This is a genomic window from Vibrio sp. 10N.222.52.B12 (assembly GCF_002875385.1).
Lineage (GTDB): Bacteria > Pseudomonadota > Gammaproteobacteria > Enterobacterales > Vibrionaceae > Vibrio > Vibrio jasicida.
On the sequence record NZ_MDAW01000149.1, the window covers coordinates 1 to 57,671 of the forward strand.

42 protein-coding genes and 1 pseudogene (1 of these 43 running past the window's edge) are annotated in these 57,671 nt (G+C 45.7%); 30 read left to right on the top strand and 13 right to left on the bottom strand.

Annotated features, from left to right (window positions below; genetic code table 11):
• Positions 1 to 185: 185 nt before the first annotated feature.
• Both BCT11_RS22790 and BCT11_RS22795 read right to left on the bottom strand, forming a co-directional pair.
• The gene (locus BCT11_RS22790; RefSeq protein ID WP_102389348.1) at positions 186 to 470 is read right to left on the bottom strand and encodes a bacteriocin immunity protein; all 285 of its coding nucleotides are present in this window, start codon (positions 468 to 470) and stop codon (positions 186 to 188) included.
• Between the two features lies 1 nt (position 471).
• Entirely contained in the window at positions 472 to 3,078 is a 2,607-nt protein-coding gene (locus BCT11_RS22795; RefSeq protein WP_102389381.1) for an S-type pyocin domain-containing protein, read from the bottom strand.
• A 338-nt stretch (positions 3,079 to 3,416) separates the two neighbouring features.
• Between BCT11_RS22795 and BCT11_RS22800 the strand changes: the two genes are divergently transcribed.
• From BCT11_RS22800 to BCT11_RS22810, 3 genes are all read left to right on the top strand, one after another.
• Entirely contained in the window at positions 3,417 to 5,108 is a 1,692-nt protein-coding gene (locus BCT11_RS22800) for a class I SAM-dependent methyltransferase (RefSeq protein WP_102389349.1), read from the top strand.
• Between the two features lie 96 nt (positions 5,109 to 5,204).
• The gene (locus BCT11_RS22805) at positions 5,205 to 5,615 is read left to right on the top strand and encodes a DUF5991 domain-containing protein (protein ID WP_133152157.1); all 411 of its coding nucleotides are present in this window, start codon (positions 5,205 to 5,207) and stop codon (positions 5,613 to 5,615) included.
• Between the two features lie 130 nt (positions 5,616 to 5,745).
• Positions 5,746 to 6,468 carry a transglycosylase SLT domain-containing protein gene (locus tag BCT11_RS22810; protein ID WP_102389351.1) on the top strand — a complete coding sequence of 241 codons (723 nt, stop codon included), beginning with the start codon at positions 5,746 to 5,748 and terminating at the stop codon, positions 6,466 to 6,468.
• Between the two features lie 24 nt (positions 6,469 to 6,492).
• Here the strand turns inward: BCT11_RS22810 and BCT11_RS22815 are convergent, their stop codons facing one another.
• Positions 6,493 to 7,284: a 2,3-dihydro-2,3-dihydroxybenzoate dehydrogenase gene (locus BCT11_RS22815; RefSeq protein WP_042604619.1), complete on the bottom strand. Its 792-nt coding sequence runs from the start codon at positions 7,282 to 7,284 to the stop codon at positions 6,493 to 6,495.
• Positions 7,285 to 7,386: 102 nt separating this feature from the next.
• On the opposite strand from BCT11_RS22815, the pseudogene BCT11_RS22820 reads away from it, so the two are divergent.
• The 6 genes and pseudogenes from BCT11_RS22820 to BCT11_RS22845 all read left to right on the top strand — a co-directional run bounded on the left by BCT11_RS22820 (position 7,387) and on the right by BCT11_RS22845 (position 17,486).
• Positions 7,387 to 8,483 (top strand): annotated as a pseudogene (locus BCT11_RS22820) (hypothetical protein).
• 289 nt (positions 8,484 to 8,772) lie between these two features.
• A complete protein-coding gene (locus BCT11_RS22825; RefSeq protein WP_050568409.1) occupies positions 8,773 to 9,993 on the top strand; it encodes an isochorismate synthase in 1,221 nt (406 codons plus the stop codon).
• Positions 9,990 to 11,609 carry a (2,3-dihydroxybenzoyl)adenylate synthase gene (locus BCT11_RS22830; RefSeq protein WP_102389352.1) on the top strand — a complete coding sequence of 540 codons (1,620 nt, stop codon included), beginning with the start codon at positions 9,990 to 9,992 and terminating at the stop codon, positions 11,607 to 11,609. Before BCT11_RS22825 ends, BCT11_RS22830 begins: the two co-directional genes overlap by 4 nt.
• Before the next feature lie 65 nt (positions 11,610 to 11,674).
• Positions 11,675 to 12,565 carry an isochorismatase family protein gene (locus BCT11_RS22835; protein WP_038865588.1) on the top strand — a complete coding sequence of 297 codons (891 nt, stop codon included), beginning with the start codon at positions 11,675 to 11,677 and terminating at the stop codon, positions 12,563 to 12,565.
• A 33-nt stretch (positions 12,566 to 12,598) separates the two neighbouring features.
• Positions 12,599 to 16,546, top strand: coding sequence for an enterobactin synthase subunit F (locus BCT11_RS22840; RefSeq protein WP_102389353.1), 3,948 nt, complete (start codon positions 12,599 to 12,601; stop codon positions 16,544 to 16,546).
• Positions 16,539 to 17,486 (top strand): hypothetical protein, encoded by a 948-nt coding sequence (locus BCT11_RS22845; protein ID WP_102389354.1) that lies wholly within the window; start codon positions 16,539 to 16,541, stop codon positions 17,484 to 17,486. Before BCT11_RS22840 ends, BCT11_RS22845 begins: the two co-directional genes overlap by 8 nt.
• 8 nt (positions 17,487 to 17,494) lie before the next feature.
• Here BCT11_RS22845 and BCT11_RS22850 read toward each other — a convergent pair whose 3' ends face one another.
• Positions 17,495 to 18,217: a 4'-phosphopantetheinyl transferase superfamily protein gene (locus BCT11_RS22850; RefSeq protein ID WP_198593988.1), complete on the bottom strand. Its 723-nt coding sequence runs from the start codon at positions 18,215 to 18,217 to the stop codon at positions 17,495 to 17,497.
• Positions 18,218 to 18,357: 140 nt separating this feature from the next.
• Here BCT11_RS22850 and BCT11_RS22855 point away from each other — a divergent pair, with 140 nt between their 5' ends.
• Positions 18,358 to 20,319 carry a TonB-dependent receptor gene (locus BCT11_RS22855; RefSeq protein WP_102389355.1) on the top strand — a complete coding sequence of 654 codons (1,962 nt, stop codon included), beginning with the start codon at positions 18,358 to 18,360 and terminating at the stop codon, positions 20,317 to 20,319.
• A 95-nt stretch (positions 20,320 to 20,414) separates the two neighbouring features.
• Here the strand turns inward: BCT11_RS22855 and BCT11_RS22860 are convergent, their stop codons facing one another.
• Positions 20,415 to 21,740: a hemolysin family protein gene (locus tag BCT11_RS22860; RefSeq protein WP_102389382.1), complete on the bottom strand. Its 1,326-nt coding sequence runs from the start codon at positions 21,738 to 21,740 to the stop codon at positions 20,415 to 20,417.
• Positions 21,741 to 21,922: 182 nt separating this feature from the next.
• Here BCT11_RS22860 and BCT11_RS22865 point away from each other — a divergent pair, with 182 nt between their 5' ends.
• Positions 21,923 to 23,155: a DEAD/DEAH box helicase gene (locus BCT11_RS22865; RefSeq protein WP_038865578.1), complete on the top strand. Its 1,233-nt coding sequence runs from the start codon at positions 21,923 to 21,925 to the stop codon at positions 23,153 to 23,155.
• A 109-nt stretch (positions 23,156 to 23,264) separates the two neighbouring features.
• Here BCT11_RS22865 and BCT11_RS22870 read toward each other — a convergent pair whose 3' ends face one another.
• Positions 23,265 to 24,866, bottom strand: a complete 1,602-nt coding sequence (locus BCT11_RS22870; RefSeq protein ID WP_102389356.1) for a BCCT family transporter — start codon at positions 24,864 to 24,866, stop codon at positions 23,265 to 23,267.
• Positions 24,867 to 25,278: 412 nt separating this feature from the next.
• Between BCT11_RS22870 and BCT11_RS22875 the strand changes: the two genes are divergently transcribed.
• The 8 genes from BCT11_RS22875 (at position 25,279) to BCT11_RS22910 (ending at position 36,488) form a co-directional block, all read left to right on the top strand.
• Complete coding sequence (locus BCT11_RS22875) at positions 25,279 to 25,941, top strand: TrkA family potassium uptake protein (RefSeq protein WP_038865576.1); 663 nt, start codon at positions 25,279 to 25,281, stop codon at positions 25,939 to 25,941.
• On the top strand, positions 25,938 to 27,305 hold the full coding sequence (locus BCT11_RS22880; RefSeq protein ID WP_042602174.1) for a TrkH family potassium uptake protein: 1,368 nt from the start codon (positions 25,938 to 25,940) through the stop codon (positions 27,303 to 27,305). Before BCT11_RS22875 ends, BCT11_RS22880 begins: the two co-directional genes overlap by 4 nt.
• 227 nt (positions 27,306 to 27,532) lie before the next feature.
• Positions 27,533 to 30,514 carry a M6 family metalloprotease domain-containing protein gene (locus BCT11_RS22885; protein WP_102389357.1) on the top strand — a complete coding sequence of 994 codons (2,982 nt, stop codon included), beginning with the start codon at positions 27,533 to 27,535 and terminating at the stop codon, positions 30,512 to 30,514.
• 170 nt (positions 30,515 to 30,684) lie between these two features.
• Complete coding sequence (locus tag BCT11_RS22890) at positions 30,685 to 31,500, top strand: hypothetical protein (RefSeq protein WP_042602172.1); 816 nt, start codon at positions 30,685 to 30,687, stop codon at positions 31,498 to 31,500.
• A 178-nt stretch (positions 31,501 to 31,678) separates the two neighbouring features.
• The gene (locus BCT11_RS22895) at positions 31,679 to 33,148 is read left to right on the top strand and encodes a protein adenylyltransferase SelO (protein WP_102389358.1); all 1,470 of its coding nucleotides are present in this window, start codon (positions 31,679 to 31,681) and stop codon (positions 33,146 to 33,148) included.
• 216 nt (positions 33,149 to 33,364) lie between these two features.
• Positions 33,365 to 34,363, top strand: a complete 999-nt coding sequence (locus BCT11_RS22900) for a TRAP transporter substrate-binding protein (protein ID WP_038865570.1) — start codon at positions 33,365 to 33,367, stop codon at positions 34,361 to 34,363.
• 88 nt (positions 34,364 to 34,451) lie between these two features.
• Positions 34,452 to 35,123, top strand: a complete 672-nt coding sequence (locus tag BCT11_RS22905; protein ID WP_038865567.1) for a TRAP transporter small permease — start codon at positions 34,452 to 34,454, stop codon at positions 35,121 to 35,123.
• A gap of 3 nt (positions 35,124 to 35,126) precedes the next feature.
• Complete coding sequence (locus tag BCT11_RS22910; protein WP_039978295.1) at positions 35,127 to 36,488, top strand: TRAP transporter large permease; 1,362 nt, start codon at positions 35,127 to 35,129, stop codon at positions 36,486 to 36,488.
• A 37-nt stretch (positions 36,489 to 36,525) separates the two neighbouring features.
• Here BCT11_RS22910 and BCT11_RS28470 read toward each other — a convergent pair whose 3' ends face one another.
• The 3 genes from BCT11_RS28470 to BCT11_RS22925 form a co-directional block, all read right to left on the bottom strand.
• Positions 36,526 to 36,708 carry a hypothetical protein gene (locus BCT11_RS28470; RefSeq protein WP_038879460.1) on the bottom strand — a complete coding sequence of 61 codons (183 nt, stop codon included), beginning with the start codon at positions 36,706 to 36,708 and terminating at the stop codon, positions 36,526 to 36,528.
• A gap of 77 nt (positions 36,709 to 36,785) precedes the next feature.
• Positions 36,786 to 38,123, bottom strand: coding sequence for a sigma-54 dependent transcriptional regulator (locus BCT11_RS22920; protein WP_102389359.1), 1,338 nt, complete (start codon positions 38,121 to 38,123; stop codon positions 36,786 to 36,788).
• A gap of 12 nt (positions 38,124 to 38,135) precedes the next feature.
• Entirely contained in the window at positions 38,136 to 39,932 is a 1,797-nt protein-coding gene (locus tag BCT11_RS22925; RefSeq protein WP_102389360.1) for an ATP-binding protein, read from the bottom strand.
• Positions 39,933 to 40,455: 523 nt separating this feature from the next.
• Here BCT11_RS22925 and tig point away from each other — a divergent pair.
• The 7 genes from tig to BCT11_RS22960 all read left to right on the top strand — a co-directional run bounded on the left by tig (position 40,456) and on the right by BCT11_RS22960 (position 49,313).
• Positions 40,456 to 41,763: a trigger factor gene (gene tig / locus BCT11_RS22930; RefSeq protein ID WP_038865559.1), complete on the top strand. Its 1,308-nt coding sequence runs from the start codon at positions 40,456 to 40,458 to the stop codon at positions 41,761 to 41,763.
• Positions 41,764 to 41,868: 105 nt separating this feature from the next.
• Complete coding sequence (clpP, locus tag BCT11_RS22935) at positions 41,869 to 42,495, top strand: ATP-dependent Clp endopeptidase proteolytic subunit ClpP (RefSeq protein WP_005430931.1); 627 nt, start codon at positions 41,869 to 41,871, stop codon at positions 42,493 to 42,495.
• Positions 42,496 to 42,567: 72 nt separating this feature from the next.
• Complete coding sequence (clpX, locus tag BCT11_RS22940) at positions 42,568 to 43,848, top strand: ATP-dependent protease ATP-binding subunit ClpX (RefSeq protein WP_038865557.1); 1,281 nt, start codon at positions 42,568 to 42,570, stop codon at positions 43,846 to 43,848.
• Positions 43,849 to 43,978: 130 nt separating this feature from the next.
• Positions 43,979 to 46,330: an endopeptidase La gene (lon, locus tag BCT11_RS22945; RefSeq protein ID WP_102389361.1), complete on the top strand. Its 2,352-nt coding sequence runs from the start codon at positions 43,979 to 43,981 to the stop codon at positions 46,328 to 46,330.
• Positions 46,331 to 46,521: 191 nt separating this feature from the next.
• The gene (locus BCT11_RS22950) at positions 46,522 to 46,794 is read left to right on the top strand and encodes an HU family DNA-binding protein (protein WP_005430934.1); all 273 of its coding nucleotides are present in this window, start codon (positions 46,522 to 46,524) and stop codon (positions 46,792 to 46,794) included.
• Positions 46,795 to 47,008: 214 nt separating this feature from the next.
• On the top strand, positions 47,009 to 48,868 hold the full coding sequence (gene ppiD, locus BCT11_RS22955) for a peptidylprolyl isomerase (protein WP_038865553.1): 1,860 nt from the start codon (positions 47,009 to 47,011) through the stop codon (positions 48,866 to 48,868).
• A gap of 145 nt (positions 48,869 to 49,013) precedes the next feature.
• Positions 49,014 to 49,313, top strand: a complete 300-nt coding sequence (locus BCT11_RS22960; protein ID WP_038865551.1) for a helix-hairpin-helix domain-containing protein — start codon at positions 49,014 to 49,016, stop codon at positions 49,311 to 49,313.
• A gap of 134 nt (positions 49,314 to 49,447) precedes the next feature.
• Here the strand turns inward: BCT11_RS22960 and rrtA are convergent, their stop codons facing one another.
• Positions 49,448 to 49,999 (bottom strand): rhombosortase, encoded by a 552-nt coding sequence (rrtA, locus tag BCT11_RS22965; RefSeq protein WP_038865549.1) that lies wholly within the window; start codon positions 49,997 to 49,999, stop codon positions 49,448 to 49,450.
• Between the two features lie 3 nt (positions 50,000 to 50,002).
• On the opposite strand from rrtA, the gene BCT11_RS22970 reads away from it, so the two are divergent.
• Positions 50,003 to 50,620, top strand: coding sequence for a DTW domain-containing protein (locus tag BCT11_RS22970; protein ID WP_038865547.1), 618 nt, complete (start codon positions 50,003 to 50,005; stop codon positions 50,618 to 50,620).
• Between the two features lie 19 nt (positions 50,621 to 50,639).
• Here BCT11_RS22970 and BCT11_RS22975 read toward each other — a convergent pair whose 3' ends face one another.
• From BCT11_RS22975 to BCT11_RS22985, 3 genes are all read right to left on the bottom strand, one after another.
• Positions 50,640 to 51,974, bottom strand: a complete 1,335-nt coding sequence (locus BCT11_RS22975) for an anti-phage deoxyguanosine triphosphatase (RefSeq protein ID WP_198593989.1) — start codon at positions 51,972 to 51,974, stop codon at positions 50,640 to 50,642.
• Positions 51,975 to 51,977: 3 nt separating this feature from the next.
• A complete protein-coding gene (gene yfbR, locus BCT11_RS22980; RefSeq protein ID WP_038865545.1) occupies positions 51,978 to 52,562 on the bottom strand; it encodes a 5'-deoxynucleotidase in 585 nt (194 codons plus the stop codon).
• 114 nt (positions 52,563 to 52,676) lie between these two features.
• Complete coding sequence (locus BCT11_RS22985; protein WP_005437583.1) at positions 52,677 to 53,891, bottom strand: pyridoxal phosphate-dependent aminotransferase; 1,215 nt, start codon at positions 53,889 to 53,891, stop codon at positions 52,677 to 52,679.
• 217 nt (positions 53,892 to 54,108) lie between these two features.
• Here BCT11_RS22985 and BCT11_RS22990 point away from each other — a divergent pair, with 217 nt between their 5' ends.
• The 3 genes in view from BCT11_RS22990 to menH are tightly spaced (each overlapping or abutting the next) and all read left to right on the top strand, a layout consistent with a single transcriptional unit that may run on beyond the window.
• Positions 54,109 to 55,416: an isochorismate synthase gene (locus tag BCT11_RS22990; RefSeq protein ID WP_102389364.1), complete on the top strand. Its 1,308-nt coding sequence runs from the start codon at positions 54,109 to 54,111 to the stop codon at positions 55,414 to 55,416.
• Positions 55,413 to 57,131, top strand: a complete 1,719-nt coding sequence (menD, locus tag BCT11_RS22995; RefSeq protein WP_102389365.1) for a 2-succinyl-5-enolpyruvyl-6-hydroxy-3-cyclohexene-1-carboxylic-acid synthase — start codon at positions 55,413 to 55,415, stop codon at positions 57,129 to 57,131. The genes BCT11_RS22990 and menD overlap by 4 nt, the downstream gene beginning before the upstream one ends.
• Positions 57,118 to 57,671 carry the 5' portion of a 2-succinyl-6-hydroxy-2,4-cyclohexadiene-1-carboxylate synthase gene (menH, locus tag BCT11_RS23000; protein WP_102389366.1) on the top strand. The gene runs 241 nt beyond the window's last position, so 554 of the gene's 795 nt are visible here — the first part of the coding sequence; it begins with the start codon at positions 57,118 to 57,120; its stop codon lies beyond the right edge, outside the window. Before menD ends, menH begins: the two co-directional genes overlap by 14 nt.

Genomic DNA, 57,671 nt, shown 5'->3' on the forward strand with positions numbered 1-57,671 from the left:
ATATCAACCTCTAAGCTCTAAGGTTTAAAGTTTCAGATACTTTTTCTAATATCAGTTGAGTGGGTCAGAGCTTTTAGTGTAACGCGTTTTTGTCCATTAAAAATACAGTAGTGAGGTCTGTGCTAAATTTGTAAAAAGTTCAATCGCGATAAGCGAGAAAGGCGTCATTGTGACGCCTTTTCTTTTTACTCTTTGAAGCAAGGAAGTCCTTGCTTAGCGTACCACTCTTTTATTTCTAAAATAACACCGCCAGGAGAGTCCTCTCTACCTGGGGAAGGGTGGAAGATCAAAGCATTACCATCAGGGTGAGATACTAACTCTGAAAAATGGGCGGATAGATTTGATATATGCAAGTCATAAGCTTCATCATCTAAATCGTTAGTGTCGGTGTCTTCGAAAAATTCTTCTAAGAAGCGATAAAATTCCGCCTCGGTGTAGTCTTGTAAGGCATCTTTAATTACAAGCTTCATATTATTGATCCTTATGTATGCTGATATGTCGTTTCGGGGTAAGGACACATAAATTATCTACATGGAATACTTCTCCACCATGCTGTATCTCTTCTTTGTGGTGTAACTCATACCTTTGTCTCCCTCCAACTTGTTCACTTGGTAGCGAAAAAGGAGAGCGGCCTCTCTTGATCAAACGTTGATTCGCACGGCTGAACTGGTTAATCAAAGTTTGGTCTTCACCAACGGCGTACCAAAAGCCTTCTCTAAATGCATCAAAGCTGCTGAACTCTCTTCCTCTCAGTTTATCAGCGATTTGGGAGGGTATTGGAGCACCTAAGTCTTTACCCGCATCAGCTAACCAAATGCCAAAGATATCTTCGCCTTTACCGGTAACGACTCCGGGCTTATCTCTCGGGCTTTCTTTATAAACCACATAAAGCGGTGCAATACCTGAGCTTTCAGGGAACACTAAGATCGCATCACGCCAGTCTTTCTCTTCTGGCGCAGGCGTAACGGTGACGTTCGCATCGCTATCCGAGTGGATTGGCGTGACCAGTATATCGTCTTTTTCAAACCCATCACTATGATCAGGCGTGCTTTGCCAACTTGCTTCACCGTTTTCTTCTGGCGTCCAATAGATGGTTGGTCCGTTCTCTTCAATCGCAACGGACAGCTGGCCATTATTTCCCTGTTTTACGTATTTGATAGGGATGCGGGTATCGTCTATGTGATAGCCCTGCACATGCGGATAAAACTCCCCATCTTTTGGCTCTGTTATGTGGACACGAATTCGGCTTTGCACCGTGGTCACTTGGCGTAAATCTTGGTCAGTGTATTGGGTGTTATCACCAAATAAGCTTTGTTGCATAGCAAATAGAGCGCCAATGCCTTCTACTTGCCAGCGGTAGCCCTCGACGATTTTGTCTTTCAATGTGCCGGCCAGTTTATCTAACTGCATCGCCGCGGTTTGGGTTTGTTGCGTTTGTTCTGGTGAACCGGCGACAGCTGCGGAACTGCCTATGGCCATCTGTGCTTGTGTCGCCTGAATGGCTGGAATTACCGCGGGAACGGCTGCGTTCGCTTGTGAAAAAAACGACCATGAGCCAAAGTTACTGATGGACTCTTGCTGATCGCCAATTTCAATACATCCTTTTGGTCTGGTGCAGGATTTAGCGAACACGAGCGAACTCATGACGTCTTTTAAGTTAAGGATGGCCACATCGCCTTCTACGCAATCGGCAGCGTTGATGGCTCGGTATTTGGTCAACCCAAGCAATGGATCGCTGTGTTGGTAATGACTGTTGCGGATGTTGTTGTAGGTTTGCGGGCGCAATGGCGGAAAGGTGTTCTTTTTGTCTGGTGCTTGTTGTTGCTGTGTCTCAGCAATAACAATTTCATCACCGACCGCGAGTGACAGAGGATCGGACTCAAACACGGGGTTAAGCGAGAGCAAGGCTTTAGCTCCCATACCATACCGTTCAGCTATGCTCTGCCAGGTTTCCCCCGCAACTACGATGTGCGTTGCTGCGGTTTGTTCTGCTTCCGCTTCATCGTTGTTATCTTCTGAGCGTGCTTCTTCCGGCTGTTTAGCCGCATCAAATAGTGCAGGGATATCCAACTTAATCCCGTTTTCACTCAGCCAATCTTCACTGAGATTATCTAGCTCTTCACGCGTGATTTGCCGCTCAAGATAAATGATGTATTGGTCCTCGAGGATTTGGTTTGCCAACTTCCAATACACTAAAATAGCGCTTTGGTCTTTGGTAAAACCGCGCTCGTCATTGAGTGTGTCTTGTGTCGATTGCGTAGCATAAAAGGCCCATTTTTCTTCCCCAAGAATTTTGTATTCTTGGACAAGTTCACCATCATTAAAGTGGTAGTAATAGCCTTCTGTAGGCAATCCTAAGCGTTCACCCAAACGCACGGCAGGGACGACAGGTATGAACCCCTCAACAGCCTTATGACTACCGGCTTTTTGTAAGGTGACTGCTTCCAATGGCGTCAGCCCGAGGTTGTCATCAGCTATATGGATATTTAGACGCTTTGGCTCATCGAATGCACATAACGCCGTGTAGCGTGTACCTTGCTCGGTATTGGCTTGCTCCCACCGCGTTACAGCGTTCTCATTTTCAGTTCTCGCTATAGCAAAGTCACTGTGCACCATTTTACTTACGGTGGTATCTGAGCAGCCAACTTCAAAGCTGTACTCAAATTCCTTGGTGATTTCCTCTTCACTTTCGGCTGCGATTGGCTGCGGCGTATAAACCCGCTCTAGCGCCGAGGTATCCCCAATACAAGAGCTGTACCCTCCCGTTGTTCTGGTGATTTTCGTTTTTGCTAACAAATTATCAGCGGCATCATCAGAGAATGCCGGGATAGCCTCAGAGTTTAGCCGCCAAGTTTTAGGGCCAACTGGGTCGTTGTAGCTAAGTAGAGCGGGAGTTTGAGGCGTATCACTCACGAGTACGAGCTTGCCTTCGTAGAGATGTTGCTTTAGCTGTTCAAAAGTAAGATGAGAAGGGGTGACAGAGGCAACATCAGCTTCCACAAGGTTATGGAGATCGCCCTCTATCAAACCGAATTCATGAGACATCACTTCCGAAAGCGGAAGAATTTTGTATGACACACTGATACCTAAAGTGAAAACCAATCATCACTCTAATCAGCAGAAAGTATGCCATTTTATTTTCAATAAAAATCAATCAATTGGAATGATGGCAAGGACTTGAAAACCAATTTTTTGTTTATCTTGCCAAGAAGTTGGATATAAAACTAAGAAATTGTAGATTCCCAAATAGGTATGATTGCATCGCAAGCAAATCGCTTTACTCTCGGTGCTCGTTTGGTCCACTTTTTAGCGACAGAACTTCTAACGCAACGTTTCCTACAACTTTTGCACTACCTTCTAGTCTTTGCAATCAATAGCACTTACTATGTGTTCAGTTCAATTGCAGCCTTACCTTTATGTCCTCTACCTTCAATTTCTATAACCAAAATGCGAGCTCATTAGCGGAGCAATACAACTCGACGACGTTTGAGAACGTTCATGCGAGCTGGCAGGCTTTTTGGCCTCATGCAGGCGATCGGATCTTGGATGTGGGAGCGGGGTCTGGGCGAGATGCGAAATGGATGTCGGAGCAAGGCTGTGAGGTGATTGCTCTTGAACCAGCGGCATCTCTACTAGAGCTTGGTAAAGTTAAGACGGGTAATTTGGTTACTTGGCTTGATGATGCCTTGCCTGCTCTTGAGAAAACCACCAACTTGGGACTTCGCTTTGATCTGATATTGGTGAGTGCGGTTTGGATGCATCTTGCGACTTCTCATCGTGAGCGTGCTTTTCGTAAACTCTCTAATCTGCTTGCGCCTAATGGCCGCTTGGTCATAAGCCTTCGCCATGGAGAGTTTACTGATGGGCGCAAAGCTTATCCTGTCTCCGTTCAAGAGTTAGAACAACTGGCAAAGAACAGTGCGCTTATGGTTAGGCATGTCTCGGACAGTGACGACCAACTCAAGCGTGATGATGTTCATTGGCAGACGGTTGTCATGTCACTTCCCGATGATGGTTCCGGTGATCTCAACAAGGTTCGTCATATCATCGTGAACGACTCTAAGTCGGCCACTTACAAACTGGCTTTGCTACGAACCTTATTACGAATTGCAGATGCTCATTCCGGAGCCGTTATTGATCGTACTGATGGTAAAGTTGCGATCCCTCTTGGTTTAGTTGGTCTGTATTGGATTCGTCAGTTTAAACGCCTCATTGATAAAGAAAACATCCAGCAGAACTCTAATGCATCAAAAGGACTCGGTTTCATTAAGCCTGATGGTTGGGACAAGCTTTCTCATTTAAGTCCGGATGATTTAGCAATTGGTACCATATTTGTTGGTGACGATGCTGTCGCTTTAGATAAAGCTATCAAAGACAGTTTGAAAACCATTAAAGATGGGCCAGTTACCTATACATACCAAGGTGACAAATCGAATCCATATTTTGAAATGGTACGTTCTTCTAAAAAGCATAAAGGTACTATCGTTGTTGATGGGGAGTTCCTTGAAAGCTATGGCAAATTTATTTTGGATGAGAGCTTGTGGGACTGCTTAAGGCTTTACCATTCATGGATTGAGCCGCTGGTGGTCAATCAGTGGATTCTTGAAATGCAGCGGTTTAGCTCAAACCAAGACCGAGGCATTGCCCTTCAAACCTATCATGATTGTTTGGTTTGGATTGATAAAGACCACGACACTCGCGCAGTACGCAAAAGGGTAGAGCAGTTGCGTTCGAATCAATCTGAGATCATCAGTGTATGGAGTGGGAGTAAGTTGCGTAATGAGTACCATGTTGATCACTGCTTGCCCTTCGCTTATTGGCCGAACAACGATAAATGGAATCTGCTGCCAACATCTAAAACTGAAAACCTCAACAAGCGCGATCGACTGCCCGCGGTGTATCGATTGAATGCGTCTAAACAACGCATCTTGGATTGGTGGGAACTGGCGTGGGGAGAATCAGAAACCCTGAGTCGGTCATTCTTTACAGAAGCGTCGTTGTCTTTACCGAATGTACCTGCTTCCTGCCAAGATTTTGAGCATGTATTTGAGGCGATGGGATTACAGATTCGTGGTGTGAAAAGCCGTCTTTGTATTGCAGAGTGGTAACTGGGTATCACTCGAAGTTTTGTTATTGTTAAGTGCAGCGATAGTTGGGTTGAAATACTCTCTCATTTTTAGCCAGAGAAGTGAGAGAGTATGATAATGAGCACAATCGGATTCGTAGCGACGGTGGCCTTTGTCACTCCTAATTGGAATGGGGTTTTTCATTGTGATATCGATTTGGGGCAAAGTAACGCAGGGCCGTTTGTGTGGATTGAATATAAACTTCAGATACAAGATGAAGAGTGCACGCTTCGTAGTCTAGGCGTTCAAACTGATGAAAGGATAAAGTGTAAATTGAATAGGCGAGGACCCGCATTAGATGTGTTGTTTGAGTCTTATTCAAATGGCAACTTAACTAACATCCATGGTGTTCAAGTTTACGAACGTGATGCAGTATTAGTGCAGCTCCGACAAGATCAAGGTCGTATTGTCACTCAGTGGTTTACCATCCAACCTAGCGAGAATACACCACAAATTTCTCATTGTTTTCAACGTACAGAAAAACGCTGAGTATACTTCTCAAACAGTCTTATTTATAAATTTTCCATTTCTTATAAAGCTCACAGATCTACCTCACATTTTTGTGCTTCATAACTGATACTGATATTAAAAGAGTGAGAAATGGATTACAGTTTGGGACATGTTTTCCAAATGTGGTTGTATCGTGAAAACGGTTTCTAAGCGATTGTATCAGCTATTAAAAATTGAAAAGCTTAAGCACAAAAAAGATAAGGTTTTTTCCTTTCAAAACAGGTTGATAGATAATAATTCGAAAAGCCTGAACATTTTTTCACCTTCATCTTTATTCCTTATAAAAAGTGATGTTTCTTCAGCGTCTTTATCGGTTCCAACTACCGATGCCCTTGCTTGGGGAAATCGCGTCTCGGTAGAGTTCAAAATCAAGGTTAACGACATTTCTAAAGAGCTCAATATCGATCCTAATCATTTGATGGCTTGCATGGCATTTGAAACGGCAGAGACGTTTAGTCCGAGCATCAAAAATGGCTCTGGAAGTGGGGCGACAGGGCTTATTCAGTTTATGCCATCGACGGCAGAGGCGCTGGGAACAAGCACAAAGAAGTTGGGCAAAATGAGTGCTCTGGATCAGCTGGATTATGTCAAAGCGTACTTTATGCCATACCGAAATGACATGGCGTGTCTTGAGGATGTGTATATGGCGATCCTTTATCCTGCTGCAATCGGCCAACCGCCAACACATGTGCTTTTCAAGAAAGGCTCGATCGCTTATCGCCAAAACGCGGGGATTGACCGCAAGAACTCAGGCAAAATCACATTAGCTGATGTGTCCTATAAAGTGAGGCGCAAGTTAGAGAAGGGCATGCACCCCAAATTTTACGGTTAAACTTTCCAATATTTTGGCGGGGGATCAGAAGGTTGCTCCGCCATCCACTCTCAAATCATGCATGGTGATATGGCCAGATTTATCACTGAGCAAAAATTCAATCGCATTGGTGATGTCTTTGGTTTCGGCAATCTTGTTTAACGGAATGCCAATTCGATGCGACGCTAAGTTGCCTTGAACCGTTTCTCGCTCGCCATAAGATTCATTCCACATTTGCTCTTGCATTGGTGTTCTGGTTGAGCCGGGGCTAACAATATTGCAGCGAATGCCATGCTCTGCCAGTTCTAATCCCAAACATTGCATCCACATGTGCAGGCCAGCTTTAGATGTGCAGTAGGCGGACATCTTCACGCGTGGTGTGTCTGCGGCATTTGATCCTACTGCGACAATCGCGCCTTTTCTGCCGTTTTCGACCAACATTTTTGCAAGCTGTTGGGTAAGTAGCATGGTGCCTTTTAAGTTGATATCTAGGGTTTTATTGAGCGCTTCGTACGGCAGTTCGAGAATAGAGGCGAGGTGTAATGTACCAGCACAAGTGATGATGAGCTCAGGGATGAGGTTATCCTGCTGAAGGTTCTGGCAGGCATTGAGGATCGCATGTGGATCGGATAGATCAAACGGAAGTAATGTGGTGCATTGTTGTTGGTTGGTCGACAAGTTTTGTTGTAGTTCATCCAATGTTGCTTGAGTCACATCGCAAGCAATAACATGCGCCCCTTGGTCTAATAAGCTTTTAGTACATGCTAGGCCAATCCCTTGTCCGGCACCAGTGACCAAGCACAGTTTGCCATAGAATTCTGAGCGGTTTTCACGCATCACCTTCTCCCTTTCGCGATACAAATATGAAATCTAAGTTGGATAGATGATAATGATTTTTGTTATCGTTGTCATGATGTTAACAAGGAGGTATAGAATTCAATGAAGACATTAGGCTGGAAAATCAAGCCCTTGGTACTGGTTTTAGGGTTGGTTGGGATCTCAGGGTGTGAGTATTTACCGCACTTTGCAAAGGTCGATTTGCCGGAGCAAAAAATTGAACAAGTGGTTGAGCAAGCTAAGCCCGCTGATGCCGCAATTCTGAAGGCATTCGAGCAACACAGTTTTGTTGGGATTGGCGATTACCATTGGAATGACGCTTTTTTACGATACGCAACGGAACTGGTTTCGACCGATGCTTTCTCTGACCAAGTCACCCATATTGTGGTCGAATTTGGTAATGCGAAATATCAACCTGTATTGGATAAATATCTGGCAGGCGGTGAGGTCAGCGAATCACAGCTGAATGAGGTGCTACGTGGTTCGATTTACTTTATGGCTTGGATGCCAGATGCGTATATCAACTTCTTCAAGGCGATCAGAGCGCGTAATTTGTTGTTACCTGAAGGCAAAAAAATTCAGGTGCATCTCGCGGAAGCGCCCTTTGAATGGGATGGTGTCGCGGATGCAAAAGTTTGGAAACAAGCGGCGCAGAGTAAAACGGATTACTTTTACCAAATTGCTCAAGAGCGAATTGAGCACAATGAAAAAGCACTGTTGATTTTCGGGGCTTTCCATCTGGTGAATGCACCGAAGGACTATGTCGCGAAAACGCAAGCCAGCGCTTGGCCGCTTGCGACTCGATTAGAGCAAGCGTTTCCTGATAGTACGTATTTAATTTGGCCGATGACAGAACCCGAAGTCGTGCAAACCTTCCACAATGTAAAATCACCATCGCTACTCGAAGTGACGAATAGTCCTATTGAGCCACTTCGATTCATCGATTTATTACCTAAAGCGCGCTATAAACTGGCGGCAATGGATAGATGGATGCCCGAGTCGGGGAACTGTTTGATGCGTTTCTGTACCTTGGTGAGAATGCGCGTTCGACCGTATTTCCACGTGAAGTGATGGCAGATCGTGAATGGGTGAATGAGATGCAAAGGCGTGTCGATTTGATCGGAGGCAAGATGCAAGATCGCTTCAACGAGATACGATCGCTGAGTGATGAGAAGTATGGGTTTTCTGATAACGGGTAATATGGCTAATAAGTATTTCTAAGTAAGAACTATCACAACAATCAATGGCTGACAGCATAAGGTGTCAGCCATTTTTTATGCGTCATTTTGAGGCTATTTTACTGATAAGACTAAAGAATTATTTGCGTTTCCCCATATTAATACTATGGGATTAATTTATAAAATTATAAATAATACGAATGATAATTATTATCAAAAGTGTTTGAATAAATGATTTTGTGTGTGTAGTCTCACCTCTTAAATGAGAAGGAATCTCATTTGGAACGCCATGTTTAATACAGTTTGAGAGATGATTATGCTTCGTAACTCAACGGGAAGCAGCACTATGCTCACAGAGTTTCTTAATGCCCATACGGATGATGCTTCGTTCTTCTTTAGCTCTCCGACAGTGACGTTATTGACTCAAGGGATTGCTGCCGAATTTTCCCAACAAGTCAGGTTCTCAGAATTAGATACTCACATCAGCCAATTATTGGATTCGGCGAAGGAAGAGGGCAATGAAAACCCTATCGCTGTAGGTGTGATCCCATTTTCTGAACACAACCCAGTACATTTCATTGTCCCTGAACGTCTGATTACGACATCACCAATCCGACCGGATAAAGTGTCGGATGTGGATGGGTTAACGGATTGTCATCCATCTTCTATTCAACCCATTCCCGATCCTAGTGATTACATGCGTAGCGTTGAACAAGCCGTAAGGAGTTGCTGTCGAGAGGATGTGGAACTCGACAAAGTCGTCTTGTCTCGCACCATGCAAGTCGAGACGGAAGAGGATATTGACCGCGCTCGTTTCCTAAAAACGTTACTCAAACAGAACCCCGGTGGCTACACCTTTTCGACTCGCATTGGAGGAAGCCATTCCGATGCATATTTAATGGGCTCTAGCCCTGAGCTTCTTGTTTCGCGCAAAGGCCCTCATGTTTGCTCCAACCCGCTAGCAGGTTCCCGTCGTCGCAGTGACAACGAATCAATGAACCAACAACAAGGTGAGTTGATGATGGAAAGCAGCAAGGATCTTCACGAGCATGCGGTGGTTGTGGATGCCGTCGAGAAAGCGCTCCAACCTTGGTGCCACAATTTGTATGTGCCGATGGTGCCATCGGTGATTGAAACCAAAGCGATGTTACATCTTTCGACTCGTATCGAGGGCATGGTTTCAGATGCCAATACCAGCGTATTAAAACTCGCGAGTGCATTGCACCCGACACCTGCGGTATGCGGTTACCCTACAGCGCAGGCTTATGATTTTATCAGCAATGTAGAGCCCTTTGACCGTGGTTACTTTACCGGGCTGGTTGGTTGGGTGGATGCCCGCGGCAATGGAGAATGGGTTGTCGTGATCCGTTGTGCTGAGGTCGAGAAAAAACGTCTTCGCGTTTACGCGGGTGCTGGCATTGTTGCTGGCTCAGAGCCACAAAGTGAACTTGAAGAAACCGGCAACAAGATGCGAACCGTGCTTAACGCATTGGGTATTGAAATCCGTGAGAACATGGAGGTGGTTCAATGAACCGCCCGTGCATGAAGGCATCAGGATTTACCCCATGGCCGCAAGAGATGACTCAAAAGTATCGCGATGCAGGGTTTTGGACGCAGCAAACCATCCCAGAGATGCTTGAGGCGAGCGCACAGCGTTATTCAGAATGCGTAGCTTTGGTTGCGGGCGATCAGCAATGGACTTACCAAACGTTAGTCGAACAAGTTGACAAGCTTGCTGCCGGGTTCCAGCACAAGCTCAATCTAAAATCCGGTGATAAAGCGGTTTTGCATTTGCCCAACGTTGGTGAGTTTTATTTGAGTTTCTTTGCCTTGCTTAAAATTGGGGTTCAACCCGTTTTAGCGTTACCTGCGCATCGCTATTCGGAGATTCGATACTTTTGTCATTTTACTGAAGCGAAAGTATTGATTACCGCACCTCAATTGGGCGTCAAAACCGCTGAGATAGCTCAACAAGTGGCCGCAGATTTACCGAGTTTAAAAACGGTAGTGTGGGCTGGTGAAGAGAGCTTAATACCTACCGGTGCTCAAGCGCTAAACACACTGTTTTTGGAAGAGGTTGATGCTCAACCTGATGTCGCCGAAGACTTTGCTTTTTTCCAACTTTCTGGTGGGACAACGGGTACGCCAAAGCTCATCCCAAGAACCCACATTGATTACCTTTATAGCGTTAGTGCGAGCAATGACGTTTGTCAGTTCTCTGCTTGCACTCGTTACTTATGCGTTTTACCTGCTGCGCACAATTTCCCATTAAGTTCGCCTGGCGCGTTGGGCTGCTTTATGGCTGGTGGCATGGTCGTACTAGCGCCAGATGCCAGCCCTCAAACGGCCTTTTCTTTGATTGAAAAACACCAAATCACTGTCGCGGCTTTGGTTCCTCCATTGGCGTTGTTATGGCTAGATGAAGCAGCAAGAACCCAGCAAAACATTACGTCACTTCAGTTACTGCAAGTTGGTGGCGCTCGTTTTAGTGAAGAGGCGGCAAAACGAGTGAAGCCAGAGCTTGGTTGTACTTTGCAACAAGTGTTTGGCATGGCTGAAGGGCTGGTAAATTACACCCGTTTGGATGATCCAGACTCAGAAATTGTCACTACGCAAGGCCGTCCTATGTCACCTGCAGATGAGCTTTTGGTACTAGACGAAGGAGGTAATCCGGTTTCGAAAGGGACTGCGGGGATTTTGTTCGTGCGTGGTCCTTATACCATTCAGGGTTATTACCATGCACCGGAACACAATCAGCGTTCTTTTACCGACCTTGGTTATTACCGCACTGGGGATATTGTCGTTATGACTGAAGCAGGCAATTTGCAAGTTGTGGGGCGGGATAAGGACCAAATCAATCGTGGTGGTGAAAAAATTGCGGCCGAAGAGGTGGAGAATCACCTTCTTGCTCATGACTCCGTTCACGATGCGGCGGTGATTGCGATCCCAGATGAATACCTTGGTGAGCGCAGTTGCGCGGCATTGGTGTGCAGAGCGCAAAATCCCAAGCCTATTGAAATCAAGCGATTCTTACGAGGTCGAGGATTGGCGGATTTCAAAATTCCAGATCGCGTGATCTTTGTTGATGTTCTACCCAAAACGCCAGTAGGAAAGATCAACAAAAACAAACTTCTAGAACTGATTTAATCGAACCACCACACCACGATATCAACGGTGTCGTGTGTATAAATAAAATTTTGGAGATTAGCCCCATGGCCATTCCATCTATCTCTGGTTATTCACTATCTAAGCCGATGCCAGAAAACCGCGTAAATTGGTCTGTAGAGCCAAAGCGCGCTGTGTTATTGATTCACGATATGCAGCAGTATTTTCTCAATTTCTATGATGTCGATAGTGAGATGATCCAAACGCTCACTCATCATATTAAGCAAATTAAACAAGCGTGTATCGATGCGGGTATCCCTGTGGTTTACACCGCTCAACCGGGTGACCAACGCCAAGAAGACCGTGCCTTACTAACGGACTTTTGGGGACCAGGTCTGAAAGCGGATGATGATATTACGCGTATTTTCCCTGCGCTTGCGCCTTCTGAACAAGACATTGTTTACACCAAGTGGCGTTACAGTGCGTTTCAGCGTACTCCGCTTAAATCCATGATGGATGAAACGGGTCGTGACCAGCTGATCATCGTAGGTATTTATGCCCACATTGGTTGTTTACAAACCGCTGCCGAAGCGTTCATGACCGATATTAAAGCTTTTATGGTTTCTGATGCTGTCGCAGATTTCTCAGCGAACGATCATGAAATGGCACTCAATTATGTCGCAGGTCGCTGTGGCTATGTGTTGGATAAGCAGCAATTGCTATCTCAAATCAGCAGTGCAGATGAATTTGTCGGTGATGACTTTTCCATTCCTCAATCTCAGCAACATTTAACTCAGCAGTTAGCGGCATTGCTAGAAGTGCCAGTCGATGAAATGACGCCGGAAGATAGCCTGCTGGATTTCGGTTTAGATTCGGTTCGTATGATGTCACTGGTCGGTGACTGGCAGCAAGCTGGTCTAGATGTGAGTTTTATGGAACTTGCCGCCAAGCCCAGTGTGCAAGATTGGTGGCAACTGATTGAGAAGAAGCTGACTTAACAGCCTACGAGGAAGAGTAACAAAGGAATGGACATGTACGATTTACCTTATACAGCGGAGCAATTGCTGCCGCTTACGGATGCCCAAGCAGGGATTTGGTTTGCTCAGTTGCGCGACCCGGATAATCCAATTTACAAGACTGGCGAATACTTAGTGATTGATGGCAAGGTGGATGAGCCTTGTTTTGTTGAAGCGGTAAAAAACGCCATTGATGAAGTTGACTCGTTACACGCGAAGTTTGTCACTACCACCGAAGGCCCTCGCATGGTGATTGATAGACAAAACTGGCAGGTAGAGCGAATCGACTTCTCGCAACATGATGTGCCACTCGAGTCTGCAGTCGATTGGATGAAGAAAGAGTTGAAGCAGCCCGTCGATTTGGAGCAAGGCCCTTTGTTTATTATGGCGCTGCTTAAGCTTGCAGAAGATAAGTTTGTTTGGTTCCTGTCACTTCACCACATTGCTATTGACGGCTACAGCATGTCGTTGATCGCTTCGCGTATTGCTCATATCTATGGCCAACTTACGAAGGGAGAGCAGTTTGACGAGATCCAATTGGTGGATCAACACGCGTTGCTTAAAGAAGACAACGACTATAAAGCGTCGGAAAAATACCAAAAAGACCGTACCTTCTACTTACAACGTTATGCCGACCACTCTGATACGGTTAACTTAGCGGGTAAACCGACAGTGACATCTGATCACTTCTTACGCTTGAAAGGCGCGATGCCAGTAGAAGATTTCCAGCATATGGAATTGTTGGCGAAGCAATGCCGAACGCACTGGTACAGTGTGCTGATCGCTTCCATTGCTGCGTATGTTCATCGTATGACGCGTTCCAACGAAGTGGTGCTTGGTGTGCCGTTGATGGGTCGCTTAGGTTCAGTGGCAATTCAAACGCCAGCGATGCGAGTGAATATCTTGCCAGTGCGAGTGAGTTTTACTCAAGGTACGGACATCAAAACGCTAGTTAAACAGGTAAACCAAGAGTTCTCATCTGTTCGTCGTCACCAAGGGTACCGCTATGAAGAACTGCACCGCGAATTGAATCTAGTAAAAGACAACCGCAATCTATTTGGCCCTTTGGTCAATATCATGCCGTTTGAGTATGAACATAAATTTGGCGAGTTGGCTTCGAAAGCGCATAACCTGTCAGCGGGGCCCGTGGATGATATTTCCTTCTATTGTTATGAGCTTGACGGTCAACTTCACATAGATATGGATGCCAATCCAGAGCTGTATTCTGACCAAGACATTAAAGAGCACCAGCAGCGCTTGTTCCACTTTATGAGCGACTTTTTTGCAAGCGCGCAAGCTCAAGACCCATCGTTATGCCAAATCAGTGACGTGAATATTCTTCTCTCTGGGGAGAAAGAAAAGGTCATCGAAACTTGGAATGATACCGACCACGAGGTGCCAGAAACGACCCTAGCTGCCTTGTTGGCAAGGCAACGTATTCTGACGCCTCATGCTCCCGCCCTCATTTTTGAAGGACAAAAGCTCAGCTATGAGCAGTTAGCGAAAAAAGTGTACTCCTTGACGAACTGGTTAACCGCGCAAGGGGTTGAGCTGGGAGATCGCATTGCGGTTTGCATCCCAAGAAGTGAAGAACTGATTGTCGTACAACAGGCGATTCTTGCTGCTGGTGCGGTTTACGTACCGATTGATCCAGATTACCCAGAAGGCCGAATCCACTACATGTTGGAATCTTCTGCACCGAAGTTTGTATTCTCGACGACCGAGCTACAAAGCAAATTGCCACAAGGTGTGGAGGTGAAGTTGGTTGATGACGCGACGTTGCCAACTATTTATAAGGTGGTTGAGGCATTACCACCACAAGTGCGTCCGGAACCTCACTCTCCGGCTTACATGATTTATACCTCTGGTTCTACGGGCAAACCAAAAGGTGTTGTGGTTACTCACGATGCTATCGTCAACCGATTGCTGTGGATGCACGACCAATACCCAATTGATGCCAAAGACCGGGTATTACAAAAAACGCCTGCAGGTTTTGATGTCTCTATTTGGGAATTTTTCTGGCCAATGATCGTCGGTTCATGCTTGGTGGTCGCAAAACCGGAAGGGCATAAAGATCCTATTTATCTGCAAGATCTTATCCATCGAGAGAAAATCACGACCTTGCACTTTGTGCCTTCAATGCTGCAAATCTTCGTCCAACAAGCCGATGCCAATTTGTGCCAGAGTTTACGCCAAGTTTTTTGTAGTGGTGAAGCGCTACCGATGGAGTTGGTGAATCATTATTACCAAGACTTTAGTGCGCCATTACACAACTTGTATGGTCCGACAGAAGCGGCTGTTGATGTGACTTATTGGCCAAGTGAGGCGAATGCGCAAGGTAATTCGACACCAATAGGCCGCCCTGTGTGGAATACCCAAATTTACATTTTGGATGATGCATTAAATCCAGTACCGCCGGGTGTCGTCGGTCATCTTTATATTGCGGGTCGACAATTAGCGTTGGGTTATCACGGCCAGCCAGAACTGACCGCAGAGCGTTTCATTGAAAGCCCATTCGGACCAAAAGGCAGCCGAATGTACTTATCTGGTGATTTGGCTCGTTGGCGAAAAGACGGGGCGATTGAATACTGCGGGCGTAGTGATTTTCAGGTCAAGATTCGAGGTTTCCGTATAGAGCTTGAAGAAATTGAAAACGCCTTAGCAAATCACCCAAGTGTCGCGCAAGTTGCGGTATTGGCGCAGGAATATGCCGATGGTGACAAACGCCTCGTAGCGTATGTTACGGCAGAAGATCCAGAACAGGGTGTTGATAGCAACTTGCTGCAGCGATTCCTTGCCGAACCGCTGCCAGAGTACATGGTTCCAAGTTACTTTGTGACGTTGGATACTTTCCCGTTAACGCCAAACGGTAAGCTGGATCGCAACGCGTTGCCGAAGCCAGATTTGTCTGGTCAGGTCGGTACAAAAGGGCCAAGCAACCTTGTTGAAGAACGTTTGTGTAAGCTGTTCTGCCAACTGCTTGATTTACCTGCGGTAGGCGTTGATGACAACTTCTTCGAACTAGGTGGTCACTCTTTGCTTGCCGCACAGTTGATTGCTCATGTGAAAGAAATCATGGGAATTGAACTGTCATTGGCAGCCGTATTTGAATCGCCGACTGTCTCTGGGATTGCCGCCAAGTTGAATGGCAGTGAAAGTGATGATGCCCTGAACATGTTATTGCCACTGCGTAAACGTGAAGGGAAAGCGGCCATTTTCTGTGTACACCCTGCGGGTGGCTTAAGTTGGTGCTACGCGGCTTTAACGCCGATCATTCCATCCGATGTTCCTCTCTATGGCGTGCAAGCTCGTAATCTGGGTGACCCTTCTGCACCATTGCCAAAGAGCATGAAAGAAATGGCAGAAGACTACGTTGCCGCGATTCGTGAAGAGCAACCTTTTGGTCCTTACCATCTTCTGGGCTGGTCAATTGGTGGCATGATTGTTCACCTAATGGCGGGCATCTTACAAGAACAAGGCCAAGAAGTTGGTTTGGTTACGCTGTTAGATTCTTACCCTGCAGAGCAGTGGCAAACCATCCATCCACCGGGAGAAGAGCAAGCGCTCGGCGCACTGATTCGTATGGCCGGCGTTGAGTTTGATGAAGCCGCGCATTCCAGTATTACGAAGCCAGAAGTGATCGATATCTTGCAGGATGCGGGCTCGTCTATGGCGCACTTAAGTACTGAAACCATCACGGCGATGATCGACGTCGTAATCAACAACAACCAACGTGTCCGTGATGCCATTGACTATCAATATCAAGGCGATGTGCTGTTCTTTAATGCTGAGAAGCCACCAGAAGAGGCCTTTTTGGATCGCAATGGATGGTTCAAATACATGGACGGCGACTTGAAAGTGATTGATGTGGCCTGTATTCACCGTGACATGATGCGCCCAGATATGCTGCGTGAAATCGGTACGCATATGGTGAAAGAGTTGAGAGAGAATTTCGATGTTTGATTCGACAGCTCAATTTAAGCCAAGTGCGATGTTGGAGGGGATGATTTCCCCTCTGACTTTCTTCAAAAATAAGTTGGAATCAGGCGCTATTTTGGCGCTTGGCGAGGCACATTGGTATGCCGATTTATTTGAGCAAATGACCGAGGTGTTGCTCGATCCTCAATTGGATGGGGCATTCACGCATTTGTTCATCGAGTTTGGTAACGCTAAGCATCAAGCGCTGCTTAACAACTACTTATTGGGAGAGGCGGTCACCGACACTGAATTGGCTGCCGTATGGTTAGATTCAATCGCCTTTCCTGCATGGATGCATCCGTGTTACGGCCAATTTTTTCATCGATTGCGAGCAGCGAATGCTGAGCGCAACGTGCCGATCAAAGTCGTGCTGACGGAGCCGTCGTTCAATTGGCAAGCCATTCAACATCCTTCTGAACTGAGTAAGTTGAATGCTCAACGTGACCAAGCCTTAGTGGACGGCGTTGAAAAGCTGCAACAGAAACAGGCACAGGGTGTGGTGGTGCTTGTTGGAGCAAGACACATTCTTAAGCGTTCCCCAACCTTAGGGTTCATGTCCAAACATAAAACTTTTGGTGACCTAGCGAAACAGAAGTTTGGCGAACAATATGTATCAGTTTGGCCACACATTTTACCAAGTGAATGGGGCAGCACTGAGCGGGGTATTTATACAACGACGCAGCCTCATCTTAAAAAGAAATCGTTTCTCGACATTATTCCGAAAAAGCCACCGGTGAACCCTTACGCGTTTACTTCCCTTGAGCAGCTGGTGGATGCCTATTGGTATTTAGGTCCACAAACGCGTCAGTTAGATGCCAAGGGCGTCACAGTACCACCAATGTGGAAAGCGCTTTTAGAACAACGGTTGCCGCTGGTTAATGCTCGACAACAAATGGTGATCAAAAAGGTTATTGAACAAAAATAATGACACATTCATGAGGAAAAAAAGCACAACGAGAAAACGTATTGCTCGGTAAAGCAATAGCGGCCATGAAAGGAGAGATTCGGCAAGTTAGCCTGCAATAAAGTTCGATTCTCTCCAATCAGTTCGAAGTGAAATTGACCGGCGTTTTCAGCGTCCGGCTGCAGGGTGATTTGTGCATCTAGAAAGTCGAAGTACACCTGAACAAACGGGTAGAGACATTTAAACAGGCTCTCTTTAATGCTGAATATCAGTGTATCTGGGAGGGTGTTGGACGTCTCCATTAATGCCTTTTCGCTCTGGGTGTAGATGCTAGAAAAAAGGTGCGAGGCGAGAGGGGTATTGTTTTCCACATCAATACCTAAACTCGGTACTTCACTTTTTAACGCACACGCTGCGAGGCATAGGCTGTCGGTGTGACTGATGCTGCCGCTGATGAGGCTCGGGAATAAGGGCTCTCTAGCTTTGCCTGAAAGAATGGGTACCTGAGCTAATTCAGAATCGTTTGATACCAATCGCTTTATGGCTTCTCGAGCGGATTGACGTCCGGCTCGGAATTCTCGTTGACGCTTTTTAACGGCTTTATGAATTTGTTGCTCTTCCTCGAGAAGGCCCACTTTATCGTACATATCGGGTGTGGCTTTTACGATGTGAACCGTTGGACTGGCACTTTCTAAGTGAAGACAGAGAGGGGCAAGAATGTTAACTAGCTTGTCGTTTTTCAATAGTGTCACTTTTCAACCTGTTGCAGTTCAAAAATACAATACAGCTCAAATGTAAATGCTAATGCGAGTAATAATAATTGTCATTTATACATTCGTTTATTAGAGTTTGCGAGCTCAATTTATTTATAAAATAGATATAAGGATATGCAGTGAAAAGTTTAGTTAAAAAGCCCACATTTATGCCTTCTATGCTCGCAGGAGCACTTTTGACGGCGCTAAGTGGTTATGCTGTTGCTGATGATCAAGATGAAGTGTTGGAAATGGAACGTATGGTTGTTACTGCAACCCTTACCCAACACTCAGAATTGACCGCACCAGCTTCTGTTTCGGTTATCACCGCAGAAGACATCTCAAAGATGCCAGTGAAAGATATCTCAGAAGCGATTCGTAGTGCGACGGGTGTGAGTGTTTTGAGCAGCACCGCTTATGGTCGTAATACTATCCGTATTCGTGGTTTGGATTCCAAGCACACGCTAATCTTGATCAATGGTCGTCGAATTAACTCACAAGATGCGCTTATTCGAGGTAATGACTTTGACCTATCGAGTATCCCTTTAACGGCGATTCAGCGTATTGAAGTGGTTCGTGGCCCGGTTTCTTCCCTTTATGGTTCTGAGGCCATGGGTGGTGTGGTGAACGTGATCTTGAAATCACCAACGGAAGAGTTATCCGGCTCGGTTGGTCTTGAATACGAGAGCATTCTTGAAGGTGACGGTGGTGATGGTCTGAAAGGTCATGCTTACGCGAGCGGCGAACTGACGCAAAATGTAGAAGGCAGCATCATTGTTGAAAGCTCTACACGTGACCCTTGGCGCACAGACACAAATCCTAATTTTGATGCGCTAGAGCAGAAAGACACGACCAATGTGTTTGGTGAGCTCGCATGGCAATTAACCGAAGAACAGCGTTTGATTGCGGATGTTATCTACACCAAAGATGAGCGTGAAGCAGATTGGGTTCACCCTCGTTCAGGCCCTCAAACGAACACACAAGACTCGACGCGCTGGAACTACGGTTTAACGCATGAAGGCGCTTGGGACACGGTAGATTCACAAGTACGTTTCTACGGTGAGAGCATGCAACTTGACGATGCAAGTACGGCTTACACTAACGGCGCTGCGGATGTCGACTTACAAAATAATACTCTCGATTTCAAACTTTCTGGTTTGTGGCGTGATTCGCATGAGTGGGTATTCGGAGGTGAATACCGTACTTCTGAGCTGAAAAACAGCCGTGATGTTCCATCTGGTGATATCGATAACTACCAAGGTGCGGTATTTGTTCAAGGTGAATTTGATCTCGACAAACTGGCGCTGACATTGGGTGGCCGTCAAGATTTTCATGAGGTCTATGGCAGTCACTTTAGCCCGCGGGTTTATGCCGTTTACAGCATCACCGATGAGTTTGTCTTGAAAGGCGGTGCTGGTGGTGGCTTCCGAGCTCCTGGCATGATGGAAAGCAGTGACCAAGTTCGCGTAATCAGTTGTGGTAACCGTTGTTGGTTAACGGGTAATGATGATCTTAAACCGGAAGAATCAGAAAGCTACGAAGCAGGTCTTGCGTACGAATCAACATCAATGGGCGTAGGTCTGATGTACTACTACACGGATTTGAAGAACAAGATCGAACGTGACCTAACCAAGGTTGTTGGTATGGATGGCCCTATGCCAATCTTCACTTACCAAAACATCGGTAAAGCGGAGATCAAAGGTATTGAGCTTGAAGGTTGGTATGACATTACAGACAGCATCAACCTGAAAGGTAACTACACTTACACGGACGCTAAAGACAAGAGTACAGGTGATACGCTCATGCAAACACCTGAGCATCTAGCGAACCTGGACGTCAATTGGGAAGTGTTTGATTCATTCACAACGTTTGCTCGTGTGAATTACATCGGTGAACAAGTGATCACGAACCTAAGCCGTGAAAACAAAACGGTGGATGGTTACACGCTAGTCGGTCTTGGTGTGGGTTACGATTTCCAACAGTTGAACCTTAAAGCGGGTTTAAACAACATTTTTGATGTCGAGTTGGACGATGAAGACGATTACTACGGCTACTCTGAAAAAGGCCGTAGTGCGTATGTAAGCGCAACGTACTTGTTCTAATCGAAACGAAGATCGTGAATTTCATTTAGCAAAACAGCCTCTATCGAGAGGCTGTTTTTTGTTTGAGTCAAACACTCGTAAATTCGTAATTAGCCTTATTGCTCAGCTTCGAATTCTCTCACCATTTCCGTTACTTTAACTTGTGTGATCCGATTGCTCTTGACCTGCAACACGTCAAATTGCCACTGTTGATATTCAACGGTTTCTCCTTGAGCAGGCACGCGGCCAATTAACCAAGTCAGAAAACCATTTAAGGTTTGGAAGCCCTCGCTTTCTTCTCCCTCAATGCTGCTGAGCTCAAGTTTGTATTTCAGCTCATTCATCGGAATCAAGGCGTCCATTATCCAACTGCCGTCTTTCTGTTTTTTCGCCCAGATTTGCTGTGGTGCCATGCCTAACTCACCAGCGATAGATTTGAGCAAATCGTAGTGTGTCACTAGGCCCTGCACGTCGCCATATTCGTCAACGATAAAGACCATTTCGGTGCTGGTTTGCTGCATGTAGTTGAGCAACGGTAGCCCTTTCATGGACTCAGGAACAAAACGTGAACGTTTGAGTAATTTTGCTAACCGCGATATTGATAGCTCGTCATACTCATCGAGCAACGCTTTAGAAGAAATGGTCCCAATGATGTTATCCAAGCCGCCTTTACATACCGGCCAAACGGAATGCTGAGTTTGACGTAAATTCTTCAGTATTGCATCGAGTGGTAAATCCAGATCGAGATAGTGAATGTCACAGCGTGGTGTCATTAAAGAGAGCGCCAAGCGGTCATTCAAGTGCAGAAGGTTACGGATCATCAGCTGTTCCTGAGGCTCGATTGCACCACATTCAGAACCTTCACTGACCACAGCAAATATATCTTCTTCTGTTACGATTTCACCGGTGTGGTTTTGGCGTAGCAATCTCAGTAAAGATTCTGTCGATAGCGTCAGTAACATGACAAACGGAGTCGTTAACTTGGCCAACCAATGAATAGGGTAGGCCACAAGAACAGCAATACGCTCTGGGTTGTTTTGAGCGAAGCGTTTAGGAACTAGCTCACCCACTACGATTGCAAAGTAGGTGATCATGACGACGACAATGGCGGTGGCAAGGATGGTGGCGACCTCTCGTTCTAGGCCTTGTGCGACAAGCCAATGCTCAAAGGGAACTGAAAGGGTGGCTTCACCAAAAATACCGCTGAGGATACCAATCACGGTGATGCCGATTTGGATTGTGGAGAGGAATTGCGTTGGGTTGTTTTTTAATTGCAGAGCGAGGCGGGCAGAAGCGCTGTGTTGGGCAAACTTTTTCAGTCGGCCGCTTTTGGCTGTGACTAACGCTATCTCAGACATGGCAAAAACACCATTAAGCGCGATTAATCCAACCAGTAATAAAATATCCATGAAGTTTTCCAGTGATGCACACTCTTGCAGCATAACGAGGTTCAAGGGGAAGAAGTGTGAGGTGGTCAATAAATCATCACGCTGTAACAATCAGATGCCTTATTAAAAGGATAGAATTTGCTTATCGTCTCCGGCTTGTTCAGGTATGAATGATTCTGTTACTTAGTTCGGATTCTGATACACTACGCGCCCATTTCCTCTGTTGAGACTTTTCTATGCCATTTTCTAAGCTTGGTTTAAGCGCACCTATCACTGATGCAGTGAAGGCGCTGGGTTATGAAAAACCGACTTCTATCCAACAAAAAGCCATTCCGATTGTTTTGCGTGGCAGCAATTTGATTGCCGCAGCACAAACTGGTACCGGTAAGACTGCTGGCTTTGTACTACCAATCTTAGAAAAACTCAGCAAAGGGGAAACTCAGCGTAAGAAGCGCGCTCGTGCGATCATTTTGACCCCGACACGTGAGTTAGCACTTCAAGTACACCAGAGCATCGAGGCATACGGCAAAAACTTATCGCTTCGTTCTATGGCGATGTTTGGTGGTGTGGATTATGCGCCACAGAAACAAGCGCTGATTGAAGGCGTGGATATTGTCGTAAGCACGCCAGGCCGTTTGATTGACCTTTACGGCCAACGTGCCATTCACTTTGATGAAGTGGAAATGCTGGTTCTGGATGAAGCCGATAAGATGTTGGATATGGGCTTTATCGATTCGATTGATAAGATCGTCGATTGCATGCCAGAAGACATTCAAAGCTTGTTGTTCTCAGCGACGCTATCAAACCCAGTTCGTGACTTGGCGAAAAACGCTATCGTTGACCCTGAAGAGATCACCATTGCGAAGCACAGCGCATCTAAGTCGAACATCAAGCAGTGGATCACTACCGTCGATAAAGACATGAAGTCGTCACTACTGAGCCATATGCTGACGGAAAACGACTGGTCGCAAGTGTTGGTGTTTATCGAGACAAAACACGGCGCGGCGAAGTTGGTTTCTCAACTAGAGAAGCGTGGTATCGTGGCAGAGGCGTTCCACAGTGGTCGTAACCAACGCGTTCGCCAAGAGTTGATTGAGCAGTTTAAAGCGGGTGAAATCCAGTACTTAGTGGCAACGGGTGTTGCGGCGCGTGGTATTGATATCGACAACCTACCTGTTGTTATTAACTACGACTTGCCATTCCCAGCGGATGAATACGTTCACCGTATTGGTCGTACTGGCCGTGCTGGTGCACAAGGTGAAGCGATTTCACTGGTATCAAAAGATGACTTCAAAAACCTATGCATGATTGAAAGCCGTCTGGGTCACTTGCTTGAACGTGTGGAAATCGAAGGTTTCACACCAAGAAAGCCAGTGCCAATTTCTATCTTGAACTACGTACCAAAGAACAAACGTAGACCACAAGACAATGATCGTCCTCGTCGAGACAACGCTGACAAGCGCGATTAAAAATAATCCTTGTTAAAGACGCAGAACTAAAAAAAGAAGCCGCATTTCGATGCGGCTTCTTTGCTTTTTACAACCCTGTTCAAGCTAGGTGGGTTCAGGTTCTGTCTGTCTAGTTCGCTTTCGCTAAACGTCGCTGAATGAACTGAGGTTCTGTGCGCATACCCATCACCAGACTGACACACATAACCAATAGAATGATGGTGAATGGCAGACCAGTTGAAATCGTACCGGCTTGCAGGGCTTGAATTGCTTCTGTACCACCAATCCACAGTAGAACAGCCGCAATAGCACCTTCTATGGTTGCCCAGAAGATACGTTGTGGTACTGGCGCATCCACTTTACCACCAGCGGTAATACTATCGACAACCAGTGATGCAGAGTCTGACGAGGTAATAAAGAACACCATGATCAGAACAATCGAAATGACAGACAAAATCGAGCTCATTGGCATTGCTTCATAAGCATAGAATAGTGACAGTGTTAGGTCGGTAAGCCCATTCGTACCAAGCTCTCCCACTTTGTTCATTACTTGGTCTATCGCAATGCCACCAAATGCGGACATCCAAATTAGCGTTATGAGCGTCGGAATTAAAATCACAGCAGTAAGGAATTCGCGAACCGTACGTCCTTTTGATACTCGTGCAATGAACATACCCACACATGGTGACGATGAAATCCACCAAGCCCAGTAGAACACTGTCCAACCGTGCATCCACGCTTCATCTTCTCGGCCATACGGGTTGCTAAGAGGAATAATGTTCTCAACGTAACCCATTAGCGTAGTCGGGATAGTACTCAACGCGACGGCAAGACCCGCTAGGATAACAAAGACCAATAGAGCAAAAGCCATAGTAAGGTTGATGTTGCTCAGCACTTTTACGCCGCCATCGATTCCTCGAATGACCGACACAACCGCAAGTGTAGTAACGAAAGCGATCACCCCAAGTTGCATTCCAATGCCACTTTCAATGCCCATCACATGCGCGATACCGCTTGCAGCTTGCTGCGCGCCTAGACCTAACGAGGTTGCTAGACCAAAGAGTGTTGCGAGCACGGCCAGAACATCAATCACATGGCCAAACCAACCCCACGTGCGATCACCAAGCAGCGGGTAAAAGACGGAACGGATTGAAAGTGGTAGGCCTTTATTAAAGGCAAAGAAAGCCATAGACAGTGCAACAACGGCGTAGATTGCCCAAGGGTGCAGACCCCAGTGGAACATGGTTGCCCCAAGTGCGACTTGTTTGGCTTCTTCTGTAAATGGCGTTACGCCAAGTGGAGTCTCGTACCAACCTGTAAAGTATGCGACAGGTTCGGCAACGCCCCAAAACATGAGACCGATGCCCATGCCAGCAGCAAACAACATCGCAATCCAAGAAATGTTGGAATGTTCCGGCTTTGCGTTCTCACCGCCAATGCGGATCTTGCCAAAAGGAGAAAAGATCAAACCAATACAGAAGATTAAAAAGATATTGCCAGCCCACATGAAGAGATCATCAAAGCTTCCGATGATCTGCCATTTGACACCATCAAGGCTTGCTTTTGCAGTGGCTGGGTCGACGAGCAGAAGTGCGATTAAAAAAATAATGATCAAGCCAGCGCTGGTGCCAAAAACAGGGTTATGAACATCAAATCCCCACTTTTGAACGTTGTCTTGGCCGACCGTGTAGTCAGTATTATCAATACTGTACTTATCCTTAGTTGTAGACATCATCCCTCTCAAAACTACTTAGAGTACAAACTAATTTGTCGGCGCGCACTATAACAAACGTCAGAGTAAATGGCTAATTTGTTGATGAAAAGATCAACTTGGTTGGTTTTTATACGTGCAAAAAGCAAAGAACACGAAATAATTTTCGGGATTGATAGTCTTTACAAATAAAGCATCTGTCAAAAATATATATTGATAACTGTGTGAATAGCATGAGTGTGAGTCAGTTAGCTATTGTTCTGATTTAATTGACAATAAGTAGGAAAACTCGCTAGTTGCGTCTACGCTTTAAAAAGTTTTTGTGCGAACGTTTCAGTTAATCTTCTGTCAATTTTCTGTCGTCTAGTTTGCAGATGATAGGGAATAGGCGCAGACTTTCGCGCTTGCTATTCAACGCATAAATGAGGCACAAATGAAAACGGGTGATAAGCAATTTGCTGTAATTGGTCTAGGTCGTTTCGGCTTAGCCGTGTGTAAAGAACTGCAAGATTCTGGCTCACAAGTTTTGGCGGTAGACGTTAATGAAGATCGTGTAAAAGAAGCTGCGAGTTTTGTTAGCCAAGCCATTGTTGCAAACTGCACTCATGAAGAGACGGTGACCGAACTTAAGCTCGATGACTATGACATGGTCATGATCGCCATCGGTGCTGATGTTAATGCCAGCATCCTCGCCACTTTGATCGCGAAGGAAGCCGGCGTGAAATCCGTTTGGGTGAAGGCAAACGACCGCTTCCAAGCTCGCGTACTGCAAAAAATTGGTGCAGACCACGTGATCATGCCAGAGCGAGACATGGGTATCCGCGTTGCACGTAAGATGTTGGATAAGCGTGTGTTGGAGTTCCACCCTCTGGGCAGTGGCTTGGCAATGACTGAGTTTGTCATTGGCTCTCGTTGGATGGGCAAAACCTTGGGCGAACTGGCTTTGTGCAAAGTGGAAGGTGTTCAAGTGCTGGGCTTTAAGCGTGGTCCAGAAATCATCAAAGCGCCCGAGCTCACCACGACATTAGAAATTGGTGACCTTATTATTGTTGTCGGCCCTCAAGATAAATTAGCAAGCAAGCTGAAATCATTATGAGCCAATTTCACCAGAGAGGCGTGTTCTACGTCCCAGACGGCAAACGAGATAAAGCGAAAGGTGGCGAGCCGCGCATTATATTGCTGAGCTTTCTCGGTGTGTTATTACCTTCTGCTGTTTTGCTAACCTTACCTATGTTTTCGGTGACCGGTCTGTCGATTACCGATGCGCTATTTACTGCGACTTCTGCCATCAGTGTGACGGGGCTTGGGGTCGTTGATACGGGGCAACACTTCACCTTGGCCGGTAAGATTTTGCTGATGTGCTTGATGCAAATCGGTGGGCTAGGGCAAATGACGTTGTCTGCGGTATTGCTTTATATGTTTGGTGTTCGCCTTAGCTTGCGTCAACAAGCCTTGGCAAAAGATGCCTTAGGACAAGACCGTCAGGTTAACTTGCGTAAGCTGGTTAAGAAAATCGTGGTGTTTGCCCTGATCGCAGAAACGATAGGTTTTATTTTCCTTTCTTTCCGTTGGGTGCCTGAAATGGGTTGGCAAACGGGGATGTTCTACGCACTGTTCCATTCTATCTCTGCGTTCAACAACGCCGGATTTGCATTGTTCTCAGATAGCATGATGAGCTTTGTGAATGACCCAGTGGTGATCTTTACGTTGGCGGCATTGTTCATATTCGGTGGTTTGGGTTTCACTGTTATTGGTGACTTGTGGTTGCATTGGCGAAAAGGTTTTCACTTTTTGCACTTGCATACCAAGATTATGTTGATTGCGACCCCCGTATTGCTTGCCGTTGGGACCATCATGTTCTGGTTATTGGAAAGACACAATCCGAACACAATGGAATCTTTGCCTGTAGCGGGGCAGTGGTTAGCGGCGTTCTTCCAATCTGCCAGCGCACGTACAGCGGGTTTTAATAGTGTCGATCTAGCACAATTTACTCAGCCAGCTTTGCTGGTGATGATTGTATTGATGCTTATCGGTGCAGGTTCTACCTCAACCGGCGGTGGTATTAAGGTGTCTACTTTTGCTGTCGCGTTTATGGCGACATGGGCGTTCCTTCGTCAGAAAAAGCATGTCGTCATTTTCAAACGTACCGTCAATTGGCAAACCGTTACTAAGTCGCTTGCGATTATTGTTGTGAGCGGGGCTATTCTCACGACGGCAATGTTTTTGCTCATGCTCACCGAGAAAGCCGACTTTGATAAGGTGATGTTCGAGACGATTTCTGCTTTTGCGACTGTTGGATTAACTGCTGGTTTGACGGCTGATCTTTCTGAACCAGGCAAGTACATCATGATAGTAGTGATGATCATTGGTCGTATTGGTCCACTGACACTGGCTTATATGCTAGCGCGTCCAGAACCAACGCTAATCAAATACCCAGAAGACAATGTCTTAACTGGTTAGTAATAGATCTGTTATCAGCAAACGATTACGCGAGTATGGCGGTTTAACTGCGCTCGCGTTTTTTATAAATACGCTGCAGAAATGAGAATAATTTCGATTTATTTGCATTAGTAGTATTTCAATCCTTAACGATTTCTGTACTATCCCATAGTTCTTTCATATACAACTTGTTGTTTTATTTGCGTATGGAATGCGTAATTCGCGCATCGAACTCATGGAGCCGTAGTTTGAAGTTCAAGACACTAGCACTCACCATGCTGGCCGCTTTCGTATCTGGTCAAAGCATGGCAACCACCCCTCCTTCCCCCAATTGGCGAGTAGTCGCCCTAAGCGATGGTACTTCTAGTGATGTGATTCTGCGTGGTAGCGCAAGTTTTCACTGGCACGAAGATAAACAAGGTAATGCGCTGATCAAACAGGGTGAGACTTGGTTTTACGCCCAAATTGAACGTAAATCCGATCGCCCTGTTTTGGTTTCAACGGGTGTTGAAAAGACACAAGCAGCCACTGCACCTGCCATTGCAAAAAATCGCCCAAGCGTCTTGCTCAAGCAGTCGATGTCTTCATTGAAAGGCATAGAACCAAGAGCGCGCGCCAATATGATGCGCCAAGCTCAGGGAATTCAAGCGATGAGTGGGGCGAGTGTTAAGCAGCAACCACTATTGGTTGTCGAAGTGTCCTTTAATGATCAAGCGATGGTGCATGATTTCCAACCTTTGGTGTTTGGTGAAAATCGTCAAAGTGTGGTGGATTACTACGACAAGAACTCGAAAGGGCAATATCGTGTTGTTCCAGCCGTTGAAACATACGGGACGGAAAATGATGGTGTGATCGGTGTTAGCGTTGACCAAAACCACCCAGATTGTAACAGCAGTTTTGGTGGTGATGCGTGTGATGTAGAGACCAAGGCCGTTTTTGCGGAGGCCTATCAAAAATTGGACCCGTACTTAAACTTGGCCCAATACGATGTCAATGACAACGGGCGTATTGACCCGACAGAACTGTCAGTGATGTTTATTTTTGCTGGTGGTGACCGTTCGACAGACTATCTTGATCGCCCATCAATTTGGCCGCACAAATTCTCTCATGATGATGTAACCATCGACGGTAAAACGATCACAGAGTATTGCGTGTTTGCTGATTTCCAAGTGACGCACCAATCGACATTGGGAGTGATCGTTCACGAACTTGGTCATCTTATGCTTGGTTTACCGGACCTATACTCCTACAACGGTTTGGCCTCTATTGGTCAGTGGGGAGTGATGGGCGCTGGTTCATGGGCGATGAAACCAGGGGACAGCTATGCTGGCGATACCCCCGTTAATATGAGTGCGTGGAGCAAGCATGCCGCTGGGTTTGTCGTACCAGAAATCGCCCAAACGGACGAATCTTCCTCGGTATCGAATGGCGAGGTAGAGCTGGTTTACCTTGATCCTTACTTAAAAGAACATGGCCCTCGCGTTTACCTTGAAAATCGTACCCATGTTGATTACGACCGTGCATTGGCAGGAGAAGGTGTTCTCGCTACGTCGGTGAATATCTTGAATCCTTTCAATGGTGCTGGCGATATGCAGGTGCAAATCATGCAAGCCGATGGTGAGCGTGAGCTTGAGTGGGGATTCCCAAGTGACAGTGGCGATTTGTACCCAAATGGTGCTACGGCTATCTCTGATTTCTCTATTCCTAGCTTGAGTAGTATTACGGGATACAACACCGACGTCACTATTTCGAATATTACGAGTAACGCCAGTAGCGCGACCTTCTCATTAACGATGCCAAATGAGCCAAATAAATCGGCTTGGAAAAATTCGTTCTATCAAGGCTATGTGATGTCGGGAACGGATAACGCGTTGGGCATTTCTATTGACCTCAAAGCCGCATCGCAACTTGATGGCCTTCAGGTTTACGCCACGTTAGACAGCTTTGAGAATTCGATGAATTATAAGGTGTGGCGTTTCCCATCAACAGGTTTAGAAACTTACAGCCTGTGGTTAGAGGAAAGTGAAGCTCAGTTGCTACAAGAAGGTTCTTTGCAAGGTTCCTCACGTATTCTTTTTGATCAACCTAGTCAACTAAGTGCGGGTCATCACTTGCTAGTCGTTGAGCTTGAAGGTGGGCGTTTTGAAACTAATTTCAATTTTGAAAGTGCGTTAGCGACAGAATTGCAATCTCAACCAACGATGTGGGCTGGTCGCAGCAACGCGATTTACGCAAATGGTTTAACGAGACAAAGCTTTTCTTTCATTCCTTTCGCCGCCTTATTTGATATCGACACAAACAGCCTTGTTGAAGCAAAAGCCGATATCATTGAAACCGATAAGAATGTTTCTGTTGATCTGAACTTAATGGACAATGACTTTGTTGCTCCAGGTTATCAATTTAATGTTGAACACACGCAGCAACCGACACATGGATCTATTAGTGGGAATAAATACCAACCACAAATGGGCTTTGTAGGGACTGATCGTTTCCAATATCGTCTTGTTTCTTCTGATGGTGCATTGAACTCGGCATCAGTCACCGTTCAAGTGACAGTGAATGGTCAAAATGAAGCGCCAACCGCGAGTATTGACGTTGATACCAGCAGCATGAGTGTTGATGGCAAAGGAAGCTTATCAGCGGCATCGAGTACGGACCCAGATGGTGATGCGCTTGAATATACGTGGGTACAAACCTCCGGTACGGCAGCAACATTGACGAATACAAGCAGCGCAGACGCAAGTTTTAGTGTCGTTCAAGGTACGAAAGCCGGTGAGGTTCTAACGTTCCAAGTGACGGTCACCGATCCAAGCGGATTGTCTTCAAGTGCAACAGTCGATGTTGAAGTTGAGAATACTGCGCCGGTGACGCAACCAGACTCTGCCAGTGTTGAAGCGGGTAAGAGTATTGTGATTGATGTGTTGAGTAATGATTCGGATTTCAATGAAGACACACTCATATTGCAAAGTGTAAATAACTTGTCTGGAGACGGCTCTGCGAGTGTCCTTAACGGTAAAGTCGAATATCAAGCACCAGATGATGAAGTCGCGAACGTTCAGTTGGAATACACTGTTTCTGATGGCATGGGTGGTACTACCAAAGGATCCATCAATGTTTCCGTCGTGGCTTCAGTTAAGAGTGTCGATTTCAAAAAATCTGACAGTGGCGGTAGTGTCTCTTATTGGGCATTAATGCTACTGGCGCTACTTGGTCGACGTCGCCGTACTTAATTGATGTTTCAAAGCCACTCTTTTGAGTGGCTTTTTTCTGTTCATTCTTATTCCAACAATGTACTCATCGATCTTTTTACTATGAGATGAGTTTCACCTTTATTTTTGTACGCCTTCTATTCTTGAGGCGTAATCTATGGCTAGGTATTTATAAAAGTAAGGATATTTTTATGTCTGATAATCGGTTTTCTGTTGCGGCTATTTGCCAAGAAGCAGTAGTAATGGTCAGAGCAAATCTGCTCGCGATAGTTGTCGCTTGTATTCCTTTGATCGTGGTTCACACGATCTTTATTACCCAATACCAAGAAGCCCTAGTTCAAGGATCGCAAGAGCCTGACTTTTCTAACTTTGGTGCTGGTTTCTTTATTACGACTTTCCTTTTGTACCCGCTGGTTGCGGCAATGGCGGCGGTTCGCATCCACCGTATTTATCTTGCTCATGAATACATGCGTTCTGTTCTCGATGTGATGCGCTTATCCATGCGAGAGTTACGGTTTATTGGCTGGTGGATTTTGTTCGGTTTATCAATGGGCTTGATCATCGCGTTACCAATATTTCTCGTGACGTTTTTTATCGTCTTTGAAGGCGGAGAGATCAGTGAGTTCACAATGAACCTTGTTACCTTGCTGCTGAGTGTTCCGGGATACTGGGTTCTTTCCCGTTGGTCCTTAGTGTTACCTGCAACGGCGTTAGATCGTGAACCGAGAAGCCTTGGTAATGCATGGCGACAAAGTCGTCCTTTCAACAAGCAGATTTTTATTTTGATGGGGCTAATTCCTTTGGTTGTGGGATCGGTTAGTCAATTTGTGTTCGCTGAGTTCACCCATCTTTTCGCATTGGTCGTATCTGGCGTTATTTTCGGTATTTTTGGAGCCTTCCAAATCGCACTTCTATCTTTGAGTTATCGAACGATTCTGGATATCGAACGCGCTCAGTTTAAGGGTGTTCCAGACTCTCAGAGCGATGCTTACGAGTTTCGAGGGTAAGTCATCATGGCAGCCCCGTTAACGATGCTGTAAAGCGGGGCCGCTTCTTTTTACTCCTTTCGCTAAAGTGGTTTCTTTGATCTGCTCTTTCTGAAATACCCATGAATAATTCGTGGCTGAAAGCTATGGCATACAGGGCGTATACTTTCTAACAGGAAGCCGTATTTGAGGAACCATCATGCCTATCTTAGAAGGTGTCAATTTCACCCATCGATTTAGTGAACTACCATCTGCGTTTTTCACCTATGTTACTCCGCAGCTCTTAGACAATACGCGTTGGGTAGTGTGGAATGGCGAGTTTGCTCAACAGTTTGGTTTACCAGTGAAAGAGAGTGACGAGCTTTTGAAGGTATTTTCTGGGCAAACGGATTTTGTGCCTTTCGCGCCTTTAGCAATGAAGTACGCAGGTCATCAGTTTGGGGTTTATAACCCAGACTTGGGGGACGGTCGCGGCTTGTTGTTCGCTGAAATGCAGCACAATGATGGCACTTGGTTTGATATTCACCTCAAAGGAGCAGGGCTTACCCCGTACTCGCGAATGGGGGATGGCCGAGCGGTACTACGTTCTACTATTCGTGAATATCTGTGCAGTGAGGCGATGGCTGGGTTAGGCATTCCGACCACCAGAGCACTGGGTATGATGGACAGCGATACCCCCGTTTATCGCGAGAAGATGGAATATGGTGCGTTGTTGATTCGCGTAGCAGAAACGCACATCCGTTTTGGTCACTTCGAGCACTTCTTTTATACCAATCAACTTGCTGAGCAAAAGCTGCTCGCTGACAAAGTGATTGAATGGCACTTCCCTGCGTGCTCCCAAACGGAGAAGCCATACGCAGCTATGTTCGAGTCTATTGTGGAGAAAACCGCAGAGATGATTGCCTACTGGCAAGCTTACGGTTTTGCGCATGGCGTGATGAACACCGATAACATGTCGATACTCGGACAAACTTTCGACTATGGCCCGTTTGGCTTCCTCGACGATTATGATCCAAATTACATTTGTAACCATTCAGACTACCAAGGTCGTTATGCGTTTGAGCAGCAGCCACGCATCGCGCTGTGGAACTTATCTGCCTTAGCGCATGCATTATCGCCGTTGGTGGTGCGAGAAGATCTTGAAGCGGCGCTTGGTAAATTTGAAGTTCGCCTGAGCCAGAAATTCAGTGCACTGATGCGAGCCAAACTCGGTCTCCATACTAAGGTGGACGAAGATGGACGTTTGTTCGAAGCTATGTTTGAGCTGTTGAACCAAAACAAAGCTGACTACACTCGCTTCTTCCGTGAGTTGTCTAATCTCGATGTTAAGTCGCCTCAAGCTGTGATCGATTTGTTCCTTGATCGCGAAGCCGCTAATGCATGGGTGGATTTGTATCTTGCTCGCTGCGAATTAGAGGTTGATGAACGAGGTGAGTGTGTTAACGCAGCCACACGATGTGGACGCATGCGTCAAGTGAATCCGAAATACATCTTACGTAACTACCTTGCGCAGCTTGCCATTGATAAGGCAGAGGAGGGAGATTTCAGTGAAGTAAATCGTCTCGCTGAGTTGCTAAAGCACCCATTTGATGAACTGCCAGAGTTTGATGATTATGCCAAGTTACCTCCTGAGTGGGGTAAGACGATGGAAATCAGCTGCTCTTCCTAAAATGTGTCATTTCCCACCCATATAGCCTGTTCTCGTGGGTGGATTTAACCCCTTATCTTCACCATTGATTATTCTTTATTATTTAAGTTGCTGAATAATAGGGATTAATTAACTTGGCCTGCAACTTGCCCCTTGTTGAACATCCGTACCCATTACCCTCTACCCATTTAGGTACTCATGGAAAGGATGGGATGTGATTCAACAAGGAGAATAATAATGTTTAAACCTCTAACCCTTCTGTCTGTCTCTGCTCTTGCTGTCACTAGTTTTAACGCTGCCGCAAATTGTGACCCTGGTGAAACCGTCATCAAGTTCAGCCACGTAACTAACACTGATAAACACCCGAAAGGCATTGCAGCTTCGCTGCTAGAAAAGCGCGTGAACGAAGAGATGAACGGCAAAGTCTGTATGCAGGTTTTCCCTAACTCGACACTGTACGATGATAACAAGGTGCTTGAAGCGCTCCTTAATGGTGATGTTCAACTCGCTGCCCCTTCTCTTTCAAAGTTTGAGAAATTCACCAAAAAGTACCGCATCTTTGACCTTCCTTTTCTATTCGAAGACGTGGCGGCTGTTGACCGTTTCCAAAACTCAGAATCTGGCGAGAAGCTAAAGAACGCAATGAAGCGTCGTGGCTTACAAGGTCTCGCTTTCTGGCACAACGGTATGAAGCAGATGTCTGCCAACAAGCCATTAATGCTGCCAAGCGATGCCGAGGGGCTGAAGTTCCGCGTGCAAGCATCAGACGTTTTGGTCGCTCAGTTCGAGCAACTTGGTGCGAACCCGCAAAAAATGTCATTTAAAGAAGTGTACGGCGGTCTTCAAACCAAAGTTATAGATGGTCAAGAAAATACGTGGTCGAACATTTACGGTAAGAAGTTCTTCGAAGTACAAGATGGCATCACTGAAACCAACCACGGCATTCTGGATTACCTTGTTGTAACGTCAAACGACTTCTGGAAAAAACTCCCAGATGATCAACGCGAGCAGCTCAATACCATCATTCAAGAGGTAACAACTCAGCGCAATGCAGAATCGACACAAGTTAACCTTGCGAATAAGAACAACATCATTGAAGCGGGTGGGGTAGTTCGAACTCTAACGCCTGAGCAACGCCAAGAATGGGTGACTGCACTTCAACCTGTGTGGAAAAAGTTTGAGAAAGACATCGGTACCGATCTCATTGATGCCGCAATAGCGTCTAACCAACAATAAATATTACACGAGCACTACGATTGGCCCTCATGTACTCAGCGTTTTGAGGAAGAGGGCCCTTTTCTCCCAATAATGATGTGATGTAATTATGGAACAGACTTTTTTTGCCAAGGCAGGGCGAATCACTGACGCCTTAGAAGAAACGCTGATTGCATTTTTTCTCGGTGCAATGACATTGCTGACGTTTGCCAATGTGATTTTTCGCTATGTCTTTAACGACAATATACTTTGGGCGCTGGAGCTGACCGTATTCATGTTCGCATGGATGGTGTTGGTTGGTGCGTCTTATGGCGTAAAGAAACATTTTCACATTGGTGTCGATGTCATCATCAATATGGTTTCTGAGCCTAAACGTAAAATACTCGCGTTGCTTGCCGCTGTTTGCTGCCTAGCGTTTTCGGTTCTACTACTGATTGGTTCTTGGAATTACTGGTACCCATTTGCGACGGAGCGTGCATGGTATGAGACGGATGACATTCCAATGCCAGAGATGTTTCAATTCTTGGCCGATTGGCTTAATGAAGGTGAACGCTACGAAAAGCTACCAAGATTTATTCCTTACTTTGCGCTGCCACTTGGTATGGCGCTGCTGACGTTCCGTTTTGTACAAATTACATGGCAAATTGCGACAGGTAAACTCGACCGTCTAATTGCAGGTCATGAAGCGGAAGAAGAGTTAGAAGCGTTAAAGGAAGAGCTGAGTGAAGCGGCGGATGCCATTCCAAATAGTTCTTCTTCATCAGATCGCAAGGAGCAATAAACCATGGATATTCTGTTTTTATTCTTGATGGTGATTGGCTTCATGCTGATTGGTGTGCCAATTGCTGTCTCGCTGGGCCTTTCTAGTATTCTGTTCTTATTGATGCACTCGGATGCGTCTTTGGCCTCTGTTGCTCAAACTCTGTTTAATGCGTTTGCTGGTCACTACACCCTTTTAGCGATTCCCTTCTTTATTTTAGCCTCAAGCTTTATGTCTACCGGTGGTGTAGCCAAACGTATTATCCGCTTCGCGATCGCCATTGTCGGCTGGTTCCGTGGTGGCTTAGCGATGGCGTCGGTTGTGGCGTGTATGATGTTTGCCGCGCTTTCGGGGTCATCTCCAGCAACGGTAGTCGCGATTGGTAGCATCGTTATCGCCGGTATGATCAAAAACGGCTACTCGAAGGAGTTTGCGGCGGGTGTTATCTGTAATGCGGGGACATTGGGCATTTTGATTCCACCTTCAATTGTGATGGTTGTGTATGCCGCTGCGACGGATGTATCGGTGGGGCGTATGTTTCTTGGCGGTGTGATACCGGGCTTGCTTGCGGGTGTGATGTTGATGATTGCTATCTACATCGCCGCGAGGATTAAGAACTTACCCAAACAACCTTTTGTTGGCTGGAAAGAAACCTTCGATGCCGCTAAAGACGCCAGTTGGGGATTGTTGTTGGTGGTGATCATTCTTGGTGGTATTTACGGTGGTATCTTCACGCCAACAGAAGCCGCGGCGGTGGCAGCAGTTTATTCGTTTTTGATTGCCAACTTTATCTATAAAGATATGGGACCATTTGCGGATAAACATAATACCAAACCAGCGTTGGTGAAGATCTTCCAAACGTTTGTCCATAAAGACACCAAGCACACGCTCTATGAAGCCGGCAAACTGACCATCATGCTGTTGTTCATCATTGCCAATGCTTTGATTCTTAAACATGTACTGACGGAAGAACGCATCCCGCAAATGATCACTGAATCTATGCTGTCTGCGGGGCTCGGCCCGATCACCTTCTTAATTGTGGTCAACGTGTTGCTGCTGATTGGCGGTCAGTTTATGGAGCCTTCAGGGTTGTTGATTATCGTCGCACCTTTGGTTTTTCCAATTGCAATCGCACTAGGTATCGACCCTATTCACCTTGGTATTATGATGGTGGTGAATATGGAGATAGGCATGATAACGCCACCTGTGGGGCTTAATTTGTTTGTAACCGCCGGGGTGGCGAAAATGTCGATGATGAACGTGGTGAAAGCGGCTTTGCCTTGGGTGGCGGTGATGTTCTTATTCCTCATTATCGTAACGTATGTACCTTGGGTTTCGACTTGGCTACCAACCACGCTGATGGGACCAGAAATCATCACTAAGTAATGGTTTTTAGCCACAAAAGCAAAAGAGGTGTGACTGTTCACACCTCTTCGTTTATGGATTTATAGGTTGGCCTTCTCGGATCGGGTTTGATCCTCCGCTCGTAGCCAAGCCACTTCTTTTTGTTTTTGCGCCTATCTTCGCCAGAACGCCTTTCTTCTTGATAATGCCCGTCGACCATTACTGTATCAGTGATCACCGGTATTTTAATTTTTTCTGTCATATCCGTATGAGCCATCTTTTCGTTGTTATAAAAAGTATGATTCAAGTTGGATATAACAACAAACCGCAAACTGCGTTTTATTTATATAGATCTTTATCTATCTGATAGCGTTGCATTTTGTCATACAGGGTTTTTCGAGGCACATTCAATTGTTCCATGGTTTGCTTAATACTGCCGCGGCTTTCTAGTAAAACACTCTCTATTGCCGCTTTCTCAAATTCTGCCACTTGTTCTGCAAGGCTTGATGCCGTTGTTGGGTGAGAGGGTGTCTCTCCGAGTTGTATCAGCTTACCCAGTAAGACAAAGCGTTCGGCTGCGTTGCGCAGTTCACGAACATTACCGGGCCAATCATGGGCCATTAATTGAGCGAGATCTTGCGACGAAAGGCTAGGTGAGGTTTTACCATAACGTGATGCAGCGACTAACAGAAAGTGGTGGAACAGCGCAGGAATGTCCTCTTTTCGTTCGCGCATGGGTGGTAAGTCGAGCGTGACTACATTGAGACGATAATACAGGTCTTGTCTAAAGTAGCCTTCTTCAGCGGCTTGCTTTAAGTCGACCTTAGTTGCGGCAATGACTCTGATGTCCAATGGCAGTAATTCATTTGATCCTACTCGTTCAATCACTCTTTCTTGAAGAACACGTAGTAATCGAATTTGTGCCTGAATCGGCATAGATTCGATTTCATCTAAAAACAGAGTGCCGCCCTGAGCGAATTCAAATTTGCCGATACGACGGGTTTCTGCGCCGGTAAATGCGCCTTTTTCGTGACCGTACAACTCGCTCTCAATTAGGTTTTCCGGTACTGCGCCGCAATTTACTGCGACAAAGTTTTGATTGCGGCGAGCACTTTGCTCATGCAGCGAACGAGCAATCAGTTCTTTGCCTGTTCCTGTTTCGCCAAATAGTAAAATATCGGCGTTCGTATCCGCGATGTGACTGATGGTTTCGCGCAGCATTTGGATGCTAGGAGTTTCGCCGATAATTCTTGGCCCAAGGGTTTTGCTGGCTTTGAGTGACTGTCGCAGTTTTTCATTTTCGTCGGTGAGCTTTCGCTTCTCAATAGCCCGCTTAACGGTTTCTACTAGATGCTCTGGCGCAAAAGGTTTCTCGATAAAATCGTAAGCGCCCTGATGGAGAGCTTGTACAGCCATGGATATATCGCCATGTCCGGTGATCATGATGACGGGGAGGTTTGCATCGCGCTGAGTGAGTGTGGTCAGCAAATCCATTCCGGAAATGCCCGGCAAACAGATATCAGTGACAACGACGCCAGCCTCTTCGCCTTGCTGCATCGCAATTAAAGCCGATTCTGCATCGGAGAAAAACTTGGCGTCAATATCGGCAAGTTCGAAGGTTTGTTCTATCGCTAGTCTGAGATCGGCTTCGTCATCAATAAAAAATACCTGACACATGGTCTCATCCTTCTATGGTTTGGCGTGTGGTGAAACAATAGGTAAACAGAGTGAGAATCGAGCCCCACCTTGTTCTCTATTCTGAGCACTCAATTTACCGTTCATCCCGGCTAAGATTTGTTGGGAGATTGAAAGCCCTAACCCCAAACCGTTTTGTTTGGTGGTCAAAAACGGTTCGCACAATTCTGAGAGTGTGAATGCACCCAAACCTGAGCCGTTGTCATCGACATGAATCCAGACAGTTTTCGTTGTCTCATCACGTTCCACAGACAACGCCACTCGTTTCTGTTCTTGGACTTTCATTGCTTCAATCGCGTTGGTTAGCAGATTTACTAATACTTGCTCAAGCTGGATAGTATTGATGTACACATCGATATCATGCTCTGGAACATTCGTTTCTAATGTCACTCGCGCCGATTTGAACGCGGGCTTCATCAACTCTTGTGCCGACGCAACGACGGGTAATAGGCGGGTTTGAAGTAGTTCACTCCCACTGGTTTTCTTGGCAAAAGAACGCAATTGTTGGCTGATGTTTGCCATTCGATCGGTGAGTGCGGAAATGCGGGTGAGGTTATCTTCAACTCGTTCCCATTTTTCTTTTTGAAGAAATAGCTTCCCGTTCTCAGCAAAACTGCGAATGGCGGCGAGCGGGTTATTAAGCTCATGACTGATGCTTGCTGACATTTGCCCAAGTACCGCCAGTTTTGCGGCTTGTATCAACTCATCTTGCGTCAAGCGTAAGGTCTGTTCGGTTTCGGTACGCTGGGCAACTTCGGCTTGCAGCTCAGCGGTACGCGCCATGACTTGATATTCAAGTTTCTGATTGGCTTCTTGTTGAATTCGATCAAGTTGACGATGACGCTGCTGGCGGTGATAAACCAGTTGGCCTAGAAGGAATAAAACGGTAAAAGCTAGAGTCAAAACGAGCAAATAGCCCATGGTGAACCAAACCACCGTTTGCTTAGGCGAGAGTACCCGGATCGTCAGTTTGAGATCGTCAAGGGGCAGGGAAGAGATCACCAAGGTTCCTTTATTGTAAGGGTAGCCCTGCTTTACCTCAGAATGTGTCGGTAGCATGTCACCGACAAAACCAAGTGACTCAATATGAGTGTCTAAATACTGTCGGCTTGCCTGAACTTCGGCTTCTTTTATTTCATCAAGTGATTGTAGGCTTTTGAACAACCAGTTGTTACGGCTGCTCATAAACACTATGCCATTTGGGTCACTGGCGACGAAAACACTTTTAGGCTGCTGCCAATTGTCTTCTATCTTGTTCAAATCCATTTTGACCACCACGACACCAATTACGCCACCGGCATAGACGATGGGGTAGGAATAGTAATAGCCGCGTTTACCCGAAGTGGAGCCGAGGGCGTAATATTCACTTTTCTCACCGACAATGGCTTGCTTGAAATAAGGGCGAAAAGCGAAGTTGCGCCCCACAAATGAACGCTCTTTGCGCCAATTACTGGCGGCGATCGTCGTCCCCCATTTGTCGATCAAATAGGTGTCTGCCGCTTCAATCACGTGATTCACCGATTCTAGATAGCGATTGGTGATTTCGAGCTGCGCACTGTTATTCGGGGTTAGTAGTGCTTGTACCAAAGGTTCATCTTTGGATAGTAAATGGGGAATGTGCGCGTATTTGTCTAATTTGTTTTGGATATGACTGGAAAAACGTTCCAGCTGAGACTGGTGTTTTTCGAGCAAAGATTGGTAGCTGTGACTCCAAACCCAATGCCCTCCGATGAAAGCGCAAAGTAAATAGAAGGCAAAAAAAATCAGTAGAATACGGTTTTTCTGCGACATCATTACGCTCCTTGCCCCTTCCTTTGGTGACGTAAGAAAATGTTAATAGTTTGTAGTGATGAATAGGGATTTAGTTTTCAACTCTGTGGAGTAAAACAAGAGCAAGATCTCTTTTTAGGCTTTTCAATAAAAAAAGCAGTCGATTCTCTTGAAAAAGTCGCTATTGTCCCCATTCTAGATATGCTGGCTAAGGCGAAGCGATGCTAAAAGGGCATTTTTCGCAAAAATTGAGCCCGTATTCGAGAATTTAGCGCAGACAATGTCCACATAGTGGCTATTGGCTCGACAGGATTGCGACAGATCGCTAGAATGTCGCGTCTAAAAATTCTGTCCTGAGGCTAATAGGAGATACCTTTTGCGTTTGCGGAGGATATCACTGATTAGTCTGGTGTTGGTTTCCAGCATCGATACTCGGTTTTAACTTAGGTGTTCGGACAGAACACTACACAAGGATGAAGCGTGAACTCACAGAGTCTCGCTCATAAGCTCGGGAAGACCGAGCCACTTTAGAGGTTTATATATAATGCAAGTTACTGTTGAAACGCTAGAGGGCCTAGAGCGCCGTCTAAACATTACTGTTCCAGCTGCAAACATCGAAGACGCTGTAACAGCTGAACTACGCAACATCGCTAAAAACCGTCGTTTCGATGGTTTCCGTAAAGGTAAAGTGCCTCTAAAAATGGTTGCTAAGATGTACGGCAAAGCAGTACGTCAAGACGTTCTTGGTGAAGTTATGCAACGCCACTTCATCGAAGCGATCGTAAAAGAGAAAATCAACCCAGCAGGCGCTCCAACTTTCGCACCAGTTGAAAACAACGAAGGCGCTGACCTAGTTTTCGCTGCAACTTTCGAAGTTTACCCAGAAGTTGAGCTAAAAGGCCTAGACAGCATCACAGTTGAAAAACCAACAACTGAAGTTAACGATGCAGACGTAGAAGAGATGATCGAAACTCTACGTAAGCAACAAGCTACTTGGGCTGAAGTAGAAGAAGCTGCTGAAGCTGGTAAGCGTGTAAGCATCGACTTCGTTGGTTCTATCGATGGTGAAGAGTTCGAAGGCGGTAAAGCTGAGAACTTCCCACTAGAGATGGGCGCAGGTCGCATGATCCCAGGTTTCGAAGACGGTATCGAAGGTAAAACTAAAGGTATGGAATTCGAGATCGACGTAAACTTCCCAGAAGATTACCACGCTGAAAACCTAAAAGGTAAAGCTGCTAAGTTCGCAATCAAAGTGAACAAAGTTGAAGCTCGCGAACTACCAGAACTAAACGATGAATTCGTTTCTAAGTTCGGTGTTGCTGAAGGTGGCGTTGACGCACTTAAAGCTGAAGTTCGTAAGAACATGGAGCGCGAACTTAAGCAAGCTATTAAGAACCGCATCAAAGAGCAAGCTATCGACGGCCTAGTTGAGCAAAACGAAATCGACGTACCAGCTGCACTTATCGACCAAGAAATCCAAGTTCTACGTCAACAAGCTGCACAACGCTTCGGTGGTAACCCAGAAGCAGCTGCACAGCTTCCACGTGAACTATTCGAAGAGCAAGCTAAGCGTCGCGTAGTTGTTGGTCTTCTACTAGGTGAAGTAATTAAGTCTGAAGAGCTAAAAGCTGACGACGAGAAAGTGAAGTCTCTTATCGAAGAGATGGCAACAGCTTACGAAGATCCAACAGAAGTTATTGCTTACTACGAGCAAAACGAGCAAATGATGAACAACATGCGTAACGTTGCTCTAGAAGAGCAAGCAATCGACGCGATCATCGCTAAAGCACAGGTTACTGAGAAAGAAGTAAGCTTCAACGAGCTACTTAACCAACAACAACCTGCTGCTTAATAAGCAATATCTTGCGTAGAAGGTTGACTTAACGTCGACTATTCTGCTAACAATGGTCCGTATGATAGTCATCATCCGGGCCATTTATTTTAGGGACATAAGAATATGAGCTACCAAGAAAAAAATGCAATGTCGCCAATTATTGACGCGCTAGTGCCAATGGTGGTTGAACAAACTTCCCGCGGCGAACGCTCTTACGACATTTACTCACGTTTGCTTAAAGAGCGCGTGATCTTTTTAACCGGTCAAGTGGAAGACCACATGGCAAACCTTGTCGTGGCTCAGCTACTTTTCCTAGAATCTGAAAATCCAGATAAAGATATTTTCCTATACATCAACTCTCCAGGCGGCAGCGTGACTGCGGGTATGTCTATTTACGACACTATGCAGTTCATCAAGCCAAATGTGAGTACAGTATGTATGGGTCAAGCTTGCTCAATGGGTGCGTTCCTGCTTGCAGGTGGTGCGCCAGGTAAGCGTTACGTTCTGCCTAATTCACGTGTGATGATCCACCAACCACTTGGTGGTTTCCAAGGTCAAGCTTCTGATATCCAAATCCATGCTCAGGAAATCCTGACTATCAAGCAGAAGCTAAATAACCTATTGGCAGAGCATACTGGTCAGCCTCTTGAAGTGATTGAACGTGATACTGATCGTGATAACTTCATGTCGGCAGATCAGGCAGTAGAATACGGTATTGTGGATGCAGTGTTGAGCCATCGCGGCGAGTAATTTAGCCAGCGCATTTTGGCTAAATTTGATATACACTCAATTCATAAAGAGTAAAGGCTAAGAGGTTAGCGAATGACAGATAAAAGCAAAGAAAGTGGCAGCGGCAAATTGCTGTACTGCTCTTTCTGTGGCAAAAGTCAGCACGAAGTTCGCAAGCTAATCGCAGGTCCGTCAGTTTACATTTGCGACGAGTGTGTCGACTTATGTAACGATATCATTCGCGAAGAAATCAAGGATGTTCTCCCTAAGAAAGAATCTGAGGCGTTACCAACGCCAAAACAGATCCGTGAACACCTTGATGACTATGTGATCGGACAAGATTACGCGAAAAAAGTGCTCGCAGTTGCGGTATATAACCACTACAAGCGTTTACGCAATGGTGATACAACGAGCGAAGGTGTGGAGCTTGGTAAGAGTAACATCCTTCTAATTGGTCCAACGGGTAGTGGTAAAACACTGCTTGCTGAGACGCTAGCTCGATTCTTGGATGTGCCATTTACAATGGCTGACGCTACCACACTAACCGAAGCTGGTTACGTAGGTGAAGACGTTGAAAACATCATCCAGAAGCTTCTGCAAAAATGTGATTACGATGTAGCTAAGGCTGAACGCGGCATTGTATACATTGACGAAATTGACAAGATTTCTCGTAAAGCTGAAAACCCATCAATTACGCGTGACGTATCTGGTGAAGGTGTTCAGCAGGCGCTACTAAAACTTATTGAAGGTACGGTTGCATCGGTTCCACCACAAGGTGGTCGTAAGCATCCACAGCAAGAATTCCTACAAGTGGACACGTCTAAGATCCTGTTCATCTGTGGCGGTGCATTTGCTGGCCTAGATAAAGTGATTGAGCAACGTGTAGCAACAGGTACTGGTATCGGCTTTGGCGCAGAAGTGCGCTCTAAGAACGAAACCAAAACCGTCGGTGAACTATTTACTCAGGTAGAGCCTGAAGATCTAGTGAAATACGGTTTGATTCCTGAGTTTATTGGTCGTCTACCAGTAACGACAACGTTAACTGAGTTAGATGAAGAAGCGTTAATTCAGATCCTATGTGAGCCGAAGAACGCACTAACCAAGCAATACGCAGCATTGTTCGAGCTAGAAGACGCTGAGCTTGAGTTCCGTGAAGACGCACTACGTGCTATCGCTAAGAAAGCAATGGAGCGTAAGACAGGTGCTCGTGGTCTACGTTCAATTCTAGAAAGCGTTCTGCTGGAAACCATGTATGAACTGCCATCAGCGACGGACGTAAGTAAAGTCGTGATTGATGAATCAGTCATTAATGGTGAATCAGAACCACTGCTTATTTACAGCAACGCCGACAGCCAGGCAGCTGGAGCAGAATAAATTCAGCCATGAATAAAAAGGAGGTAAGTAATTACCTCCTTTTTTTATTTCTCTTATTGAATCCAAATAATTAGACCCCATATACTTCGTTAAGTAATACGTTAAACGTGAAAGCGGAAGAGAGAATTATATGAACTTGGAACGTTCCGAGCGTATCGAGATCCCGGTATTACCTCTACGTGACGTAGTGGTCTACCCACACATGGTTATTCCATTGTTTGTTGGTCGTGAGAAATCGATTAGTTGTCTAGAAACGGCAATGGAAACAAACAAACAAGTTCTGCTTGTGGCACAAAAGCAAGCTGATACTGACGAGCCGACGGTTGATGACCTATTTGAAGTAGGTACGGTTGCAACCATTCTCCAGCTTCTTAAGCTACCTGACGGCACAGTTAAAGTGTTGGTTGAAGGTCAACAGCGCGCGAAAATTAACCACTTTAAAGAAAGCGAGTTCTTCCTAGCAGAGGCAGAGTTTGTGGTTACGCCTGAGCTTGAAGAGCGTGAGCAAGAAGTGATTGTTCGCAGTGCGATCAACCAATTCGAAGGCTTTATTAAGCTAAACAAAAAGATCCCACCAGAGGTGCTTACCTCACTAAATGGTATTGATGAAGCAGCTCGTCTTGCAGACACCATTGCTGCGCACATGCCTCTAAAGCTGGTGGACAAACAGCAAGTACTTGAAATCGTTGATGTGACTGAGCGTCTTGAATTCCTTATGGGTCAGATGGAATCAGAAATTGATCTTCTTCAAGTCGAAAAACGCATCCGTGGTCGCGTTAAAAAGCAGATGGAAAAATCTCAGCGTGAGTACTACCTGAATGAGCAAATGAAAGCGATTCAGAAAGAACTTGGCGAGATGGAAGATGCTCCTGACGAGTTCGAGACCCTGAAGCAAAAGATCGATGAATCGAAAATGCCTCAGGAAGCGCGTGAAAAGACAGAACAAGAGCTACAAAAGCTTAAGATGATGTCTCCAATGTCAGCAGAAGCGACAGTGGTGCGTAGCTACATCGATTGGATGGTGAGTGTGCCATGGGCGAAGCGTTCAAAAGTTAAGAAGAACCTTGCGAAAGCAGAGGAGGTTCTAAACGAAGACCATTACGGTCTAGAGCGTGTTAAAGAGCGTATTCTTGAATACTTGGCGGTACAAAACCGTATCAACAAACTGAAAGGCCCTATCCTTTGTCTTGTTGGTCCTCCTGGTGTTGGTAAAACATCCCTAGGTCGCTCTATCGCTGCTGCAACGGGCCGTAAATACACGCGTATGGCTCTAGGTGGTGTACGTGATGAAGCGGAAATTCGCGGTCACCGTCGTACGTACATTGGTTCATTACCGGGTAAGCTCATTCAGAAAATGTCGAAAGTTGGGGTGAAAAACCCACTATTCCTTCTGGATGAGATCGACAAAATGTCTTCAGACATGCGTGGCGATCCGTCTTCAGCACTGCTTGAAGTACTAGACCCAGAGCAAAATAACGCGTTTAACGATCACTACCTAGAAGTCGATTACGACTTATCAGATGTGATGTTCGTTGCAACGTCGAACTCGATGGATATTCCTGGTCCTTTGTTAGACCGTATGGAAGTGATTCGTCTGTCTGGCTACACAGAAGACGAAAAGCTGAACATCGCGAAACGTCACCTTGTTGATAAGCAAGTTCAACGTAATGGCTTGAAACCAAGCGAAATTGTTATCGAAGATTCAGCGATCATTGGCATCATTCGTTACTACACGCGTGAAGCGGGTGTGCGTAGCCTAGAGCGTGAGATTTCTAAGATCTGTCGTAAAGCAGTGAAGAACATCCTGCTTGATAGCAGCTTGAAATCAGTTACCGTGACAATGGAAAACCTAAAAGAGTACCTAGGTGTTCAGCGTCATGACTTCGGTAAAGCGGACGATAGCAACCGTATCGGTCAAGTAACGGGTCTAGCTTGGACACAAGTTGGCGGCGACCTACTGACCATCGAAACTGAATCAATGCCGGGTAAAGGTAAGCTGACGCAAACGGGTTCACTTGGCGACGTAATGAAAGAGTCGATCCAAGCTGCGATGACCGTTGTGCGTTCACGTGCCGAGAAACTGGGTATTAACTCTGACTTCTACGAAAAACGTGATATCCACGTTCACGTACCTGAAGGTGCAACACCAAAAGATGGCCCAAGTGCTGGTATCGCAATGTGTACTGCACTTGTTTCTAGCTTGACGGGTAATCCTGTAAAAGCAGAAGTGGGTATGACGGGTGAAATTACGCTTCGCGGTGAAGTTTTACCTATCGGTGGCCTAAAAGAGAAGTTACTTGCGGCACACCGCGGTGGCATCAAAACGGTACTGATTCCGAAGGACAATGAGCGTGATTTGGAAGAGATTCCAGAAAATGTTATCGCTGATCTGAAGGTTATCCCTGTACAGTGGATCGACGAAGTTCTTAAAGTTGCACTAGAGCAAGACCCGACAGGCGTTGAGTTTCCGTCTCAAAAATAGTGATGTGCAGCAAAAATAAGTAAAACTTTACGCTGATAGGCTCAAAAAGGCTTGTCAGCGTTTTTTTTGGAAGCTAAGTTAAGTTCGATAGCTTCCAGCCCTTGAAGGATAAGGGGTGGGGCATATTTTTTAATTATGGAACGAAACGTCATCACAAAAATAATCACAGATGACACAAAGGGGAAATCACAGTGAATAAAACTCAACTAGTAGAACAAATCGCAGAAAACGCAGACATCTCTAAAGCATCAGCTGGTCGCGCTCTAGATGCATTCATCGAAGCAGTAAGTGGTACGCTTCAGTCTGGTGACCAAGTTGCGCTTGTTGGCTTCGGTACTTTCAGTGTTCGCACTCGTGCAGCACGCACAGGCCGTAACCCAAAAACTGGTGAAGAAATCCAAATCGCAGAAGCTAAAGTACCTTCTTTCAAAGCTGGTAAAGCTCTAAAAGACGCTTGTAACTAATTCTTTGCGTCGATGACGCAGAGCTGGTTCAGCTAACGGCCATTGCATAGTTTTTGTTCAAACAGTCAGATTTGTACAAAAATTTACAAACTAAGAGCCGAACTTTCTTAAATTATGCGCATCCTACTGATGCGCATTTCTTTTTCTGATATTATCGCGACATTACATTTTCTATTAGAAGCAGTCGGCTTCAATTGTGGAGAGCAGTTAAATTATGATGGATCGACTACGCGAAGGCGTGAATAGCATCGCGGTCAAAATTATCCTTGGACTTATCATTCTATCTTTCGTATTTGCAGGTGTAGGTAGCTACATTGTTGGTGGTAACAACAACTCTGCGGCGAAAGTAGGTAATACCGAGATCGCTCGTGGTGAGTTTGAAATGGCTTACCAAAATGAGCGTAACCGCATGCAAGCTCAATTGGGTGACAACTTCTCTCAGTTGCTAGCAGACCCTGCATACGTTGAATCTTTCCGCAAATCAGTTCTAGATCGTATGATCAACGATGTGTTGCTTGATCAACAAGCTGAAGCACTAGGTCTACGCATTAGCGATGCTCAAGTACGTAGCATGATTCTAGACATGCCTCAGTTCCAGTCTAACGGCCAATTTGACCAAGACATCTACCAAGCTTCTTTGCGCCGTGCTGGTTTCTCTCCAGATTCATTTGCAGAGTACATGCGTCGTGAATTGGTTCGTGAGCAACTGCTTAACGCTCTACAAACCAGTGAGTTCACTCTACCAGGTGAAGTTCAGTCAGAAGGTAAGCTGTTCACACAAACTCGTGACGTTCGTACTGTGACTATCGACTTAGCTGAGTTTGCTAAAAAAGTAGATCTTACTGATGAAGAAATTCAAGAGTACTACAAAGCAAATCCAGATATGTTTACTCGCCCAGAGCAAGTAAAAGTCGCTTACATTGAACTATCAGCTGAAGCACTGAAAAAGCAAATCCAAGTTTCTGACGAAGAAGTTAAGAAATACTACGATGATCACCTAGACAAATACTCTTCAGAAGAGCAACGTCGCGTCGCACATATCCTAGTTGAAGGTGATGATGAAGCGAAAGCACAAGCCATTCTTGATGAACTTAACGGTGGTGCAGATTTCGCTAAGCTAGCAGAAGAAAAATCTGACGACTTTGGCAGTGCTGAAAACGGCGGCGACCTAGGTTGGATTGAGCGCGATGTAATGGACCCTGCATTCGAAGAAGCGGCGTTCGCACTTAAGAACCCTGGTGACGTGACTGGTCTAGTGAAGTCTGACTTTGGCTACCACATCATCAAGCTTGAAGAGCTTAAAGACTCTGTTGCTAAGCCTTTCTCTGAAGTCGCAGCTGAAATCAAACAAGAGATGGTTGACCAAAAAGCAGTTGATCAATTCTACGAGCTACAAAACGAGCTAGAGAAAGTGGCGTTTGAATTCCCTGACTCTCTAGACGACGCTTCTAAAGCGGTTGGCCAAGAAGTGAAAACGACAGACTTCATTTCTCAAGTTGACGCGCCTGAAGTGCTTAAGAACCAAGCAGTAATGCAAGCGATTCTAAGCCCAGAAGTGAAAGAAGATGGTCTAAACTCTGAAGCAATCGAAGTCGCACCTGAGCACATCATTGTTGTTCGCGTTGAAGATGCTCGTGACGAGACCGTACTTCCTCTAGACGAAGTGAAAGACCAAGTGGTTGCTGAGCTATCTCGCGTTAAAGGTGAGCAAGGCGCAATCGAACTAGGTACGAAAGTGGTTGCGGCGCTTAAAGAAGGCAACACGGCTATCCTTGCTGAAAACAATCTAACGTTTGGTGAGCAAGAAACCGTAGACCGTCGTTCTCCACTGGCGAGCACAGTATTTGCTATGGCGAAACCAGTTGATGACAAGCCTGTATACGGTCAGTCAAAAGACCTTGCTGGTAACATCGTGGTTATCGAGCTTGATGCTGTGAAAGCTGAACTAGATGCTTCTTTAGAAGAGCAAGTAGCAATGCAGATGCAACGTGCTTCTTCACAACAAGATCTTACTTCTGTTATCGCAGTACTACGCGCAAACACTGACATCGAGTACTTTGTTGTGAGCAACTAAGCACTACGAATGTAATTTGCATGTTAACTAAAACGGGTCGCATTAGCGGCCCGTTTTATTTTTATCTGAAGCCACTTCAATGCCGTGCTCGGTTTATCTAGAGTAGTTAGTACTTTGACAAGATAACTCAGGAGGAGCACTCAATATGAAATGGATGTTAACGCTGTGCTTAATGCTATTGGCACCAGTGGGATGGGCGGCCGGCGGTGAGACAACAAAGTCGAAATCGTCGAAATACGAAGGTATTGAGATTACTGTTAATGTGAATACCGCTTCAGCGGAAGAGATCGCGACATTACTTAATGGTATTGGCGAGAAGAAAGCCGAACAGATAGTAGAGTATCGTGAAGAGCACGGTCCATTCAAAACGGCAGCGGACCTAAGCAAAGTGAAAGGCATTGGGGAAGCAACGGTGAAGAAAAACCAAGAGCGAATTTTGCTGTAAATACATTTTGGCCATTGAAAAGCGAAGTTTCTGTTTCCTATTACTGCTTTCCCGAACCAATCCTCTTTACCGGTTCGGGATTTTTTATTTGGTCAGATTTACATTTGAGGAAGGCCAAAGATCGCTTATCTGGTTTAACCAAAGATCCGGCGATGCATTAACTTTTCCAACCAAGCCATGCCTAAACCACCAATTGCACCAAATAAATGAGCGTCAACCGCAACACGTGCGCCAATCATGGCTGCAGTACTAGTGGAGGGGCCGTAGAATTGCTCCCACGCGACTTTTGCAATTAAGCCACTCACCAAAACCAAACTGCTTCTTCTGCCGTCGAAAACCTCACTGAGCGCCCAGAAACCAAAGAGTCCATGCAATACACCTGACAACCCGACATAAACTGACATATTGGTAAAAAGATTCATCGCACCGACAAATGAACAAAGAATCAAAAATACGATGGTGAAGTTACGTGCTGTCGGTCGAAAGATAAAACCAATAACCCATAATCCAGCGAGATTCATGCCGAGATGAGCAAAGTTGGTATGCGTGAGATTTCCTGTTACGATTCGCCACCATTCGCCATGGCGTATATTGTAAGCATGCCATTCAGTCAGACTTGCCATGGGTTCGAATTGAAGAATTAAACAGATAACGCTGATGATGCTCAGCAATGTATAAAGGTTCACTCTATGTCTCGTTATTGTTCTCAGTGTGGAAAATCGCGCAAAGCCTGTATTTGCCAATGGATTGTACCGCTAGCAAGCGAGGTTGAACTTATCATTCTTCAGCATACGAGTGAAGAACATCGTCCTCTTGGTACGGCACGGATTCTCAATTTGAGCCTAAATCATTGTACTTGCCTGATTGGAGAAGACTTTTCTGACAGTGCGGCCTTGAATGCGTTGCTTGAAGATGAAACCTACCAACATTTCATTCTTTACCCTTCAGAGCAATCGTTGTGCCTTTCAGAATTGGCGACGGTTGCAGAAGTGCCCGATAAGAAAACACGTTTAATCTTACTCGACGGTACTTGGAAGAAAGCCTACAAGATGTGGCAACTGTCGACGAACCTTCATACTATCCAGACGGTTAAACTACCGGAAGACTTACAAGGTCATTATACGATTCGTAAAGCGCCTTCTGATAACAGCTTGTCGACGGTAGAAGCGGGGTTTCATGCGCTCTCGTTACTTCAACCTAGCAAGGATCTTACTCCTTTGTTGATTGCTTTTGAGAAGATGATTGAATTTCAAATCGCCCAGATGCCTCCGGGCGTATTTGAGAAGAACTATCTGAAAGGTGAGTAGCGAATCTATAGAGCATTCTCTATAAGACAATTGAAGAAAACAACTGACGGTGTAGCTTCTGTGCATGGCCGTCGGTCATCGCTGAGATGTAATCTGCAATGACGCGCATTTTTGCACTCTCATCCATTGCTTCTTTCCAACGTTCTTGAGTGTGTTTGGGTAGCAAGCGTTCAGGATCTGCACTGAGCGCTTCAAATAAATCCATGATGATTTGCTGGCCTTTGTATTCAACAATCTGTACTTGATGAATTTGAATCACATATTGGCTCACGAAGTGTTTCAATACTTCTAGTGCTTTTGCCATATGAGGTTCTAAACAGGCGTTCCAAGCCAGTAAGTGGTTATTGAATGGCTCATCAACTACTTTGATTGAGATACTCGTCAATAGGGCGTTAACCATGCCACCAATCGCGTCTTTACGTCGATGATGTTTACCACTAAACAACATTTGACCGATGGAACCGATGTGTTCTTCAAACCAAGGGTCTCCGCAATCTGCAAGCTGGCTTGCTGCCCCTTCTTGCCACTGCTGTCGAGTTACCATACCAAGCACAATGGCATCTTCTAAATCATGTACGCCATAGGCGATGTCGTCCGCTAGCTCCATGATTGAGCAGTCCAAAGACTTAAACCGAGTTTTACAGTGCTCCAAGTCTGATTCAGGGCGGCAACGCATTTGGCTTAATAGTGCTTTGTCGTTTTCGGTCAGTGGCGCAATGACCCAATCGAATAAATCCTTATCGCAATCATAAATGCCTTTGGCAGGGCTCCAATCTTTGGCTTTGAGTTTGCGTTGATGCTCAACCGGGTCCGGTAGGCTTGTGGAGCGTGTTTGACTAAGCAGAGCTGGGTACTTTATTAAACCGAGTAAAGCGCGACGTGATAGGTTCATACCGAAGTGCTCGGTATAAGGTTCAAGCTTGGTGACGATACGGAAGGTTTGAGCATTGCCTTCAAAGCCGCCGTGATCACGCATCATGTAGTTTAAGGCGACTTCACCACCATGCCCATAAGGGGGATGACCAATGTCGTGTGCGAGACACAATGAATCGATCAAGCTGTCAGACGGCAGTAGATCTCGAAATTCAGGTTGCTTCTTTTTTAGTTGGGCAACAATACCTGTTCCAAGCTGCGCTGCTTCGAGAGAGTGGGTGAGTCGAGTTCGGTGAAAATCTTCCAAGCTGTTGCCATGCACTTGGGTCTTCGCTTGTAAGCGTCGAAATGCTGCAGAATGCAGAATGCGTGCACGATCACGTTGATACGGGCTACGATGGTCATCGCGGCGGATTTTATGTTCATCATCATGGCGTTCTTGCCATAAAGCGTTTAATTCAAATGACACATTTCTCTCCATCAACTAGCTAATTTCATCCAGCGATAATTCAAAACTTGGGGCAAAGGTATGAAGAAAGTATTCCATTTCCGGTGTTTTGCGTTCTTGCAATGTGATATCTAAGCGTTTCTTTGCCAAGGCAAATTCGTGGTTACCTGCACTGAGTTCTTCCAAGCATTTAAGGTACGCACAGATAGAATCTGCTTGCTTAACGATTTTCGCGTCTTCTTCATGAGCGGAATGCGAGAGCAAGTAGGGGGCGAAATCATCTTGAAACTCTTCAGGTAACATCGAGAGCAGTTTTTGTTCTGCCGCTGCTTCAATCTTCTTATATTCTTTAGAAATTTCAGGGTTGTAGTACTTAACGGGGGTCGGTAGATCCCCAGTGAGTACTTCACTCGAATCATGGTACATGGCGAGTATAGCGATACGTTCAGGGTTTAGTGTACCGCCGAATTTTTTGTTTTTAATTAATGCTAGGGCATGCGCTACGAAGGCAACTTGTAAGCTGTGTTCAGAGACATTTTCTGGCGAGACTGAGCGCATCAGTGGCCAGCGTTGGATGAGTTTCATTCGGGCCAAGTGGGCGAAAAAATGGCTTTCTTTCATTGCACTCTCCTATGTACCGATCCCACAAACCGTTCGTAAGTGACATTGGTATTTGATACGAAAAAGGAGCTCACTGGGAGCTCCTCTAAGCATATGAGAGATCAGCAGTAATTACTACTGGCTATACGTTGATAGGAAACGCTCAAAGCGGCCAATCGCGGTTTCGAGATCTTCTACGTGCGGCAGTGTAACAATACGGAAGTGATCTGGTTTCGGCCAGTTAAAGCCAGAACCTTGTACCAGAAGTACTTTTTCTTGCTTCAAGAAGTCGAGCACCATTTGTTGGTCATTCTTAATGTTGTACATCTTAGTGTCGATTTTCGGGAACAAATACATCGCACCTTTCGGCTTCACACACGAAACACCAGGGATCTGGTTGATCAGTTCGTAAGCTCGGTTACGTTGCTCAAGCAAACGACCACCCGGCAAGATCAGCTCATTAATACTCTGGTAGCCACCCAATGCGGTTTGAATCGCATGTTGCATTGGTACGTTGGCACATAAACGCATCGAAGAAAGCAGTTCTAAGCCATTGATGTAACCTTGTGCTAGATGTTTAGGACCCGTTAGGAACATCCAACCGCCACGGAAACCACAAACGCGATACGCTTTTGAAAGACCGTTGAACGTCATCACCAGTACATCTTCTGTTAGCGTTGCAACCGAGGTGTGTGTCGCGCCGTCGTAAAGGACTTTGTCGTAGATTTCATCAGCGAAGATGATCAGGTTGTGTTGGCGCGCAATCTCGATAACTTCTAATAGGAAATCACGACTGTATACCGCACCTGTTGGGTTGTTCGGGTTGATAAGAACAATACCACGGGTTTTTGGCGTGATTTTCTTTTTGATGTCTTCAAGATCTGGGTACCAGTCTGCCCCTTCATCACAGATATAATGCACAGGTTTACCGCCAGACAAAGCAACAGATGCCGTCCAAAGCGGGTAGTCTGGCGCAGGGATCAGCATTTCGTCGCCATTGTTCAGTAATGCTTGCATCGCCATCACGATCAGCTCTGATACACCGTTACCAACGTATACATCTTCAACATCTAACGATCGGATGCCTTTGCGCTGATAGTGCTGCACGACAGCTTTACGCGCCGAATAAATGCCTTTGGAATCACAATAGCCTTGAGAAGTTGGCAGATTACGAATGACATCTACTAGAATCTCATCAGGGGCGTCAAAACCAAATGGGGCGGGGTTACCAATGTTTAGCTTTAGGATTTTATGCCCCTCTTCCTCCATGCGTTTAGCATGTTTGAGTACAGGACCCCTAATGTCGTAGCAGACATTGTCGAGTTTTGACGACATCCCGATATTTTGCATTGCTTAATTCCTAAAAAATCGTTAATTTCTTTATTAAAATACAATAATTTGTTTTTTATTAGAATAAAAATCTGTAAATTATCCGTTTGGTGATTAAGTTTTGTTCTGTTGGTATCACAGGAATTTGCAAAAGATCGTATACGACCTTGATTTGCTTTGGGTCTAAACTTAGAGTAGCCGTCAGTTATCCTTTATCCTCACACGTTTCGAGGTTGATTTGTCACAGTTCCATCAAGCCGTAAATAGAATTATCGAGCGAGTTCAGCAAACGGAAGGCAATCAAACACGTTTAATCGAGCCACTCAGCGAGAAACCCAATTTCGCGTTTATAGACTGGCTTGAAGCACAACCACTTTTTCCCAAGTTTTACTGGCAGTCCCGTGATACTCGTGAAGAAGTTGTTGCTCTAGGCCAACTCCACTCCTTTGTCGAGCCTGGACCTGCCTATACGATCCTTGGTGAAGGCCAACGCGTATGGGGCGGTCGTTCATTTGACGGTCAGCACGAGAAAAATCGTCGCTGTATGCCATCCTTCTTTTTTCTTCCGCAAATTGAGTTGATTCGGTTTGACCAGCAATGGTCACTTGCAGTGAATATCGCAGAAGATAAAACTCGTACATTAGCAGGCTTGAAAAAGCTGGTCTCTGATGTGCCTAGCTTAGCGCCAATCTCTTCTCATATCCGTTCGATTGATCACGCTCCGACAGAGCCACAATGGAATGATTTGGTAGAGAAGGTGCTCACTGGTATCGACAATGACGAGTTTAAAAAAGTGGTGTTGGCTCGCAAATCGACTGTTCATTTAGATTCGACACTTTCTGCTGCGCAGCTATTGAAAGCGAGCTACCTCAACAACCATCATAGTTTTCATTTTCTGTTGAGCTTAGACAGTAAACACAGCTTTATGGGATCCACACCAGAGCGTTTGTATTCGCGTATCGGACACGAGCTACATACAGAAGCATTGGCCGGTACGATAGGCCGTGGCGAGAATGCGACTCAAGATATGGAATTGGCGAACTGGCTATCTCAAGATTCTAAGAACCTCAATGAGAACCAGTATGTGGTGGACGACATTATTGAACGTCTTTCACCCCACTCAGAAAGCGTTGAAGTTGAAACTGATCCTTGTTTGGTTCGCCTGAGAAAAGTGCAGCATTTAAAGCGTAATATTCATGCGGATCTTAAAACGGGCATTAATGGTGTTCAGTTACTCTCTGCTTTACAGCCGACAGCCGCTGTTGCTGGGTTGCCCCGTAAAGAGTCGATGCAGTTTATTTTAGATAATGAGCCGTTTGCACGCGGCTGGTATGCAGGCTCCATGGGTTATATCAGCCATGAGCGTGCAGAGTTTTGTGTCGCAATCAGAAGTGCGTTGATCCTTGAAGAACAAGTTCAACTGTTTGCTGGCGCGGGTATTGTTCCAGGTTCCATTGCAGAGCATGAATGGGCCGAGTTAGATAAAAAAATGTCAACGTTACTTTCTCTTATTTCAGACCACCCACCGCTTGGGGTTGCATCATGAATGCTGATCAAGCTGTTTTAAATCGAATTTGGTCTGAAACCATCCTGACAGAATTAAACCGCTTTGGTGTAAATCATATCTGTATTGCACCAGGTTCTCGCTCTACCCCTTTAACGGTGGAGGCGGCGGATAATCCAAATTTTACCATTCACACGCACTTTGATGAGCGTGGTTTGGGCTTTATGGCATTAGGGCTAGCAAAAGCCAGTAGAGAGCCTGTGGCATTGATCGTGACCTCTGGTACTGCCGTCGCCAATCTGTTGCCCGCTATTGCAGAGGCAAAACTCACTGGTGAAAAGCTGGTGGTATTGACTGCCGATAGACCAGTCGAGTTGGTAGGGTGTGGCGCAAATCAAGCCATCAATCAACTTGGTATTTTCTCACAGCATGTTTCTGACAGTCTGAATTTGCCAAGCCCGACATTGTCTACGCCACTCAACTGGCTTTTGACCTCTGTGGATGAAGTGATGTTCACGCAGCGGCTAAAAGGCAGTGCGGTACACATCAACTGTGCCTTCCCTGAGCCGTTATACTCAAACGTAGAAAAAAGTACTCACCAAGATTACCTCGATACGGTTGCTGGTTGGAAAGAAAGTCGCGTGACTTATTGTCAACGATTCAACCCGAAAACGAACAGTGCGATTCCAAGCTGTGGTGACAACAAAGGTATCGTGGTCATTGGGAGTTTGCCTTTAGCCCAAGCACAGGCTGCACGTTCGTTTTCTGAGCAAATGGGGTGGCCTGTTTTGGCTGATCCTCAAAGTGGTGTGAGTTCGGATTGGGCCCATTTTGATATGTGGTTGCAGCATCCAAGATTGGCGAGCCAGTTAGATAGCTGTGATTTAGTGGTTCAATTTGGTAGCCGAATCATCTCCAAGCGTTTTAACCACTGGCTCGATAAACATGTTTCGCGTAGCCAACATGGTAGAGATATTCAATACTGGTATGTTTCTCCACGTTTAGACCGTGATAATCAAAGCCACTTGCCACAATGGCATTGGGCTGAACAACCGAGCTCTTGGGTAGAACGTACCACAGAGTTTGAATCGGAATATACTGGTTGGGCAGACGACCTTGCGACTGACATTAAGCAAGTGACGCAGCATGCAAAAGGTTTGTTTGTTTCTGATCCTAAGAGTGAGCTAAGCGAGATTGCATTAGCCATTGACGTTGCAGAGCGCGCAAAAGGTGTTGACCTGTTTGTGGGTAACAGCTTATTTGTTCGCTTAATTGATATGTTTGGTAAGCTCGACAATACTGAAGTGTTTACCAACCGTGGTGCTTCAGGCATTGATGGCCTGTTTGCAACGGCAAGCGGGGTGCAACGCGCGCGCCAGAACCCGATGTTAATGTTTATTGGCGATACGTCGGCATTGTATGGGTTGAACTCACTGGCGTTGTTTACGCACAGTAAGTTACCGTCAGTGTTGGTGATTACGAACAATGATGGCGGCGCGATTTTTGATTTACTGCCGGTGCCGCAGGAACATCGTGAGTCGTTCTACCAAATGCCTCATGGTTACGACTTTGAGCATGCCGCGAAGCAGTTTGGTTTAGAGTATCGTCAACCAAGCTCATTAGCAGAATACCAATCTTTGGTTTCTGAGCATTTTGCTTCAGGGCAAGGCGCATTGGTGATTGAAGTGCAAACGCCGTCTAACCAAGCTGTTGAGCATTTAAAATCGTTCAACAAGAATTTGCATGCTCTATTCTGAGCACTTTTCAGCAACGGAAAAGCACCAAGGTAGCACTTTGCCTACTCTGGTGTTTTTGCATGGCTTGTTAGGTAGCGGAGCGGATTGGCATCTATGCTCAAACGCGTTACCTCAATTCGAACGTGTGACGATTGACCTTCCTGGTCATGGTCAAAGCCAATCTATTTCTTGCAGTGATCTAGATGATTGCTGCAAATTGCTCAATTCCACACTATCTTTACAATTTCCTTCACAACAGCCGCTTATTTTGATTGGTTACTCAATGGGGGGACGCATTGCTATGCATGGCCTTGCGCACCAGTGTTTTTCAGATCTCAATATTTGTGGTGCCATTGTTGAAGGAGGAAACTTCGGTCTACAAAACGAGTCAGATAAGCAGGCCAGATTAAAGAATGACACTCGCTGGGCAAAGCGTTTCAAAATTGAGCCTCTTGCTTGTGTTTTGAACGATTGGTACCAACAGTTGGTCTTTTCTTCACTAAACCATGAGCAAAGACAAACATTAGTGACAAAACGAAGTGCTAATCTTGGCTCGTCAGT

Coding starts and splice junctions, on each gene's coding strand:
- BCT11_RS22790 (WP_102389348.1), bottom strand. CDS start 470: ATGAAGCTTGTAATTAAAGATGCCTTACAAGACTACACCGAGGCGGAA.
- BCT11_RS22800 (WP_102389349.1), top strand. CDS start 3,417: ATGTCCTCTACCTTCAATTTCTATAACCAAAATGCGAGCTCATTAGCG.
- BCT11_RS22805 (WP_133152157.1), top strand. CDS start 5,205: ATGAGCACAATCGGATTCGTAGCGACGGTGGCCTTTGTCACTCCTAAT.
- BCT11_RS22810 (WP_102389351.1), top strand. CDS start 5,746: ATGTTTTCCAAATGTGGTTGTATCGTGAAAACGGTTTCTAAGCGATTG.
- BCT11_RS22815 (WP_042604619.1), bottom strand. CDS start 7,284: ATGCGTGAAAACCGCTCAGAATTCTATGGCAAACTGTGCTTGGTCACT.
- BCT11_RS22825 (WP_050568409.1), top strand. CDS start 8,773: ATGATTATGCTTCGTAACTCAACGGGAAGCAGCACTATGCTCACAGAG.
- BCT11_RS22830 (WP_102389352.1), top strand. CDS start 9,990: ATGAACCGCCCGTGCATGAAGGCATCAGGATTTACCCCATGGCCGCAA.
- BCT11_RS22835 (WP_038865588.1), top strand. CDS start 11,675: ATGGCCATTCCATCTATCTCTGGTTATTCACTATCTAAGCCGATGCCA.
- BCT11_RS22840 (WP_102389353.1), top strand. CDS start 12,599: ATGTACGATTTACCTTATACAGCGGAGCAATTGCTGCCGCTTACGGAT.
- BCT11_RS22845 (WP_102389354.1), top strand. CDS start 16,539: ATGTTTGATTCGACAGCTCAATTTAAGCCAAGTGCGATGTTGGAGGGG.
- BCT11_RS22860 (WP_102389382.1), bottom strand. CDS start 21,740: ATGCTGCAAGAGTGTGCATCACTGGAAAACTTCATGGATATTTTATTA.
- BCT11_RS22865 (WP_038865578.1), top strand. CDS start 21,923: ATGCCATTTTCTAAGCTTGGTTTAAGCGCACCTATCACTGATGCAGTG.
- BCT11_RS22870 (WP_102389356.1), bottom strand. CDS start 24,866: ATGTCTACAACTAAGGATAAGTACAGTATTGATAATACTGACTACACG.
- BCT11_RS22875 (WP_038865576.1), top strand. CDS start 25,279: ATGAAAACGGGTGATAAGCAATTTGCTGTAATTGGTCTAGGTCGTTTC.
- BCT11_RS22880 (WP_042602174.1), top strand. CDS start 25,938: ATGAGCCAATTTCACCAGAGAGGCGTGTTCTACGTCCCAGACGGCAAA.
- BCT11_RS22890 (WP_042602172.1), top strand. CDS start 30,685: ATGTCTGATAATCGGTTTTCTGTTGCGGCTATTTGCCAAGAAGCAGTA.
- BCT11_RS22895 (WP_102389358.1), top strand. CDS start 31,679: ATGCCTATCTTAGAAGGTGTCAATTTCACCCATCGATTTAGTGAACTA.
- BCT11_RS22900 (WP_038865570.1), top strand. CDS start 33,365: ATGTTTAAACCTCTAACCCTTCTGTCTGTCTCTGCTCTTGCTGTCACT.
- BCT11_RS22905 (WP_038865567.1), top strand. CDS start 34,452: ATGGAACAGACTTTTTTTGCCAAGGCAGGGCGAATCACTGACGCCTTA.
- BCT11_RS22910 (WP_039978295.1), top strand. CDS start 35,127: ATGGATATTCTGTTTTTATTCTTGATGGTGATTGGCTTCATGCTGATT.
- BCT11_RS28470 (WP_038879460.1), bottom strand. CDS start 36,708: ATGACAGAAAAAATTAAAATACCGGTGATCACTGATACAGTAATGGTC.
- BCT11_RS22920 (WP_102389359.1), bottom strand. CDS start 38,123: ATGTGTCAGGTATTTTTTATTGATGACGAAGCCGATCTCAGACTAGCG.
- BCT11_RS22925 (WP_102389360.1), bottom strand. CDS start 39,932: ATGTCGCAGAAAAACCGTATTCTACTGATTTTTTTTGCCTTCTATTTA.
- tig (WP_038865559.1), top strand. CDS start 40,456: ATGCAAGTTACTGTTGAAACGCTAGAGGGCCTAGAGCGCCGTCTAAAC.
- clpP (WP_005430931.1), top strand. CDS start 41,869: ATGAGCTACCAAGAAAAAAATGCAATGTCGCCAATTATTGACGCGCTA.
- clpX (WP_038865557.1), top strand. CDS start 42,568: ATGACAGATAAAAGCAAAGAAAGTGGCAGCGGCAAATTGCTGTACTGC.
- lon (WP_102389361.1), top strand. CDS start 43,979: ATGAACTTGGAACGTTCCGAGCGTATCGAGATCCCGGTATTACCTCTA.
- ppiD (WP_038865553.1), top strand. CDS start 47,009: ATGATGGATCGACTACGCGAAGGCGTGAATAGCATCGCGGTCAAAATT.
- BCT11_RS22960 (WP_038865551.1), top strand. CDS start 49,014: ATGAAATGGATGTTAACGCTGTGCTTAATGCTATTGGCACCAGTGGGA.
- BCT11_RS22970 (WP_038865547.1), top strand. CDS start 50,003: ATGTCTCGTTATTGTTCTCAGTGTGGAAAATCGCGCAAAGCCTGTATT.
- BCT11_RS22975 (WP_198593989.1), bottom strand. CDS start 51,974: ATGGAGAGAAATGTGTCATTTGAATTAAACGCTTTATGGCAAGAACGC.
- yfbR (WP_038865545.1), bottom strand. CDS start 52,562: ATGAAAGAAAGCCATTTTTTCGCCCACTTGGCCCGAATGAAACTCATC.
- BCT11_RS22985 (WP_005437583.1), bottom strand. CDS start 53,891: ATGCAAAATATCGGGATGTCGTCAAAACTCGACAATGTCTGCTACGAC.
- menD (WP_102389365.1), top strand. CDS start 55,413: ATGAATGCTGATCAAGCTGTTTTAAATCGAATTTGGTCTGAAACCATC.